Origin of the sequence: Neisseria sp. P0017.S009 (assembly GCF_051957375.1) — a bacterium.
Taxonomy (GTDB): domain Bacteria; phylum Pseudomonadota; class Gammaproteobacteria; order Burkholderiales; family Neisseriaceae; genus Neisseria; species Neisseria perflava.
In genome coordinates this window covers 110,216-151,540 of record NZ_JBQCWL010000006.1, presented here as the reverse complement: position 1 = coordinate 151,540, position 41,325 = coordinate 110,216, and the positions used below count along the sequence as shown (strand labels likewise).

General features: G+C 48.7%; 36 protein-coding genes and 1 tRNA gene (1 of these 37 running past the window's edge). 25 read left to right on the top strand and 12 right to left on the bottom strand.

Translation table 11 applies throughout. From position 1 onward, the window contains the following. Window positions 1-11 precede the first annotated feature (11 nt). The 7 genes from ACTHTG_RS08770 to apaG all read left to right on the top strand — a co-directional run bounded on the left by ACTHTG_RS08770 (window position 12) and on the right by apaG (window position 5,280). A complete protein-coding gene (locus ACTHTG_RS08770) occupies window positions 12-80 on the top strand; it encodes a prepilin-type N-terminal cleavage/methylation domain-containing protein (RefSeq protein WP_107723650.1) in 69 nt (22 codons plus the stop codon). A gap of 140 nt (window positions 81-220) precedes the next feature. After that, entirely contained in the window at window positions 221-1,069 is an 849-nt protein-coding gene (gene hpnD / locus ACTHTG_RS08765; RefSeq protein ID WP_004520626.1) for a presqualene diphosphate synthase HpnD, read from the top strand. Next, entirely contained in the window at window positions 1,066-2,373 is a 1,308-nt protein-coding gene (gene hpnE / locus ACTHTG_RS08760; protein WP_004520627.1) for a hydroxysqualene dehydroxylase HpnE, read from the top strand. The genes hpnD and hpnE overlap by 4 nt, the downstream gene beginning before the upstream one ends. A gap of 95 nt (window positions 2,374-2,468) precedes the next feature. Then, window positions 2,469-3,188, top strand: a complete 720-nt coding sequence (locus tag ACTHTG_RS08755; protein ID WP_003682583.1) for an SDR family oxidoreductase — start codon at window positions 2,469-2,471, stop codon at window positions 3,186-3,188. Window positions 3,189-3,375: 187 nt separating this feature from the next. Then, complete coding sequence (gene thiL, locus ACTHTG_RS08750; protein WP_004520628.1) at window positions 3,376-4,332, top strand: thiamine-phosphate kinase; 957 nt, start codon at window positions 3,376-3,378, stop codon at window positions 4,330-4,332. Continuing rightward, entirely contained in the window at window positions 4,325-4,813 is a 489-nt protein-coding gene (locus ACTHTG_RS08745; RefSeq protein WP_039862448.1) for a phosphatidylglycerophosphatase A family protein, read from the top strand. Before thiL ends, ACTHTG_RS08745 begins: the two co-directional genes overlap by 8 nt. A 98-nt stretch (window positions 4,814-4,911) precedes the next feature. Then, window positions 4,912-5,280 carry a Co2+/Mg2+ efflux protein ApaG gene (gene apaG, locus ACTHTG_RS08740; RefSeq protein ID WP_004520630.1) on the top strand — a complete coding sequence of 123 codons (369 nt, stop codon included), beginning with the start codon at window positions 4,912-4,914 and terminating at the stop codon, window positions 5,278-5,280. A gap of 63 nt (window positions 5,281-5,343) precedes the next feature. On the opposite strand, the gene ACTHTG_RS08735 is transcribed toward apaG, so the two are convergent. Next, window positions 5,344-5,640: a DUF2288 domain-containing protein gene (locus ACTHTG_RS08735; RefSeq protein WP_004520632.1), complete on the bottom strand. Its 297-nt coding sequence runs from the start codon at window positions 5,638-5,640 to the stop codon at window positions 5,344-5,346. A gap of 270 nt (window positions 5,641-5,910) precedes the next feature. Between ACTHTG_RS08735 and ACTHTG_RS08730 the strand changes: the two genes are divergently transcribed. The 4 genes from ACTHTG_RS08730 (at window position 5,911) to ACTHTG_RS08715 (ending at window position 10,176) form a co-directional block, all read left to right on the top strand. Then, complete coding sequence (locus tag ACTHTG_RS08730) at window positions 5,911-6,636, top strand: metal ABC transporter ATP-binding protein (RefSeq protein ID WP_004520633.1); 726 nt, start codon at window positions 5,911-5,913, stop codon at window positions 6,634-6,636. 76 nt (window positions 6,637-6,712) lie between these two features. Further along, a complete protein-coding gene (locus ACTHTG_RS08725; protein ID WP_003685375.1) occupies window positions 6,713-7,588 on the top strand; it encodes a metal ABC transporter permease in 876 nt (291 codons plus the stop codon). 79 nt (window positions 7,589-7,667) lie between these two features. Then, window positions 7,668-8,573 (top strand): metal ABC transporter solute-binding protein, Zn/Mn family, encoded by a 906-nt coding sequence (locus ACTHTG_RS08720; RefSeq protein WP_049331107.1) that lies wholly within the window; start codon window positions 7,668-7,670, stop codon window positions 8,571-8,573. Between the two features lie 265 nt (window positions 8,574-8,838). Beyond that, window positions 8,839-10,176 carry a sodium-dependent transporter gene (locus tag ACTHTG_RS08715; RefSeq protein ID WP_004520635.1) on the top strand — a complete coding sequence of 446 codons (1,338 nt, stop codon included), beginning with the start codon at window positions 8,839-8,841 and terminating at the stop codon, window positions 10,174-10,176. A gap of 127 nt (window positions 10,177-10,303) precedes the next feature. On the opposite strand, the gene ACTHTG_RS08710 is transcribed toward ACTHTG_RS08715, so the two are convergent. Continuing rightward, entirely contained in the window at window positions 10,304-12,280 is a 1,977-nt protein-coding gene (locus tag ACTHTG_RS08710; protein ID WP_440360644.1) for a TonB-dependent copper receptor, read from the bottom strand. Between the two features lie 428 nt (window positions 12,281-12,708). Between ACTHTG_RS08710 and ACTHTG_RS08705 the strand changes: the two genes are divergently transcribed. Beyond that, a complete protein-coding gene (locus tag ACTHTG_RS08705; RefSeq protein ID WP_295863693.1) occupies window positions 12,709-13,482 on the top strand; it encodes a FadR/GntR family transcriptional regulator in 774 nt (257 codons plus the stop codon). Window positions 13,483-13,592: 110 nt separating this feature from the next. Then, window positions 13,593-14,783, top strand: coding sequence for an amino acid aminotransferase (locus ACTHTG_RS08700; protein ID WP_440360643.1), 1,191 nt, complete (start codon window positions 13,593-13,595; stop codon window positions 14,781-14,783). Between the two features lie 94 nt (window positions 14,784-14,877). Here ACTHTG_RS08700 and ACTHTG_RS08695 read toward each other — a convergent pair. Next, a tRNA-Arg gene (locus ACTHTG_RS08695) sits at window positions 14,878-14,953 on the bottom strand. Window positions 14,954-15,238: 285 nt separating this feature from the next. On the opposite strand from ACTHTG_RS08695, the gene ACTHTG_RS08690 reads away from it, so the two are divergent. Together ACTHTG_RS08690 and glmM are read left to right on the top strand one after the other, a co-directional pair. Continuing rightward, window positions 15,239-16,105, top strand: coding sequence for a c-type cytochrome (locus ACTHTG_RS08690; protein WP_070503767.1), 867 nt, complete (start codon window positions 15,239-15,241; stop codon window positions 16,103-16,105). A gap of 216 nt (window positions 16,106-16,321) precedes the next feature. Beyond that, on the top strand, window positions 16,322-17,659 hold the full coding sequence (gene glmM, locus ACTHTG_RS08685; protein WP_004520640.1) for a phosphoglucosamine mutase: 1,338 nt from the start codon (window positions 16,322-16,324) through the stop codon (window positions 17,657-17,659). A 93-nt stretch (window positions 17,660-17,752) separates the two neighbouring features. On the opposite strand, the gene lolA is transcribed toward glmM, so the two are convergent. Further along, window positions 17,753-18,373, bottom strand: coding sequence for an outer membrane lipoprotein chaperone LolA (gene lolA, locus ACTHTG_RS08680; RefSeq protein WP_004520641.1), 621 nt, complete (start codon window positions 18,371-18,373; stop codon window positions 17,753-17,755). Between the two features lie 289 nt (window positions 18,374-18,662). On the opposite strand from lolA, the gene ACTHTG_RS08675 reads away from it, so the two are divergent. The 4 genes from ACTHTG_RS08675 to ACTHTG_RS08660 all read left to right on the top strand — a co-directional run bounded on the left by ACTHTG_RS08675 (window position 18,663) and on the right by ACTHTG_RS08660 (window position 22,464). Then, complete coding sequence (locus ACTHTG_RS08675; RefSeq protein WP_004520643.1) at window positions 18,663-19,493, top strand: ferritin-like domain-containing protein; 831 nt, start codon at window positions 18,663-18,665, stop codon at window positions 19,491-19,493. Between the two features lie 15 nt (window positions 19,494-19,508). Then, window positions 19,509-20,453: a cation diffusion facilitator family transporter gene (locus tag ACTHTG_RS08670; RefSeq protein WP_004520644.1), complete on the top strand. Its 945-nt coding sequence runs from the start codon at window positions 19,509-19,511 to the stop codon at window positions 20,451-20,453. A gap of 69 nt (window positions 20,454-20,522) precedes the next feature. Next, window positions 20,523-21,173, top strand: a complete 651-nt coding sequence (locus ACTHTG_RS08665; RefSeq protein WP_004520645.1) for an HAD family hydrolase — start codon at window positions 20,523-20,525, stop codon at window positions 21,171-21,173. Window positions 21,174-21,270: 97 nt separating this feature from the next. After that, complete coding sequence (locus tag ACTHTG_RS08660) at window positions 21,271-22,464, top strand: amino acid aminotransferase (protein ID WP_070588069.1); 1,194 nt, start codon at window positions 21,271-21,273, stop codon at window positions 22,462-22,464. 65 nt (window positions 22,465-22,529) lie between these two features. Here the strand turns inward: ACTHTG_RS08660 and ACTHTG_RS08655 are convergent, their stop codons facing one another. Next, entirely contained in the window at window positions 22,530-22,943 is a 414-nt protein-coding gene (locus ACTHTG_RS08655) for a YqaA family protein (protein ID WP_004520647.1), read from the bottom strand. 274 nt (window positions 22,944-23,217) lie between these two features. Here ACTHTG_RS08655 and ACTHTG_RS08650 point away from each other — a divergent pair, with 274 nt between their 5' ends. The 4 genes from ACTHTG_RS08650 (at window position 23,218) to nth (ending at window position 27,483) form a co-directional block, all read left to right on the top strand. After that, a complete protein-coding gene (locus ACTHTG_RS08650; protein ID WP_004520648.1) occupies window positions 23,218-24,441 on the top strand; it encodes a sugar MFS transporter in 1,224 nt (407 codons plus the stop codon). Between the two features lie 92 nt (window positions 24,442-24,533). Next, the gene (locus tag ACTHTG_RS08645; RefSeq protein WP_004520649.1) at window positions 24,534-25,157 is read left to right on the top strand and encodes an alpha/beta fold hydrolase; all 624 of its coding nucleotides are present in this window, start codon (window positions 24,534-24,536) and stop codon (window positions 25,155-25,157) included. A 180-nt stretch (window positions 25,158-25,337) separates the two neighbouring features. Next, window positions 25,338-26,717, top strand: coding sequence for a Na+/H+ antiporter NhaC (nhaC, locus tag ACTHTG_RS08640; protein ID WP_440360642.1), 1,380 nt, complete (start codon window positions 25,338-25,340; stop codon window positions 26,715-26,717). Window positions 26,718-26,853: 136 nt separating this feature from the next. Further along, the gene (nth, locus tag ACTHTG_RS08635; protein WP_049323145.1) at window positions 26,854-27,483 is read left to right on the top strand and encodes an endonuclease III; all 630 of its coding nucleotides are present in this window, start codon (window positions 26,854-26,856) and stop codon (window positions 27,481-27,483) included. A 57-nt stretch (window positions 27,484-27,540) separates the two neighbouring features. Here nth and putA read toward each other — a convergent pair whose 3' ends face one another. The 4 genes from putA to ACTHTG_RS08615 all read right to left on the bottom strand — a co-directional run bounded on the left by putA (window position 27,541) and on the right by ACTHTG_RS08615 (window position 36,555). Continuing rightward, entirely contained in the window at window positions 27,541-31,146 is a 3,606-nt protein-coding gene (putA, locus tag ACTHTG_RS08630; RefSeq protein WP_308538407.1) for a bifunctional proline dehydrogenase/L-glutamate gamma-semialdehyde dehydrogenase PutA, read from the bottom strand. 223 nt (window positions 31,147-31,369) lie between these two features. Further along, complete coding sequence (gene putP / locus ACTHTG_RS08625) at window positions 31,370-32,896, bottom strand: sodium/proline symporter PutP (protein WP_049336262.1); 1,527 nt, start codon at window positions 32,894-32,896, stop codon at window positions 31,370-31,372. Between the two features lie 452 nt (window positions 32,897-33,348). Next, window positions 33,349-34,143: a formate/nitrite transporter family protein gene (locus ACTHTG_RS08620; protein ID WP_004520655.1), complete on the bottom strand. Its 795-nt coding sequence runs from the start codon at window positions 34,141-34,143 to the stop codon at window positions 33,349-33,351. Between the two features lie 198 nt (window positions 34,144-34,341). Then, window positions 34,342-36,555, bottom strand: coding sequence for a RelA/SpoT family protein (locus ACTHTG_RS08615; protein WP_004520657.1), 2,214 nt, complete (start codon window positions 36,553-36,555; stop codon window positions 34,342-34,344). An 87-nt stretch (window positions 36,556-36,642) separates the two neighbouring features. Between ACTHTG_RS08615 and ACTHTG_RS08610 the strand changes: the two genes are divergently transcribed. Beyond that, window positions 36,643-37,353, top strand: coding sequence for a GrxB family glutaredoxin (locus tag ACTHTG_RS08610; protein ID WP_004520658.1), 711 nt, complete (start codon window positions 36,643-36,645; stop codon window positions 37,351-37,353). Between the two features lie 57 nt (window positions 37,354-37,410). Here the strand turns inward: ACTHTG_RS08610 and ACTHTG_RS08605 are convergent, their stop codons facing one another. Genes ACTHTG_RS08605 through ACTHTG_RS08595 form a run of 3 tightly spaced genes read right to left on the bottom strand, consistent with a single transcriptional unit; the run spans window position 37,411 to window position 40,897 of the window. Next, window positions 37,411-37,929, bottom strand: coding sequence for a PqiC family protein (locus ACTHTG_RS08605; protein WP_004520659.1), 519 nt, complete (start codon window positions 37,927-37,929; stop codon window positions 37,411-37,413). Then, window positions 37,929-39,590: an intermembrane transport protein PqiB gene (gene pqiB, locus ACTHTG_RS08600; RefSeq protein ID WP_049344638.1), complete on the bottom strand. Its 1,662-nt coding sequence runs from the start codon at window positions 39,588-39,590 to the stop codon at window positions 37,929-37,931. The genes ACTHTG_RS08605 and pqiB overlap by 1 nt, the downstream gene beginning before the upstream one ends. Next, complete coding sequence (locus ACTHTG_RS08595; RefSeq protein ID WP_079453990.1) at window positions 39,587-40,897, bottom strand: paraquat-inducible protein A; 1,311 nt, start codon at window positions 40,895-40,897, stop codon at window positions 39,587-39,589. Before ACTHTG_RS08595 ends, pqiB begins: the two co-directional genes overlap by 4 nt. A gap of 404 nt (window positions 40,898-41,301) precedes the next feature. On the opposite strand from ACTHTG_RS08595, the gene ACTHTG_RS08590 reads away from it, so the two are divergent. Beyond that, on the top strand, window positions 41,302-41,325 hold the 5' end (the start) of the coding sequence (locus ACTHTG_RS08590) for a biliverdin-producing heme oxygenase (protein WP_440360641.1). The gene runs 600 nt beyond the window's last position; the window shows 24 of its 624 coding nt (coding positions 1-24); its start codon is at window positions 41,302-41,304; its stop codon lies off the right edge, out of view.

The window sequence follows — 41,325 nt, the reverse complement described above, 5'->3', positions numbered from 1 at the left end:
ATAGGGCAACTGTGCAGAGGGGCTACTCCTTGATACAGCTGCTGGTGGTGATGCTGCTGGTTTCGATCTTGGCAACGTAAGATATTAGGCCGTCTGAAAGATACTTAAGATTAGCTTTCAGACGGCCTTGTTGTAAGATGAATTTTTGATATTGGCGTACTTTTTTAAATACAGATAAAATCCCTGCTAATTATTTATAACGATATTTTTAGGATACACAGTGCTTGCTTTGGATTATTGTCATCAAAAGGTTGCCGAAAGCCATTCCAGTTTTTTATCCGGCTTTCGTTTTTTATCGGTAGAAAAACGGAATGCGATCACTGTTTTATACGCTTTTTGTCGCGAACTAGACGATGTAGTTGATAGCTGTACCGATCCAAATGTAGCTCAGATAACGTTGAACTGGTGGCGCAGTGATTTGGAGAAAGTGTTTAATAATGAGATGCCTGAGCATCCCGTTCATCAGGCTTTAAAAGATATTCGGGAAAATTTTGACTTGCCGAAGAATGAATTTGAGGCCTTGATTGATGGCATGCAGATGGATTTGGAGCAGGCTCGTTATGGTAGTTTTGATGAATTAAAGCTGTATTGTCACCGTGTTGCCGGAGTTGTGGGGCGTCTTATTGCGCGGATTTTAGGTTTTTCCAATCTGAAAACTTTGGAATATGCGGACAAAATGGGCTTGGCTTTGCAGTTGACGAACATTATTCGTGATGTGGGCGAAGATGCGCGACAAGGAAGAATTTATCTGCCGATAGAGGAAATGCAGAAGTTTGACGTACCTGCCAACGTAATTATGCAGTGCAAACCGACAGAAAATTTTGCACAATTGATGCAGTTTCAAGTGAATAGGGCGCGTGAAACTTATCGTGAAGCGATGTTGCTTTTGCCGGCTGAGGATAAGAAATCACAAAAAGTCGGCCTGATTATGGCGGCTATTTATTATGCGTTGTTGAATGAAATTGACCGTGATGGTGCGCAAAATGTGTTGACTTATAAAATTGCGATTCCTTCTCCCCGTAAAAAACGTATTGCTTTGAAAACTTGGCTGTTTGGATTTAAACCATGAAGACTAAGCGTCCAAAAATTGCTGTAATTGGTGCCGGTTGGGCAGGTTTGTCTGCGGCGGTTTCCCTGATTCATCGAGCCGATATTTCTTTGTTTGAGGCTGGGAGACAGGCTGGCGGTAGGGCGCGTAGCATAGCTGGGAAAGATGGTGGATTCAGCTTTTTGGATAATGGGCAGCATATCTTGTTGGGTGCGTATCATGGTGTTCAAACTTTGATGCAACATATCGGCGTTCAACCTGAATCAGCCTTTTTACGCCAGCCTTTGCGATGGTACATTCATGAGGGATTGCAGTTTCAGACGGCCTCTCTGCCTGCGCCTTGGCATTTGCTTGTCGGTATCCTGCGTGCTAAAAATCTTTCTTTTTCATTGAAAATCAAATTGCTGTCGGATATGTCGGCATTGCAACGTTGGGCTGATCATCATAAAACCGATTTGACGGTTGCAAAGTGGTTGAGAACACGAAATGTTCCGCGCAGCCTGCTTGGGCAATTTTGGCAACCTTTGGTTTGGGGTGCTTTAAATACGCCGTTAGAACAGGCATCGTTGCGCATTTTATGTAATGTATTGAATGATGGCGTGTGGTCTGAAAAGGCGAACAGCGATTATCTTTTGCCTAAGCAGGATTTAGGGCGGATCGTAGCCGAACCGGCTTTGGATTTTCTGCACAAGCATGGTGCAGAAATACATCTTGAAACTCGTATTTCCCATTTAAACCATCATATCGATGGCCGAGTTGAAATCAATGGCGAAGTATTTGATGCGGTTGTTTTGGCTATTGCACCATATCATGTTGACGCACTTCTGCCTGAAGATACGCCTGACTATATTCAGACGGCCTATCAATCGTTGCATTACCATGCGATTACTACGGTTTATTTGCGTTATGCACAAGCAGTCAAACTACCTGCGCCTTTAACGGGATTTTTTGATGGTGCGGCGCAATGGGTGTTACATCGGGGGGCGTTGGGTTTGCCGGATAATGAAGTCGCGGTCGTCATCAGCGTTTCCGATTACACCGAGGCACGGAAGGATAAAGATTTAGCCGAGAAAATTCATGCGGACATTAAGCGGATTTGTCCGGATTTGGGTACGCCTGAAGCCGTACGCATTATTACTGAAAAACGCGCGACTACGGCGGCAACGGTTGATTTTGTACAACCTGATTTCTCATGGTTGCATCATCGCCGTATTTATCCAGCCGGCGACTATCTCCATCCGCGTTATCCGGCAACATTGGAAGCTGCGGTTCAGTCGGGCTTTGCTGCGGCTGAAAAACTTATGCTGGATTTGCGGGTTGAATAAACTGAGGCCGTCTGAATGTTCAGACGGCCTTTTTGACTTTACAAAACTTACCAAGCCGATACAATATCCAAAACCATAAAGTTCAAGGAAAAGTCATGACGACATTAGCGAACAAAACCATCTTGATTACCGGCGCATCCCAAGGCTTGGGCGAGCAGGTTGCCAAAGCCTATGCGGCTGCCGGAGCGACTGTCATTTTGGTGGCGCGTCATCAAAAGCGTTTGGAAAAAGTATATGATGCCATTGTGGCTGCGGGCAGCCCTGAGCCGTTTGCCATCTGCTTTGATTTGATGAGCGCGGAGGAGAAAGAGTTTAAGCAATTTGCGGAGACTATTGATGAAGCGACCGGCGGAAAATTGGATGGCGTGGTACATTGTGCCAGCTATTTCTATGCCTTGTCGCCATTGGATTTTCAAACCGTATCGGAATGGGTCAACCAATACCGTATCAACACCGTTGCGCCTATGGGTTTGACCCGTGCGCTGTTCCCATTGTTGAAGCAATCCGAAGATGCTTCTGTGATTTTTGTCGGCGAAAGCCACGGCGAAAAACCGCAAGCCTATTGGGGCGGTTTCGGTGCCTCCAAAGCTGCGCTCAATTATTTGTGTAAAGTGGCCGCGGACGAGTGGGAACGTTTTGACAACCTGCGTGCCAATGTTTTGGTGCCGGGCGCCATCAATTCGCCGCAACGTATTAAATCGCATCCGGGCGAATCGAAAAGCGAACGTAAAAACTACGAAGATGTCCTGCCGCAATTTATTTGGTGGGCAAGTCAAGAGAGCAGGGGGCGGACAGGCGAAATCGTCTATCTGTAAATCTACCTGCTCAGAGTGGTTTGAGAACATGAGGCCGTCTGAAATCTATATTTTCAGACGGCCTTTAACTTATTGAGTTTTATATCTAAATAATGTTGAAGTGTAATGTTTGACGTTTTAGCAGGCAAACATCAGGCTGGCACAAAATTAGATATAGTAATCTAAGTTATAGTTGTATTGGATAAATATGACGGAATTTGACTTTATCAGACAATATTTGCAGCGACAAAAATCGGAAGGTTTGATTTTGGGCATAGGGGACGATGCCGCTATTATTCGCCCAAGTAACGGATTTGATTTATGTTTTAGCGCTGATATGTTGGTTAAGGGCAGACATTTTTTTGAAGATGTTTCACCTGAAGATTTGGCATGGAAAATGCTTGCAGTAAACTTATCCGATATGGCCGCTATGGGTGCCAAACCACGTTGGGTGTTGCTCAGTGCTGCGCTGCCTGAATTGAATCAAGACTGGCTCAAACGTTTTTGCGATAGCTTTTTTGCTTTGGCCGCGCGTTTTGATACGGTGTTGATTGGTGGCGATACCACCAAAGGCGATTTGGTCTTTAATGTAACAATAGTAGGTGAAGTTCCGACAGGGAATGCCCTGCGGCGTGATGCGGCCGAAGTCGGCGACGATATTTGGGTATCGGGTCGGTTGGGTTTGGCTGCCGCTGCTTTGAACAAACATCTGGGGCATTATCAATTACCGTCTGAAATCATGGCAGTTTGCGATGATAAATTGCTCCGTCCGGAACCGCGCGTTTCATTGGGGCAGGCATTGTTGCCGTTTGCCCATGCCGCGCAAGATGTTTCAGACGGCCTGGCTCAAGATGTGGGGCATATTTTAAAAGCCTCTGCTGTCGGGGCGGAAATATTTGCCGATTGTGTGCCGTCGTTGCCTGAATTGAAAAACGTTTTGTCGCGCGAACAATGGTTGTCGGCGGTATTAGCCGGCGGCGATGATTACGAACTGATTTTTACTGCTGCTCCAGAAGATAGGGAACGCGTTTATCAGGTAGCGGAACAAAGTGGCGTACCGGTCGCCCGAATTGGTAAAATGACTGACTCAGGCCGTCTGAATATTTTGGATGCCGAAGGCGGCGTATTGGAACTGACTTCTTTAGGATTTGATCATTTTGGCTGAACGTAAACCTACTTTTTCTTGGCTGTTGCACAAACCATTGTGTTTTTTAGGATTCGGTTTTGGCAGCGGCTTGTCGCCGGTTGCTCCGGGTACGGCCGGAACGCTGGCAGCATTACCTCTGGCTTTTGTATTGTGCCTGTTGGGCATAGACGGCTGGATATTGCTTTTATTGTGTATCGCCTTGTTCTTCTGGGGTATCCGCATTTGCGGTTATACCGAGAGGGAGCTGGGTATTCAGGATTACGGCGGTATCGTCTGGGATGAAATTGTCGCGATGCTGTTGGTGCTGTCGCTGATTCCGTTTAAATGGAGCTGGTGGCTGGCGGCTTTTGTTATTTTCCGCTTGTTTGATGCGTTGAAACCATGGCCGATAAAATGGTTTGACCAATGGATTCATGGAGGTTTAGGCATTATGCTTGATGATTTGATTGCGGCTGTGATGACCTTGATGGTCTTGGGCCTGTTTTATTGGATCGCGTGATGCGTTTTAAGTGTTTCGACCCTTTGCAAAAATAGGGCGGGCACGCCGGAATTATCCGGATATTGAAATAAAATAAATACCATACGGGGTAAACAATTATGAATGAAATCGAGATTAACGTGGAGCCGCGTTATATGGCCGGTCAGAGCGACGTCTATCGCGACCGTTACGCCTTCAATTATCTGATCACCATCTGCAACCGCAGTGATAAAATCATTACTTTGCGTCAGCGTTTTTGGGAAATCACCGACGGACACGGTGAGACAGAGCAGGTCGGTCATGTTGGCCTGATTGAAGAGCAACCTGTTTTGTACCCGGGCGAAGCCTATGAGTACAACAGCGGTTCGCAAATCAGCACGCCTTGGGGCAGTATCGAAGGCGCGTATGAGTTTGAAGACAGCATCGGCAAACGTTTCGTTATCGGGGTGCCGAAGCTTGAATTCAAAGCAGGCTTTACTTTGCAATAGGTCGTCTGAAAAATAAAACCGGAACATGGGAAATGTTCCGGTTTTATTTTTCAGACGACCTTATCAGTCTTTGCAAGGCTGTACCAATACCCACGGCGCTACGACAACCGCCCACATTTCCTGCTTATCCGCTAAAAATGTGCGTGCCATATCATCGCTGATGGCACCGAATTTGCCTTGTTCCATCCATTGTTTCAATGGCGCGGCTTCATCTTCGGCAACATGACGGGCGACGGCAATCAAATCCAAATCGGGCGCAACATAGACGGCGGCACCGCGTGCGAAGTGGGGTTGCAGCTCTTCCCATGAAATGCGGGCGGTTTCGGTATTGAGTTTTTCGTTTAAGAGTGGAATAGACATAGGACAATCATCAAATAAAAAACGGATTGTAACCGATATTCGGCCTTTTGCCCGATGCCGTCTGAAAACGAAAGAAATTTACAGGGTTAACGTTATACAGTATCATTTTAATGTTTTAATTTTCTTTCAGACGGCCTGTTGTCCGTATTTGGACAAGGGCGGTTTTAGGCTTATGAATTCTGTATTGTTGACCGGATTGCTGCAAAGGCTGCTGATTGCGCTTGTCGCATTGGCGGCGTTGTGGGCTGTATATTTTTGGGCGGTATCGCCATGAGTATCGTAGTGGAAAATTTGACGGTCAGCTATCAGCGCATGCCGGTGGTGCATCATGTCGATATGGTGTTTGAAGATGGGAAGATGTGGACGATTTTCGGACCGAACGGCGCGGGTAAATCGACCCTGCTCAAAGCCATTATGGGCTTGCAGAAGACGGACACGGGCAGCGTGCGCTATGAAAATATGGCGCGCAAGGATATTGCCTATCTGCCGCAGCAGTCGGATATTGACCGCAGCCAGCCGATGACGGTGTTTGAACTGGCGGCGATGGGGCTGTGGTATGAAATCGGCTTTTTCGGACGCGTGAACGCGGCGCAGAAAAAGCGCGTGATGGCGGCTTTGGAACGCGTGGAAATGCAGGATTTTGCTACACGCCAAATCGCGCACTTGTCCAATGGTCAGTTCCAACGCGTATTGTTTGCACGGATGCTGGTGCAGGATGCCAAATTTTTGTTGCTGGATGAGCCGTTTAATGCGGTGGACGCGCGGACGACTTATGCGCTGTTGGAAGTTTTGCGCCAGTGCCATCAGGACGGTCAGGCAGTGATTGCCGTGTTGCATGATTACGAGCAGGTGAGGGCATATTTTGCCAACACGCTGCTTTTGGCGCGTGAAAAAGTGACTGCTGGCGCGACGGAAAATGTGTTGACCGATGAGTTTTTGGCACAGGCAAACCGAATGATGCAGAAACAGGAAGCGGCCGATTGGTGCGCGGTTTAATGGACAAGGCCGTCTGAAAGTAAGTATTTTTCAGACGGCCTCAGGCTTTCAGAGATTAATAAAAAAGCGATAAAACATGGATTTATATGATTTGGTCGTCGCGCCGTTCGCCGAATTTGACTTTATGCGCTATGCTTTGGCATCAATTTTCTGCTTGGCATTGAGCGCGGCGCCTGTCGGTGTGTTTTTGGTGATGCGCCGCATGAGTTTGGTGGGCGATGCCTTGAGTCATGCGGTTTTGCCCGGTGCGGCCATTGGCTATATGTTTGCCGGCTTGAGTTTGCCTGCAATGAGCGTCGGCGGTTTTGCAGCCGGTTTGCTGATGGCTTTACTGGCAGGTTTGGTCAGCCGGTTTACTTCATTGAAAGAAGACGCGAACTTTGCCGCATTTTATTTGAGCAGCCTCGCCATCGGCGTGGTTTTGGTCAGCAAAAACGGCAGCAGCGTCGATTTGCTGCATTTGTTGTTTGGCTCGGTGTTGGCGGTCGATATTCCGGCTTTGCAGCTGATTGCTGTTTCTGCGAGCGTCACTATTTTGCTGATGGCGGTCATGTTCCGTCCGCTGGTGTTGGAAAGCATAGACCCTTTGTTCCTCAAAGCTGTCGGTGGTAAGGGCGGCTTTTGGCATGTGTTGTTTTTAGTGTTGGTCGTGATGAATCTGGTTGCCGGTTTTCAGGCATTGGGTACGCTGATGTCGGTCGGTTTGATGATGTTGCCGGCGATTACCGCCAGACTGTGGGCGAAAAGCATGGGTTGGCTGATGATTTTGTCTGTCGCATTGGCTTTGCTTTGCGGCTTGGCAGGACTGTTGTTTTCCTACCATATCGAAATTCCGTCCGGCCCGGCGATTATTTTATGCTGCGGCACGCTTTACCTGATTTCCGTCGTGTTCGGTTGGGAGGGCGGCATTTTGGCAAAATGGCTGCGCCGCAAGAAACACCGCACGGCATGATTTTTCAGACGGCCGCTTGAATAATCAGGCGGTCTGTTTTATGATGATGTTAATGTTACGTTATATCACTGGAGAGAATATGAAACATTGGAAACTCGGCATCGTTGCCGCATTATTGACCGGTGCAGCTTATGCCGCTCCGCTGCCTGTTGTCACCAGCTTCAGCATTTTGGGCGACGTGGCCAAACAGATTGGTGGCGACCGTGTGGCCGTTCAAAGCTTGGTGGGCCCCAACCAAGACAGCCATGCCTACCACATGACCAGTGGCGACATCAAAAAAATCCGCAGTGCCAAATTGGTATTGCTTAACGGTTTGGGCTTGGAAGCCGCCGATGTACAGCGTGCAGTCAAACAGAGTAAAGTTCCTTTCGCCGAAGCAACCAAAGGCATTCAGGCTTTGAAAGCAGAAGAGGGTGGACATCATCATGACCACGATCACGAAGGCCATCATCACGATCACGGCGAGTTTGATCCGCACGTTTGGACCGACCCCGTCCTGATGGGTACTTATGCGCAAAACGTTGCCAATGCTTTGATTCAAGCCGACCCTGAAGGCAAAACCTACTATCAGCAACGTTTGGGCAACTATCAAATGCAGCTAAAAAAACTGCACAGCGATGCGCAGGCTGCCTTTAATGCCGTACCTGCCGCCAAGCGAAAAGTCTTGACCGGACACGACGCGTTCTCTTACATGGGCAAACGCTACAATATTGAATTTATCGCCCCTCAAGGCGTGAGCAGCGAAGCCGAGCCGTCTGCCAAACAAGTGGCTTCTATTATCCGCCAAATCAAACGCGAGGGCATTAAAGCCGTCTTTACTGAAAACATCAAAGACACGCGCATGATTGACCGTATTGCCAAAGAAACCGGCGTTAATGTCAGCGGACGTTTGTATTCCGATGCATTGGGTGGTGCACCGGCCAATAGCTACATCGGCATGTACCGCTACAATGTCAAAGTTATGACCGATGCCATGAAAAAATAAAGCGGCTTAAAGATAAAGGCCGTCTGAAACTTGGAAACAAGGTTTCAGACGGCCTTTTATATGCTTATTTTAAAATAAACCGTCAAATTTAGAATATAAAAATAAAATTTATGCTATTAGAAGTTTAATTATCAAAAATTCATGCTAATTTGCTTGGCAAGTACGCACCATCCGTGCGAATTGCTTATCGGCTGTCTGCCGGCCACTCACGGCTTGACTTCGCCCTGTTACAATTCGGCATCTTCACGTTTCTTAATATTACATCATGAGCAACCATTCATCTTGGTCATCCAAAATCGGCTTTGTGCTTGCTGCGGCAGGCTCGGCCATCGGTTTGGGTGCAATTTGGAAATTCCCTTATACAGCCGGTACAAACGGCGGCGCCGTATTCTTCCTTTTGTTTTTGATTTTTACTATTTTGGTGGCTTTGCCGGTTCAATTGGCCGAGTTTTACATCGGTCGTACAGGCGGTAAAAACGCCATCGATTCTTTCAAAGCATTGCGTCCGGGTTCGCAGTGGCCGTGGGTTGGCCGCATGGGCGTGGCAGCGTGTTTTATTTTGCTGTCGTTTTACAGCGTGGTCGGCGGCTGGGTATTGAACTACGTCGTGCACAGCTTTACCGGCGAAATTCATGCCGGCGCAGACTTTGAAGCCTTGTTCGGCAAAACGATTTCTTCGCCGTTTGGTTCGCTGTTTTACCAAGGCTTGTTCATGCTGATTACCATTTGGGTGGTTAAAGGCGGCGTTTCAGACGGCATTGAAAAGGCAAACCGCGTGTTGATGCCGGGTTTGTTTATCCTTTTTATCGCGCTGGCTATCCGTTCGCTGACCTTGCCCGGCGCAATGGAGGGCGTGGCATTCTTGTTGAAACCGGATTGGTCGTATTTGAAACCGGGTACGATGCTGACTGCTTTGGGTCAGGCATTTTTTGCGTTGAGTATTGGCGTGTCCGCGATGATTACCTATGCCTCGTATTTGGGTAAGGATCAGGATATGTTCCGCTCCGGCCATATGATTATGTGGATGAACCTGTTTGTGTCGCTGCTGGCCGGTTTGGTGATTTTCCCTGCGGTATTTGCCTTCGGTTTTGAACCCGGCCAAGGCCCTGGTTTGATTTTTGTCGTGTTGCCTGCGGTCTTCATGAAAATGCCGATGGGTACGTATTTGTTTGCCGTGTTTATGCTGTTGGTTGTCTTTGCGACGCTGACTTCCGCGTTTTCCATGCTGGAAACCGTTATCGCGGCAACCATCCGCCAAGACGAGAAAAAGCGCAGCAGCCACGCTTGGGTAACCGGTATTGCGATTTTCATAGTTGGTATTCCTTCGGCGCTGTCATTTGGCGTTTGGGGCGATTTTAAGATTTTCGGAAAAACTATTTTTGATTTGTGGGACTTCATTATTTCTGCCGTCATCATGCCGATTGGCGCATTGAGCGTTGCCGTGTTTACATCATGGGTTCAGGACAAACAGTCTGTCCTGCGTGATGCGGGCATGGGCAGCACCATTCCGAAACAGCTGCTTTACCTGTGGTTGGGTGCGCTTCGCTATCTTGCGCCGATTGCGATTATTGTCGTGTTCATCAACTCTTTGGGTTTGATTTAATCCGATAGAGAGCAAACAGTCCGGCGTTGCATTGTTTCGCCGGACTGTTTGTTTAAAAACATCATTAAAAATATTAAGGCCGTCTGAAAATTTTTCAGACGGCCTTTTTATATACGCATGAGGCTGATTAGAACTTCGCTTGCAGTCTCAGCCATGCAGTACGGCCGGGTTCGTTCACGCGCATGGTTTGTGTACCGGCAGACGGGTCGCCGCCGCGGCTGACGAATTCAGCATAGTTTTTGTTGAACACGTTGTCCACGCCACCTTGTAATGTGGCGTATTTGCTGAATTTCCAACCAGCGTTGAGCGAGAGTACGCCAAAGCCCGAAGAAGCGCCGATGTCTTGGCCGACGATATTGCCTTGGCCTTTGCTGTAACGGTTTTGTTTGGCCACGACGCGCCATAATGCGCCCGCACTGAATTTGCCGTTGTCAAAGGCGAGGGTGTTGTTCCACTCGAGCGGTGGCGTTTGTGCCAAAGGTTTGCCGTCGGTACGGTTTTTGCCGTGGGTGTAGGCGAGGCTGGTGCCGACTTCCCAGTTAGGCGCAAATGTCCATTTGACTTCGGCTTCGCCGCCAAAGCGTGAAGCGTTGATGTTGCGCACGTTGAAAATCTTGTCTTTGCTCTCCATCATGATGAAGTCTTTGATGTCGCTGCCGAATACGGATACGGATGCGTGGAGAATAGGACGTTTCCAGATTACGCCTGCATCGATTTGGCGGTTTTGCTCTGCGCGGATGGCTTTGTTTTCAGAGTGCAGGCGTTCCCAGTAGTCAGGCGCGCGTTCGGCAATGCCGAATCCGGCATAGTATTTCAGACCGTTGTCCGTATTTCTTTCCCAACGCAGGAAGCCTGAGTTCAAATTGAATTTCTGATGTTTCAAAACGGGGTCGGTAACACGCGCGGTATCGTAATGCGCTTTGACTTGGTCATGGCGAAAACCTGCTACCCAGCGTTGATTGTCGGTTTGTTGCCAAGAGGCTTCGGTGAAAATACCCCATTGTTTGAAACTTTGGTTGGGCATGTAAGGCTTGTGGCTGTAGCCGTCGCCGCCACGCTCATGACGCGCGACGTGGACGTCGTCCAAATAATCCAAACCGGTTTGCAGGTTGAGTTTGTCCCAATCGAAAGTGGCTTTCAGACGGCCTGTATCGGTATTGCGTTTAGGGTTGTTGGCATTTTTAATCTGCTTGCCGGCAGGATTGTAGATGGTACGCAGGCTGTATGTGTCCATCACGTGGTCGATTTCGCTTTTACCGTAGCGCAGTTCCAACTCGCTGAACCATGGTGTGAGGTTGCGTTGGGTAAAACGGATATTCCACGCATCACGGTCGAATTTGCTGCCGTCCATCATGCGGTCGGCGTAGGCAACCTTGGCTCTGCTGCGCTCGTATGTGCCGGCAATGGTGGTGTTTTCTGTCGGAGTAACACCCAGTTGCAACATTTGGCTGTCGCGTTTGAAGTGGGAGTGAATGCGGTTGCCGTCGCCGTCTTTGTAATCGTCGGCTTCGTTATGGGAGATATTGGTACGGACATAGCCGTATTTGCCGCCGAACTCGGCTTCCAGCGAGCCGTCAAGGCGGTCGTTGCTGCCTGCTGTCAGGGTGGCGTTAATATTGTAAGGTTTTTCAGTGAAATCAGGATCTTTACGGATAAATTGCACCGAGCCGCTGACCAAGCCCATGCCTTGGGTAACGGTTTGCGGGCCTTTGGTAACCACGACTTGATCAAATGAGTTTGGGTGGATATAGGCAGTCGGCGGGTCCATGCGCATACCGCAACCGCCATAAATAAACTGATCGTCGGCATTGACGGAGAGGCGCGAGCCGCCCAAGCCACGGAACAGCGGATCGCCCGAGCTGCCGCCTTTGCGGATGATGCTCATATTAGGTACGGATTGCAAAAGGTCTGCCCCGTCACCGGCAGGGAGGGGTTGCAAAGCAGCTTTGGGGTTGAAAGTAACGCGGTTGGCTTTTTCTTGTTGTGTGCCGATGACGGTGACAGGGGAAAGGGTAACTGTTTCTTCGGGTACAGGATTAGTATCTGCCCATGCTTGGGATACGGCTAGGACGATAGGTAAGATAAGTAATGGTGGGTATTTCATGTGGTTTCTCTCTATTATTAAGTATCATATTAATTAATGCTTAAGTAGTATATATAAAGTTTAGTAAAATTAAAACATACTGTTTTTAACTTATATCAATATTTATCATTTTATTTGCATGTTTTGCTGGTTCGTGATTTGGTTATACCAGTAATGGTAAAATTTGATTCTTCTTAAGCAGTTCATAAAAAATACCAATATGGTTTTAAACTTGATTATTGGGAATTTCATTAATTTAATTATTTAACTAAAAGCAAGAAGATATTTGGTATAAAAAGCGTCATTTGCTTATGATTTTCTATTGGTGTTGCGATTTGATAACATTTCTTGACGGAAAAATAGGGGATTGATTAGAATGGGCGGCCAATTGGTCAAGCCAATTTATGGCCGTCTGAATAAAACTGTCCTTCAATCATCAGGAATACAACATGACGAAATTGGTTCGTCCGCAAAAAATCAGTGATCAGGTCTTAGCCATTTTGGAAGAACGTATCGCGACCGGCATTTATGAAGAAGGCAGTAAATTGCCTCCCGAACGTACGCTTGCGGAAGAATTCGGCGTATCGCGTCCGTCGGTCAGGGTGGCATTGAATATCTTGATTGCCAAGCAGGTTTTGGAAGCGCGGCAGGGCGATGGCTATTATGTTTCTGTCAAGCCGCAGCAGGATTTTTTGCAAAGCTGGCAGGAGTTACTCGGCAAACATACCAATTGGGAAACAGACGTATTCGATTTCAGTTGCCACGTTGAAGGCTGTATGGCGGCTCTGGCCGCCGAAAGACGGACTGACGCCGATTTGAAACGCATTGACTTCTGGCGGCAGAAGTTTGAAACGGCTTGTGAAAGCGGAAACTTGGAGCATCAAGCCGAGGCAGACGTCAGCTTCCATCAAACCATTGCCGATGCCGCACACAATATCCTATTCAGTCATCTTTCCAGCAGCCTGCTCAAAATGCTTTATCAGCAAACACGCAGCGGCATTATCTATATTCATCAAACCGAAGACCCACGCCCGACGCTGATTGCCCAGCACAGCACTATTTTTGAAGCCGTTGCTCAGGCCAAACCGGCGGAGGCTGCTGAAGCGGCCAAGCTGCATTTGAATTATGTTGCCCGCCGCATTTTACAGGACAGGGAATATCAAAGCCGTAGCGAGCATGCGGATGTATTGGCGCAAAATGATTTGAAACGGGTAGATTGGTAGCGTTTAAAAATAATCAGGCCGTCTGAATTTTTCAGACGGCCTTGATTTTGCAAATAAGACCTTTTAGTGCCACAATCTTCATCATTCTGTCTGAAAACAAAGGAAGCACTATGTACCGTCATGTCGAGTATTATCCGGGCGACCCGATTTTGAGTTTGGTTGAAACCTTCAAACGCGACGAGCGTCCTGAAAAAGTCAATTTGAGCATAGGCATTTATTTTGATGACGAAGGCAAAATGCCGGTTTTGGAATCTGTTCGCCGTGCAGAAGCAGAGCGTGCAGCCGTACCGCGACCATCGCCTTATCTGCCGATGGAAGGTTTGGACACTTATCGAAGCGCGGTTCAGCGTTTGTTGTTTGGCAAGGATAATCCGGCATTGGCAGAAGGGCGCGTTGCGACTGTACAGACTTTAGGCGGCTCGGGGGCGTTGAAAGTCGGTGCCGACTTTTTGCACCGTTGGTTCCCCGATGCAAAAGCCTATGTCAGCGATCCGACTTGGGACAATCATAAAGGTATTTTTGAAGGCGCCGGTTTTGAAGTGGGGACGTATCCTTATTACCACCCTGAAACCGTCGGCGTGAAATTTGAAGAAATGACTGCGTTTTTCAAAACATTGCCGGAAAACAGCGTCTTGATTTTGCACCCATGTTGCCAAAACCCGACCGGCGTAGATATGTCTCAAACGCAATGGGATGAGGTGTTGGACATCATCAAAACGCACAAGCTGATTCCGTTTATGGATATTGCCTATCAAGGTTTCGGCGAGGATTTGGACAGCGATGCCTATGCAATCCGTAAAGCCGTCGAAATGGGTCTGCCTTTGTTTGTCAGCAACTCTTTCTCGAAAAATCTGTCGCTGTACGGCGAGCGCGTTGGCGGTTTGAGCGTAGTGTGTCCCAATAAGGAAGAAGCAGAGCTGGTGTTCGGACAGTTGAAATTTACCGTCCGCCGCATTTATTCCAGTCCTGCCGCGCATGGCGCATACATCGCTTCTGATGTGATGAACAGCGATGATTTGCGCGCTTTGTGGGAAAACGAGGTTTACGCCATGCGCGACCGCATCCGTGCCATGCGTCAGAAACTTTATGATGTTTTGACGGCCAAAATCCCCAATCGTGATTTCAGCTATTTCATCAAACAGCGCGGTATGTTCAGCTATACAGGCCTAACCGTAGAGCAGGTACACCGCCTGCGTGACGAGTTTGCCGTTTACCTGCTGGATTCGGGTAGGATGTGTGTGGCAGGATTGAATGCATCGAATATCGATTATGTGGCCGAAGCATTTGCCAAAGTGTTGTAATAGCCGTTCAATCTGAAATTGAATGTAGTTTTATTTGAAGTAAATCAAAAGGCCGTCTGAAAAATTTTCATCTTTCAGACGGCCTATTTATAATTGGCGCACCCAACAGGGATCGAACCTGTGACCTCCAGCTTCGGAAACTGACACTCTTCCAACTGAGCTATGGGTGCGAAAGCCGTAAGGTTAACGCATATTGGCTTTATTGGCAAAGTTTATCTTGAAAGTGTCTGAAAGTGGCATTGGCGGTCACTTTTTTGCATAGCTGGAATAATCAATTAACTACAAAGGCTTAGCAGAATTTAGATGGCCTTTTGAGGATTTTTGCGTATCTTTTTCTCAAGATGGATTGGAAAGCCTTTGCGAATTCAGTATAATCCAGCAAAATATTGTTAACTGCGTTTAACACATAAACTATAACTTACAGCACAACCTAACCTAACGGCGAGGCCTACCAAATGAAACAACTCCGCGACCACAAAGCCCAAGGCTCTGCATTGTTCACCCTTGTGAGCGGTATCGTTATTGTCATTGCAGTGATTTACTTCCTGATCAAACTGGCGGGAAGCGGTTCATTCGGCGATGTTGCCGAAACAACCGAAGCTGCGACTCAAACCCGTATCCAGCCAGTCGGCCAACTGAAATTGGGCGATGGTATTCCAGTCGGCGAGCGTCAAGGCGATCAGATTTTCAACAAAATCTGTATTCAATGTCACGCGGCAGACAGCATCGTTCCTAACGCGCCTAAATTTGAAAACAAAGGCGATTGGGCGCCTCGCATTGCACAAGGTTTCGATACCTTGTTCCAACACGCTCTGAATGGTTTCAACGCAATGCCTGCCAAAGGCGGTGCGGCTGATTTGACCGATCAAGAATTGAAACGCGCCATTACTTATATGGCCAACAAAGCCGGCGGTACTTTCCCTGATCCTGATGCCGCAGCTCCTGCCGATGCAGCCGCTTCCGGTGAAGCCGCTTCAGCTCCGGCGGCTGAAGGTGCAGCTCCTGCAGAAGCCCCTAAAGCAGATGTGGCCAAAGCAGATGACAAAGGTGCGGCAGCTCCAGCAGCCGGTGGCGCAGACGGCAAAAAAGTTTACGAAGCCAACTGCCAAGCATGTCACGGCGGTGCAGTTCCAGGTGTTCCTCATGTAGGTAAAAAAGAAGACTGGGCTCCTCGTATCAAACAAGGTAAAGACACCCTGCACAAACACGCACTCGAAGGCTTTAACGCAATGCCTGCCAAAGGCGGTAACGGCAGCCTGAGCGATGATGAAGTGAAAGCTGCAGTTGATTACATGGCTAATCAGTCTGGTGCTAAATTCTAAGATTTGATTTTGAATCTCGAATAGGAAGCGCATTCTGCAAAAGGATGCGCTTTTTTCGTGCAGGAAATCTGGATCTTGCTATAATACTGAAGTAGTAAATTATTCTCATGATCAAGGGTCGTCTGAAAGATTCAGACGGCCTTCGAATACAATCAAGATTCTTTTAAAGAAGTTCAACCATATTCACATACGACAAAACAATCACGGAGTTATCTCATGGCAAAAAAATATTTCGGTACTGACGGTGTGCGCGGCGAAGTCGGTCAGTTTCCTATCAATCCTGATTTTGTCCTGAAATTAGGCTATGCGGCAGGTCAGGTTTTGGTGCAGCACGAAGGCGAAATCAAACCAACCGTCTTGATCGGTAAAGACACGCGTATTTCAGGCTATATGCTGGAAGCCGCGCTGATTGCCGGCTTTACTGCTGCCGGTGTCAACGTTATTCAAACCGGCCCTCTGCCAACCCCGGGCGTAGCGTATCTGACCCGTGCTTTGCGTTTATCTGCCGGTGTGATGATTTCTGCGTCCCATAACGTTTATTCTGACAACGGCATTAAATTCTTTGCCGAAGGCGGTGTGAAGTTGAGCGATGAAATCGAATTGGAAATCGAAGCCAAAATCGATGAGGAAATGAAAACACAGCCATCCAGCCGTTTAGGCCGTGCGCGCCGGATTAATGGTGCGGATGACCGCTATATCGAGTTCTGTAAATCCACTTTCCCAAGCCATTTGGACTTGCGCGGTCTGAAATTGGTGGTCGATACCGCCAATGGTGCGGGCTATGCAGTTGCGCCTAAAGTATTCCACGAATTGGGTGCGCAAGTAGTAAGCATCGGTGATGAGCCAAACGGCTACAACATCAATGAGAAATGTGGTGCGACCCATCCGAAAGCTTTGCAAGCGGCTGTGTTGCAAAATGAAGCCGATTACGGCATTGCCTTGGATGGCGATGGCGACCGTTTGATGATGGTTGACCGCAATGGCAAAGTGTATGACGGCGACAGCTTGATTTATGTGATTGCCAAAGCACGCGCGCACGAAGGCGTGGAGATCGGCGGCGTGGTGGGTACGGTAATGACCAATATGGCGATGGAAGTTGCTTTGAAAGAGCAGGGCGTTGATTTCTGCCGCGCCAAAGTGGGCGACCGCTATGTGTTGGAACAGCTCCACCAACGCGGTTGGCTGATTGGCGGCGAAGCCAGCGGTCATATTTTGTGTATGGACAAACACAATACCGGTGACGGCATCATTTCCGCGCTGCAAGTTTTGGCCGCATTGCAAACCTTGAATCAAGACCTTGCCACCGTTTGCGCCGATTGGCAGCCGTATCCGCAAACCATGATCAACGTCCGCATCAAAAAAGGCCAAAACTGGCAGGACGCTTCCAAAGAGGCTTTGGCTGAAGTGGAAAAAGAACTCGAAGGCAAAGGCCGCGTGGTCTTGCGCGCATCCGGTACCGAGCCTGTCGTGCGCGTGATGGTGGAAGCCAAGCAGGCAGACTGGGCGAAAAAAGGCGCAGAAAAAATTGCCGCGGCCATTCAAGGTCAAAAGTAACAGTGTGTTTGATTTTGAATTGAACTAAATAAAAGGCCGTCTGTTATAAAAGGCCGTCTGTTGTTCAGACGGCCTTTGTGTTTCATTAGAAGCTTAGTTGCTCAAGACATCAACGCCTTTAGGAGGGGTAAATTTGAACATACCGCTGGAAAGGTTAGGCTTGGTGTTCAAACCGCTGAAGCTGATGCTGGTTTGGTTGCCGAAGCTGTCTTTCAGCTGCATGGCGGCGAGGTTGTCGCCTTTGAAGCCGATGCGGATGTATTGATAGCCGGCGTTGTTTTTCTTAGGTGTAGCCAAAACGTAGTCGATACCGTTGGCAGAACCGTCTTCTTTCAGCGTGTAGCTGCTGTCCAATGCCGTTTTGTTGGAGAGGATGGCGGCAGGGCTGTCGCCGATGGTTTGGTCTTGTGAGGACTTGGTTACTTGTGCCAAATCTACGTCATAGAGCCAAATGGTTTTGCCGTCGCCGACGATGGTTTGTTTGTAGGGTTTGGTGTACTCCCATTTGAACAAGCCAGGGCGCAGGATTTTGAATGTACCGTGTGTGGTTTGGGTTTTCTTTTTGCTGTGAACGGTTTGGCTGAAGTTGCCGCTGATACCGTCGGCGTCATTATTGAATTTTTTCAGGGCGTCCACTGCGTCGGCTTGTGCAAAGCCGATAGCTGAAGAAAGCAGCGCGGCAGCGGTCAGGGTGAACAGTCGGGTAGTTTTCATGTTTTGGTTCCTTGTTCGGAGAGATGGGTTCAGTATAGACGTTATGGTGTAACAGGCAAGGGGCTGAATGGAGGGTTTAATTTGTGTAAATATGAAAAATCCAATCAAGTGACTGAAATAATTTCATTTCTTCAGACGGCCTGCATTTGGTTTTGACGTTTTTTTAATGAAGCACACGATGGTTTGGTGTGGTATTTAATGTCATTTTACGGAAAGCGTGAAATTATAGTCTTTCTGTTTGCTTTTTAAAACGGTTATAATATTTATCTTTTTAAAACAATGGTTTTGTATGTATCTGAATCCTTATCCTTTATTGGAACAGGCTTTGCTGTCGGACAATCCGGATGAAAAGGGAAGGTTGACGCAGGCCTTGTTTGCGCATTTGGGCGAGGCGGAAGGTTTGACGGTTGATGAGTCGAAACCCGTGGATTGCCGTTTTGCCGGTCATCCGTTACGTCCGTGTTTGGTTGCGCCTTCGGAAGTTACGCCGCGCAAGATGAATACGGTCGAAGGCTATGCGGCCATGTTGCATGCGATTGCGCACATTGAATTTAATGCGATTAATCTGGCTTTGGATGCGGCGTATCGTTTTCGCAATATGCCGTTTCAGTTTGTACGCGATTGGGTAAGGGTGGCGAAAGAAGAAGTGTTTCACTTCGGCTTGATGCGTGGCCGTCTGAACAGCTTGGGCTACGATTACGGCGATTTTGAAGCGCACGGGCATTTGTGGGATATGGCGTATAAAACTGCTTACGATCCCTTATTGCGCATGGCTTTGGTGCCGCGGGTGTTGGAAGCGCGCGGTTTGGATGTCACGCCGGGTATTCGTGCAAAAGTGGCACAGCGCGGCGATGTGGAAACCTGCGATGTGTTGGATATTATTTATCGCGATGAAGTGGGGCATGTCGCCATCGGCAATCATTGGTATCAGCATCTTTGCCGTGAGCGCGGTCTGGAACCGGTTGCACTGTTCCGCAGCCTGATTGCGCGTTACGATATGTTTATCTTCCGCGGCTACGTCAATATCGAAGCACGGGAACGCGCAGGATTCAGCCGTTTTGAGCTGGATATGTTGGAAGATTTTGAGAAAAGTTTGAAACAGGATAAAAAGGCCGTCTGAAACGGTAAAATCATTATGGCACATCATCACGATCATTCGCACGCGCACACGCATACCGCTAATAAGCAGGTATTGCGTATTTCCTTTTTCGTCATTGCCGGATTTATGCTGGTTGAGGCGGTCGGCGGCTGGCTGACCAACTCTTTGGCCCTGCTTTCCGATGCGGGGCATATGTTCAGCGATGCGTTTTCGCTGGGCGTGGCATTGTGGGCATTCAAACTTGGCGAGAAACAGACCACGCTGCAAAAGACATTCGGTTACAAGCGTTTTGAAATTTTGACGGCGATGTTTAACGGATTATCGCTGGTGTTGATTGCGGCGATGATTTTTTATGAAGCAGTCAAACGATTGTTTTATCCGCCGGAAATTTTGACGGGTGGCATGTTGGTGGTTAGTATCATCGGATTGCTGGTCAACATCGGTGTCGCCGTTTATATGTTGAAGAATAGCGATACCGAAGAAAACGTCAATATGCGCGGCGCGTATCTGCACGTAATCAGCGATTTGTTCGGCTCGATAGGGGCGATTGTCGCAGCGGTACTGATGATGGCGTATGGCTGGCAATGGGCGGATACGGTTGCCAGCGTATTGGTGGCGGCTTTGGTAGGGTGCAGCGGCTGGAAGCTGTTTAAACAGACTTTGCACATTTTGATGGAAGGCGCGCCGGAAAACATCCATACCGATGAGTTGCTCAGCGTTATCCGCAATATGGAGGGCGTAAAATCCGTTCACGACTTGCATGTTTGGACGATTACCAGCAATATCCACGTTTTATCCTGCCATATTGTCGTAGATGGCAACATGACGGTTGCAGAGTCCGAACAAATCGCCTACCGCATCGAACATGAATTGGCGCATCATAACATCGGGCATTGTACGATTCAGATTGAAAGCGAACAGCATCCGCATAAAGATGAAGTTTTGTGTTCGCAGGAAATGCACGAACACCATCACCATTAACCATATTCAGGCCGTCTGAAACTTGTTGGATTGTTCAGACGGCCTTCTAAAATCATCAAAGGAATACTTATGACCCAAGCCGTATTATTCGACCTTGACGGCACGCTTGCCGATACCGCACTTGATTTGGGTGGTGCGCTCAACACGGTATTGCGCCGACACGGTTTGCCAGAAAAAAGCATGGATGAAATCCGTCCGCAGGCCAGCCACGGTGCGAGCGGTTTGCTCAAACTTGGTGCAGGCATTACGCCCGACCATCCGGACTATATGCAATGGCGTAAAGAGTTTTTGGATGAATACAGCCGCTGTTATGCCGATCAAACCATTTTGTTCGACGGCGTAAACGAAATGTTGGAAGCCTTAGTTCAACGCGGTATCCAATGGGGCATTATTACCAACAAGCCCATGCGTTTTACCGATGTCCTCGTGCCTAAGCTCGGGTTTGCCGCGCCTCCCGCCGTCATTGTCAGCGGCGATACCTGCGATGAACCCAAGCCCAGCGTGAAGCCTATGTTTTATGCGTGCGAACAGATTGGCGTTGAGGCGCAGCGATGTTTTTATGTCGGCGATGCCGAGCGCGATATGCAGGCAGGCAAAAATGCAGGAATGATAACCGTGCTTGCCGATTGGGGTTATATTTCTGCCGAAGACCAAACCGAAAACTGGTTCGCCGATTTCCGTATTGCCACACCTTTGGATTTGTTGGCAATCTTGCGTTAAAACCCTGTAATAATCCGTTTTCAGACGGCCTGAAACGGCGTAAAATTACACAAATTTGTATTTTTTCAACCGTTTTACACTTGTAAAGAGAAAAATCATGTTCTTCAAGCATATCGAAGCAGCTCCTGCTGATCCGATTTTAGGTTTGGGCGAAGCGTTTAAAGCCGAAACCCGTCCCGAAAAAGTCAATCTCGGTATCGGCGTGTACAAAGACGCATCCGGCGCAACGCCTATTGTCAAAGCCGTCAAAGAGGCTGAAAAACGCCTGTTGGAAAGCGAGACAACTAAAAATTACCTGACCATCGACGGCGTTGCCGATTACAACGAGCAAACCCAAATCCTGTTATTTGGTAAAGACCACGAAATCATTGCCAGCCGTCGCGCCAAAACAGCGCAAAGCCTTGGCGGTACAGGTGCATTGCGCATTGCGGCCGAATTTGCCAAACGTCAGTTGAACGCGCAAACCATCTGGATTTCCAATCCGACTTGGCCTAACCACAACGCCATCGCCAAAGCGGTCGGTATCCAAGACAAACCGTATCGTTACTATGATGCCGCCAAACACGGTTTGGATTGGGATGGCATGATTGAAGACTTGAGCCAAGCGCAAAAAGGCGACATCGTCCTGCTGCACGGCTGCTGCCACAACCCTACCGGCATCGACCCTACGCCCGAACAATGGGAAACTTTGGCAAAACTTTCTGCCGAAAAAGGCTGGTTGCCACTGTTTGACTTTGCCTACCAAGGCTTCGGCAATGGCTTGGAAGAAGATGCCTACGGCTTGCGCGTGTTCTTGAAACACAATACAGAATTGCTGATTGCCAGTTCTTATTCCAAAAACTTCGGTATGTACAACGAGCGCGTCGGCGCGTTCACTTTGGTGGCCGAAGATGAAGAAACTGCAGCCCGCGCCCACAGCCAAGTCAAAACCATCATCCGTACCTTGTATTCCAACCCAGCTTCACACGGTGCGAACACCATTGCGCTGGTGTTGAAAAATGATGATTTGAAAGCACAATGGATTGCCGAACTTGATGAAATGCGCGGCCGCATCAAAGCCATGCGCCAAAAATTTGTTGAGTTGCTCAAGGCCAAAGGTGCAACCCAAGACTTTGATTTCATTATCGAACAAAACGGTATGTTCTCTTTCAGCGGCTTGACTCCCGAACAAGTTGACCGTTTGAAAAACGAGTTTGCCATTTATGCCGTCCGTTCCGGCCGCATTAATGTTGCAGGCATTACCGATGACAATATCGACTACCTGTGCGAAAGTATTGTGAAAGTCTTGTAATTGTCGAATTAAAGGCAAAGGCCGTCTGAATCATTCAGACGGCCTTTATTTTTGACTGTGGAAACTTATCCGGCAACTATGTTCATTCCCCAATAAATCATGGCATAGCGCAGCAGTTTGCCTGCAATCAGAATGATGGCGCAATGCAAAGCATTAAGCCTGAGCCAGCCTGTGGCAAGGGGGAGGGCATCGCCGATAATCGGCAACCATGCAAATAATAGCGGCCAAATTCCCCATCTTTGTATACGCGCCAATACTTTTTCAGACGGCCTTTTCTTGGCCGGAAACATTCTGCCCATGTAATACGAAACCATACTGCCCAAGCCATTCGCCAAACCGGCACACAAACATGCGCCGAGGGCATGTTGCGGATATTGGTACACAAATGCGGCGTATGCCGCCTCGGATGTACCCGGAAGTAGTGTGGCTGAAGTGAAGGCAGAAGCAATCAGGGCAAGGTAAGCGTAAAGAGGTGGCATGTTTTGAGTTACATCAAGTGATATTGTAAAAAAGAAATAATAGGCTTAGTAAGAGGATTATGCCTTTATTTTTTAATCTAATAAAAGATAAATCCAATATTATTGAAATTTTTAAAATTAAACGTCTGAAGGATAATGTAGTCGGCTGTTAGAAAATAGTTTTCAAAGTGACGGATTATCAGTATGATACGGGCGGCTGTTAATGGGTGTTAAGTTTAATGAACTGATTTAAGCTCATTTTTCCAGCAAATCTTAACAAAACGAAAGGCAAATCATGTCTGCGCATTCACAACAAAATCATACTCCTGCGCTGGTTGTCCTAACCACACTCTTTTTCATGATGGGTTTCATTACCTGCATGAATGATATTTTGATTCCGCATTTGAAAGATATTTTCGACCTAACTTATGTTCAGGCGATGCTGATTCAATTCTGTTTCTTTACCGCTTATGCGATTATGTCGATCCCGATGGGCTATTTGGTCGGCAAAATCGGCTATAAAAACGGCGTGATTAGCGGCTTCGTATTGACTGCCATCGGCTGTCTACTCTTTTATCCTGCTGCTGGCAGTCATTCTTATGCAACTTTTTTGGGTGCATTGTTTATTTTGGCTTCAGGTGTAACACTGTTGCAAGTGGCGGGTAACCCTTATGTGACTTTGCTGTCCAAACCGGGTAAAGAATCTGCAACACTGACTTTGGTTCAGGCATTTAACTCTTTGGGTACGACCATTGCTCCGCAAATCGGCGCATTCCTGATTTTGGCTGATGCGACACAAACTGTCAGCAAAGCCGAGCAAATTTCTTCTGTTCAAATTCCATATTTAGGTTTGGCCGGTCTGCTGATTATTTTGGCTGTATTCGTCAAAATGATTCGTCTGCCTGACGCAAACAAAATTGCTGAAGAAGAGAGCGAACACAACCATGATGGCAAACACAGCGTATGGCAATACCGTCATTTGGTTTTTGGTGCGGCCGGTATTTTCTGTTATGTCGGTGCGGAAGTATCCATCGGTTCTTTATTGGTCAGCGTGTTGGGCTATCTGAAAGGTTTGGACCACGCATCTGCCGCGAAATATTTGTCGTTCTACTGGGGCGGCGCGATGGTCGGCCGTTTCTTAGGCTCTGCCATCATGGCGAAAATTGCGCCTAACCGCTATTTGGCATTTAACGCTACTGCTGCTGTTGCCTTGTTGGGCGTTGCTATGTTGGCAGGTAAAGCCAGTGCGGATATTGCGATGTGGGCATTGTTGGCTATCGGCTTCTTCAACTCCATCATGTTCCCAACCATTTTCTCTTTGGCAACCAAAGGTCTGGGTCGATTTACCAGCAGCGCTTCCGGCGTATTGTGTACTGCGATTGTCGGCGGTGCGGTTGTGCCTGTGGTACAAGGTTGGGCTGCAGATACTTACGGCCTGATGATTTCTTTCGTTGTATCGGCGATTTGTTATGTATACATCGTCTTCTTTGCTATAAAAGGCTATAAAGCTGACGAATAATCCATCATGATAAAAGGCCGTCTGAAACCTTATGGGATTTCAGACGGCCTTTTTACTTTGTGGCATAATGATTTAAATGACAGGAGGAAAAAATGGCCAAAATCATTTTGCTGCATGGCTTGCACATGCATTCATGGGTAATGAAACCGCTGGCGTATTTGCTGGAACAAGAAGGTTTTGAAGTTGCGCTGTTCGATTATTACAGTGTTTTGCATTCGATGAACCGACATGTTGAAGATTTGGCGCGATGGATTGATGAGAACCATGCTGATGAAACACTGCACTTTGTCGGCCATAGTTTGGGCGGGTTGGTCTTACGCAATTTTGCGGCTGCATATCCGAATAAAGTCAGCGGCCGTATCGTTACTATGGGTACGCCGCACCAAGGCAGCCGGGCTGCGCAACGTGTGCTCAATTTGGGTTTGCAAAAGCCGGTATTGGGCGGCTCGTATAAAGGCGCTTTGGACGGCAGTATGCCTGAATTGCCAGAATGCGTTGAGTTGGGCAGTATCGCCGGCAATAAACCGTATGGGCTGGGCCGTGTTTTAGGTTTGCATGGTGAACATGATGGTACGGTTTTGGTCAGCGAAACGCATTGTCCGAATATGCGTGATCATGTCGTTTTGCCTGTCAGCCATAGCGGTATGTTGTTTAACCGTAAAACGGTCGAGCAAGTGGTGGCATTTTTGCATGATGGACGTTTTAAAAAGCAATAAAATTTCATTTATTCTAATTTAAAAGTATTTAATGTTAATAATTTAATATATTTTAAAGAAAGTGTCGCAGTTTTACTGGAGCTGTTTTTATAAAATAACAGGCAGGCCGTCTGAGAATCGGGTTTCAGACGGCCTGTTATGCTAAAATCTGTTAAGTACTTATTTAAAAGGCAAAGAACAATGTTTGCTTTCAAATCCTTACTTAATATGCCGCGCTTTGAGGCCATTGCGGTGGCCTTAGCTTTGGTGGCAGCAATGGGTTATACGATTATTTCGCTTGAATGGCTGCCGCATATGTCGATTGTGACGGCGATCGTGGTCTTGCTTTTGTACGGTTTGATGCGTGGCTTGAAATATCAAGACATGCAAAACGGTATGATCGGCGCGGTCGGGCAGGGCATGGGCGCGATTTATCTGTTTTTCTTTATCGGCCTGATGGTCAGCGCGCTGATGATGAGTGGTGCGATTCCGACGCTGATGTATTACGGTTTCGGATTGATTTCGCCGACTTATTTTTATTTCTCGGCGTTTGCGCTTTGCTCGGTCATCGGTATTTCCATCGGCAGTAGTTTGACGACTTGTGCAACTGTCGGCGTGGCATTTATGGGTATGGCGGCTGCGTTTCATGCCGATATGGCGATGACGGCAGGTGCGATTGTGTCGGGTGCGTTCTTTGGCGATAAAATGTCGCCGCTTTCCGATACGACCGGTATTTCCGCTTCGATTGTCGGCATTGATTTGTTCGAACACATCAAAAACATGATGTACACCACTGTGCCTGCGTGGTTGATCAGTGCAGCATTGATGTTGTGGCTCTTGCCTAATGTTGCCGCGCATGATATGAACAGCGTCGAAGCTTTCCGCGCGCAATTGGAAGCAACCGGTTTGGTGCATGCCTATTCGCTGATTCCGTTTGCCTTGCTGGTTGTCCTCGCCCTGATGCGCGTCAATGCCATTGTGGCCATGTTGTTTACCGTTGTGGTGGCGCTGATTGTGACTTACTTCCATAGTACGCCTGATTTGAAACAGCTGGGCGCGTGGTTTTACGGCGGATACAAACTCGAAGGCGAAGCATTTAAAGACATTGCCCGTTTGATTTCTCGCGGCGGCTTGGAAAGCATGTTCTTTACGCAAACTATTGTGATAATCGGCATGAGCTTGGGCGGCCTGTTGTTTAGCATCGGTGTGATTCCGTCTTTGTTGGAGGCCATTCGTGCGTTCCTGACCAATGCCGGACGCGCTACTTTCAGCGTGGCCATGACATCGGTTGGTGTTAACTTCCTGATTGGCGAGCAATATTTGAGTATTCTGCTTTCCGGCGAAACCTTTAAGCCGGTTTATGACAAGCTTGGTCTGCATTCGCGCAACCTTGCCCGTACGCTTGAAGATGCGGGTACTGTCATCAACCCGTTGGTGCCTTGGAGCGTCTGCGGCGTATTTATCAGCCATGCCTTGGGTGTGCCCGTTTGGGAATATCTGCCTTACGCCTTCTTCTGCTACTTGAGCTTGGCTCTGACGCTGGTGTTTGGCTGGACAGGACTGACTTTGAGTAAGAAGTAAACAGCATTTAAAATAGCAATGCTTTTATAAAACAAGGCCGTCTGAAAACAACTTCAGACGGCCTTGTTTACTTAAAGTAGCCGTATCAACATGATTTCACTATAATTGCTGCGCCAATAAAAAAATAATCCAAACAATGAACAAACAAATCCGCCAAGAAATTTTCGAGCGTTTCCGCGCTGCCAATCCTCATCCGACTACCGAGTTGAATTTCAGCTCGCCATTTGAGCTGCTTATCGCCGTTTTATTGTCTGCACAAGCAACTGATGTCGGCGTGAACAAAGCGACTGCCAAACTCTTTCCCGTTGCCAATACGCCGCAAGCTATGTTGGATTTGGGGCTGGACGGCGTGATGGAATACACCAAAACCATAGGCCTCTACAAAACCAAGTCCAAACACATCATGCAGACTTGCCGTATTTTGCTGGAGAAATATAACGGTGAAGTACCTGCCGACCGAGAGGCTTTGGAATCTTTGCCCGGTGTTGGCCGTAAAACAGCCAATGTGGTGTTGAATACTGCATTCGGGCAACCTGTTATGGCGGTCGATACCCATATTTTCCGTGTGGCCAACCGCACCAAAATCGCGCCGGGCAAGGATGTGCGTGAAGTTGAAGACAAGCTGATGCGCTTTATTCCCAAAGAATTTTTGATGGATGCCCATCACTGGTTGATTTTGCATGGCCGCTATACGTGTAAGGCTTTGAAACCGCAATGCAGCAAATGTTTGATTAACGATTTGTGCGAATATCCGGCAAAAATGTAAATAAAAAAACATAAAAAAGGCCGTCTGAATTTCAGACGGCCTTTGATTTGGCTACGATTAGTCGGCAACTGCCATCAGGCTGGCGTTACCACCGGCAGCGGTAGTATTGATACTGCAAGAGATTTCTTCAAATACTTGCAGGATATCCAGACCTTGTTCAGAAGGCAGGATGCGGATGAGCGCACCGTCGCGGCCGGCCAACTCTTGTTTGCGCTCGCTGCTCAAAGGCTCGATAGCGGCAACATGGCTGATGCCTGCGTTTTCGGGTTTGCTGTTGACTTGCAACAAACCGTCCAAATCGGCTGAGTAGGAAGCCAGTGGGCTGTTTGGCTCAACAACGGTTTGGATGCCTGCGGCTGCCAGCTCGGTCAGGGCAGAGAAGGCTTGCAGCAGATTGCCGCCATGTACCCAAACACGTTCTGGAGAGCGCCAGCTCAATGAGTTGCGTTCGCCGGTCGGGCCGACCAATACGGTTTCGGCTTTGCGCAGGGTACGGACGCGTGCGTGACCCAAAGCTGCGGCTGCGGCTTTTTTCTCTTCTGCGTTAAACGGCAGTTTGTGAACCAGGGTTTCCAAACGTTTGAGCGCGTCTTCGTCTGCTTGGCCGATTCGGCTGAGGGTTGGGGCAACCCATTCAGGAGTACGAACCAGGCGTTGCAGATAGAATGAACCGCCTGCTTTTGGACCGGTACCGGACAAGCCGTGACCGCCGAAAGGTTGTACGCCGACAACAGCACCAACGATGTTGCGGTTAACGTAGATGTTACCAGCTTCGATGCGGTCGCGGATATGGTCAACAGTGCCTTCGATACGGCTGTGTACACCGCTGGTCAGAGCATAGCCTTTGGCGTTGATTTGGTCAATGAGTTGATCCAATTCGCTGGCGCGGTAGCGGACAACGTGCAGTACAGGACCGAACACTTCGCGTTGCAACTCGTTCAGGTTATTCAATTCAAACAGGATTGGACGAACGAAGGTAGAGTTGTTGTCATCAACGTCGGCGGCAGTTTTGATTTCGTGGTAAGCCTTTGCTACGCCTTTCATTTTGTTGATGTGGGCCAACAGGTTTTGTTGGGCTTCAGCATCGATGACAGGGCCAATGTCTGTGGTCAGTTGGGTCGGTTTGCCGACAACCAATTCGTCCATTGCACCTTTGATGATGTTGACCATTTTATCGGCAACATCTTCTTGAACACACAAGATACGCAGGGCGGAACAACGTTGGCCCGCGCTGTCGAAGGCAGAATTCAATACGTCGAGGCAGACTTGTTCCGGCAGGGCGGTAGAGTCCACGATCATCGCGTTTTGACCGCCGGTCTCGGCAATCAGGACAGGGCTGTCGTCGCGTTTGGACAGGGCTTTGTTGATCAGGCGCGCTACTTCGGTAGAACCGGTAAAGATCACGCCGCCGATGCGGGCATCGCCGGTCAGGGCAGAGCCGACATCGCCTGCGCCGAGTACGAGTTGCAGTGCAGAAGTCGGAATACCGGCTTGATGCATCAGGGAAACGGCGTAAGTAGCAATCAGGCTGGTTTGTTCGGCAGGTTTGGCAATAACGGTGTTACCGGCTGCCAATGCAGAAACCACTTCGCCGGTAAAGATGGCCAATGGGAAGTTCCATGGACTGATGGCAACGATTGCGCCGACGGCTTTGGCATCTTTAGGCAGGGTGTTCTCAGCTTCGTTGGCATAGTAGCGGCAGAAGTCAACGGCTTCGCGTACTTCGGCAACGGCGTTGTTCAGGGTTTTACCGGCTTCGCGGACGGCCAGCATCATCAATGCAGGCGTGTGTTGTTCCAACAAATCGGCAAAACGGCGCAGGCAGTTGGCGCGTTCTGAAGCAGGTTTGGCGCTCCACTCAGGCAGGGCGGCAACGGCTGCACCAATAGCTTCTTGAGCCAATGCCGCATCGGCAAAGCTGACAGTGCCGACAACATCGTTGTGGTCTGCAGGGTTGCGGACGGGTTGCGCTTCGCCCACGTTACGCGCTTCGCCATTAACGATAGACGCGGCGTGGAAGTCTTCGGAAGAAGCTTGGTTGAGTTTTTCTTGCAGGTTTTGCAATACGTTTTCGTTGCTGAAATCGACGCCTTGGGAGTTCAGACGGCCTTTGCCATACAAATCGCGCGGCAGAGGCAATGCCGGATGCAGGTGGATGCCTTGTTCGGCGATGGTGTCGAACGGGCTCTTAATCAGGCGGTCGATGCTGATGTTTTCGTCAACGATTTGGTTCACGAAAGAAGAGTTCGCCCCGTTTTCCAACAGACGGCGTACCAAGTAGGCAAGCAGGGTTTCGTGTGTGCCGACCGGGGCATACACGCGTACGCGACGGCCTAAGTTTTGCGGGCCGACCACTTGGTCGTACAGGGTTTCGCCCATGCCGTGCAGACATTGGTGTTCAAAGTCTTTGCCTTTACCCATTTGGTAGATTGCGCCCAAAGTGTAGGCGTTGTGGGTGGCAAATTGTGGGAACACGGCATCTTGCGCATCCAAGAGTTTGCGTGCGCAGGCGAGATAGGAGATGTCGGTATGGACTTTACGGGTGTAAGTCGGATAGCCTTCCATGCCGTCTACTTGAGCCCATTTCACTTCGCTGTCCCAGTATGCACCTTTAACCAAACGGATCATCAGTTTTTGGTTGTTGCGGCGTGCCAGGTCGATCAGATAGTCGATAACGAACGGGCAACGTTTTTGGTAGGCTTGAACAACGAAACCGATACCTTTGTAGCCGGCCAAGTCAGGATCGGAAACCAAAGCTTCCATCAAGTCCAAAGACAATTCGAGACGGTTGGCTTCTTCGGCATCGATGTTGATACCGATATCGTATTTTTTACCCAAAAGGAACAATTCTTTCAGGTGTGGCAACAATTCGCTCATAACGCGTTCGTGTTGGGCGCGTGAATAGCGTGGGTGGATGGCGGAAAGTTTAACGGAGATACCGTTGCCTTCGTAAACGCCTTGGCCTGCGGCATCTTTACCGATGGCGTGAATGGCTTGAACGTAGTCGTTGTAGTAGCGGTTGGCATCTTCTTCGGTGTATGCGGCTTCACCCAACATATCAAAAGAGAAGCGGTAACCCATTTTCTCGCGCTCTTTACCGTTTTGCAGCGCTTCTTCAATGGTTTGGCCGGTTACGAACTGTTTGCCCAACAGGCGCATGGCGTAGTTCACACCTTGACGGATCAGAGGTGCGCCACCTTTGCTGATCAGACGGCTTAATGCGGAACTCATCTGTTTGTCGTTTGTCGCGGTCAGTTTGCCGGTAATCAGCAGACCCCATGCAGCCGCGTTAACGAAGAGGGAAGGGCTATTGTTCAAGTGGCTTTTCCAGTTGCCTTCAGAGATTTTGTCGGCAATCAGGCGGTCACGGGTTGCATTATCCGGAATACGCAGCAGGGCTTCGGCCAGACACATCAGTGCAACACCTTCTTCACTGGAGAGAGAGAACTCGTGCATCAAGGCATCTACGCCGCTTGCTTTGGTGCGGCTGGAGCGGACTTGAGTAACCAAACGACGGGCAAGCTCGGAGGCGGCATTGCGTTCTTCGTCGGTCATCTGTGCACGTTGCAACATATCCTGAACGGCCTCGATTTCATCGCGGCGGTAGGCATCAGTTACAGCTTGACGCAGAGGAGTTTGTGTTGGAAAAGCGAAGTTAAACATTATTTATGTTCTCCAAAGGTTTTTTCATGGTTTCAGACGGCCTGAATTAAGACTGCTAAAACAAGCATTCTGAAGGATAGTAATATCGTAATAAAATTATGATGCGGATACAAGATGCATCCGCATAAATTGCTGTTTTTTCTGATAAGGCTCAGATTATTTTGAAACAGTTTATGTCGTAAAGACGGCCTGCACGGAATCATGCAGGCCGTCTGAAAACGTCTTATTTAGAGGCGCGGTATTCTGCGTCTGCTTTTTCGAAACGTTCTTGCAATTCGCGTGAAGGTTTTTTGTCGATCAGGGACACCAAAACAATCACGAGTGTGCAAATGATAAAGCCGGGGACGATTTCATAGACAGTAGCGAAACCTGTTTCTTGTGCGGCCAAAGCAGGTTTTTTGATCCACTCAGCCCAAACTACTACAGTCAGTGCACCTGCAATCATGCCGGAGAGTGCGCCGTAGGCAGTAATGCGTTTCCACAGTACAGACAGGATAACGACCGGGCCGAATGCGGCACCAAAGCCAGCCCATGCGTAAGCTACCAAGCCTAATACTTTGCTTTCAGGATCAGAAGCAATCAGGATGGAAATCACGGCAATCGCCAATACCATCAGACGGCCAATCCATACCAATTCAGCTTGTTGTGCTTTTTTACGCAGGAAGCCTTTATAGAAGTCTTCGGTAATCGCGCTGGAGCAAACCAACAATTGGCAAGACAGGGTAGACATTACGGCGGCGAGAATCGCGCTCAAGATGATACCGGCAATCCAAGGGTTGAAGAGCAGGGTAGCCAAAGCGATGAAGATACGTTCGTGGTTGCCGTTCATTTCATCAACGTGGGCAGGGTTGGCGCCGAAGTAAGCGATACCGAAGTAGCCGACAGCCACGGCACCGGCCATACACAGAACCATCCAGGTCATACCGATACGGCGTGCAGAAACCAGAGATTTAGCGCTTTCAGCAGCCATGAAACGGGCCAAAATGTGTGGTTGGCCGAAATAGCCCAAGCCCCAAGCGGCGGTAGAGATAATGCCGATGAAAGTAGTACCGGCAAACAGGCTGCCGTATTCTTTACCGGTAGAAGCGGCAACTTGTTGGATGGCAGCGTTCATTTGATCAGCACCGCCCAAACCCAAGTACACCATGACAGGAGTCAGTACCAATGCAAAAATCATCAAAGAAGCTTGCAGGGTATCGGTCCAGCTTACTGCCAAGAAACCGCCCAAGAAAGTGTAGGCGATGGTCGCGCCGGCACCCAGCCACATGGCTTGAGTGTAAGACATACCGTGGAACAGGCTTTGGAACAGGGTAGCACCGGCTACGATGCCTGAAGCACAGTAAATAGTGAAGAAGAACAAGATAATCAGTGCGGAAACCACTTTCATCAAGTGACCGCCGGCACCGAAGCGGTGGAAGAAGTAATCAGGAAGCGTCAGTGCGTTGTTGGCGTATTCGGTATGCACGCGCAAACGGCCTGCAACCAAGAGCCAGTTGAGGTATGCACCCACAATCAGACCAATGGCAATCCAAGCTTCATTCAAACCGCTCAGGTAAATGGCACCTGGCAAACCCATCAAAAGCCAACCTGACATATCGGAAGCACCGGCAGACATCGCGGTCACGAACGGACCTAAGCTGCGGCCGCCGAGAATGTAGTCGTCGAAGTTTCGTGTTGAAAAATAGGCGGCGAGGCCGATCAGTAATACGGCGACCAAATAGATCGCGAAAGTGATATACATGGGATTCATGTACTTATTCCTCATCTAACTTTTAAAACGGGTTTGAAATTGCAAGCAATTCATACCCAAACTTTTTTCTAATAAAAATACAGCTTAAAAATCCTGTTTTTTGCGAGAGAGACAGGATAAATTATTTTCAAATACAATAAAATACGAAATTTTAATGCATTAAATTGTAAATAATTTAAACCAGCATACCGTAAAAAGTCGCTTTTGCAAAGCGAAGAACTCAGCCTTTATTCGAAATTGATGCCGCCTTTTGGCTAAGTCATTTAAAAACATAAAAATATATAAATTTTTACTGATGATGACGAAGGAAAGTGTGTGAAACTATCTTTCCTGATGTTTTTTGGGGATTAAAGAGAAAAAGTAATTAAACGACTTGGACTTTCAGACGGCCTTGTGCAGAAACCCCGTATCTGTGTCGGGCAAATACGGGATTTTTAGAAAAAAAGACTACATTAAATAGAAAAATCGTCTTTTAGTAAGTGTTTGTAAGCAAAGAGATAAGAGGCTGCGACAAAGGATGACCCGCCCAGGACGTTGCCTAAGAAAACGGGAATCATATTGTAGAAAAATTGACCCCAGCTGACGTTTGCGCCCGCCCAAATGCCGGCCGGAATGATGAACATATTGGCAACAAAGTGTTGAAAGCCGATTAATACGAAGATCATAACAGGGAACCACATGGCTAAGATTCGTCCTGAAGTATGGCGTGCGCCGAAGTAAAACCAGATGCCCATACACACCATCCAGTTACATGCGATGGCAGAAACGAATGCGCGGCCGAAGTCCATATTGACTTTAGCTTCGGCAATGGCAATGGTTTTCGCTGCGGCCGGTCCTTCGGCAAGGCCAACGTAGTGGCCGAGGAAATAGGCCATGGCAACGGCGCCTGCCAGATTGCCCAAGCTGACAATGAGCCAGTTGCGTACCAGTTTGTAGGTGCTGACACGGCCGGTTAATCTGCCCAAAGCCATAATCATCATATTGCCTGTTGCCAACTCGCCGCCGCCGATTAAGATACAAATCAGTGCGATAGGGAACACGGATGCGCCCAACAGGGCGGCCAGACCGTTCCATTCGGCAGGAATGCCGCTGATGACGCGCAGGCAGGCAAGATAACCGAAGCCGACATAACCGCCGCCCAAGAAACTCAAAATCACCAACATCTTGATGCTGAATTCAGATTTGGCGCAACTTTTGCCGATGGCGTCCTGCAAAATTTCATGAGGGAACAGGTCTCGTGTGTCCATGAAGTTTCCTTAAGGTTAATATAAGAATAAAAATATCTTTCTTTATCATGCGGATGGCGAGTTTGCCTGAGAATATGGCAAACAGGAAATAACGGCTGATTGTAAGGATAGAAGCGTAGGTTATATATTGGCAGCCGATGTGTGAAAGGCCGTCTGAAAGCAATACTTTCAGACGGCCTTTAGATGGGGGAATGGGAATTATAAGCGCGTTACGCTTAAAACGCCTTTGATGTCGCCCAAGCTGGCTAATACGCGCGGCAGGTCGTTGACTTGGCGGACTTCAAGGGTAAAGCGCATACTGGCTTCCAAATCGCGCGATTGGGTTTGCACCGCGGTAACGTTGAGTTTATGACGCGCCAGCGCATCCGAAACGTCGCGCAGCAAACCGGAGCGGTCTTGAGCGCGGATTTCGACATCGACGGCAAATACTTGTCCTTCTTGCAAGGCTGCCCAGCTTGCATTCAACACTTTTTCCGGAGCCTGCTCGGCGAGGTGGCGGAAAGAAGGGCAGGTGCAGCGATGGACGGAAATACCGCGGTCGCGTGTAACGAAACCGATAATGTCGTCAGGAGGTGCTGGTTTGCAGCATTTGGCAAGCGTGGTCATCAGGCCGTCTTCGCCGTCAATCAAAATGCCATTTTTGCCGCCTTTTTTGATTTTGGACTGCTTGACGATATTGGTTTCATCAATCGGCACGGGAGGCGGTTCATTCAGCGCGCCGCAGGCTTTGTGGATGGCGCGGTTGGAAACTTCGCCCTGACCGATGGCCGTATAGAGTTCGTCGGTTTTTTTGAAGCCGAGTTTTTCCGCCAATGCTTGCAGATTGGGTTTTGGGAAGATTTTTGACAACTGTTTGTCCAATTGGGCGCGGCCTTCTTCGCGCACGGTATCTGCATTTTGCTGGCGGATATAGGCACGGATTTTGCTGATGGCGCGGTTGGATTTGACCCAGCCTTCGTAGAGCCAGTTGACGGAAGGATTTCCCTCTTTGGCGGTAATGATTTCAACGCGTTGTCCGTTTTCCAACGGCGTTGACAGCGGCACGATTTGTCCTTCGACTTTTGCGCCGCGGCAACGGTCGCCTACGCTGCTGTGCAGGGCATAGGCAAAGTCGATGGGGGTGGCGCCCGTAGGCAGGGAGAGGACTTTGCCGTGCGGAGTCAAAACATAAATCGTGTCGTTGAACAGCTCGGTTTTGAAAGCGGCGGCAAGGTCTTCTTTGCCGCTTTCGGCCATGTTTTCGCGCCAGTCCAAGAGTTGGCGCAACCAAGCGATTTTCTGTTCATAGGCGGAATCACCCTTGCCACCTTCTTTATAACGCCAGTGGGCGGCAACACCGAATTCGTTGAATTGGTGCATGTCGAAGGTGCGGATTTGGACTTCCACACCTTTGTCTTCCGGGCCGACGATGACAGTGTGCAAACTTTTATAGCCGTTGCCTTTTGGGTTGGCGATATAGTCGTCGAACTCGCCCGGAATCGGCTGCCAGAGGCTGTGGACAATGCCCAAGGTGGTGTAACACTCGGGAATGGTGTCCACCAAAATCCGTACGGCACGGATGTCGAACAGGCCGTCGAAAGTGAGCTTTTTCTTCACCATTTTTTTGTAAATGGAGTAGATGTGCTTCGGTCTTCCGGCAACTTCAAAATGAATATTGTATTTTTTCAGTTCCGTACGCAGGATATTGAGGAAGTTTTCGATGTATTCGAGGCGCTCGGTGCGTTTTTCGTCCAAAAGTAGGGCGATTTCGCGGTATTTTTCCGGCTCTTGATGACGGAAGCCCAAGTCTTCGAGCTGCCATTTGAGTTGCCACACGCCCAGGCGGTTGGCGAGCGGGGCAAAAATGTCGAGGGTTTCTTTGGCAACGGCGCGCTTTTCAGGATTGTCAGGAACGTTGCTTAAAAATTGCAGGGTGCGCGTACGCATCGCCAGTTTGATCAGGACGACGCGGATGTCGGTAACCATCGCCAACAGCATTTTACGCATGGTTTCGGCCTGTTGGCTGCGTTCTTCCGGCGTGGCAAGGCTATCCACGCGGGCGAATTGGGTCAGTTTCTGCACTTCGTCCACACCTTTGACCAGCTCGCAAACGGTGCTGTTGCAGCGTTCGGTAACCAATTCTTGCCAAGTGGGAACGTATTTGCCGATGTCGGACAAAATCGTAGCCGCCACGGCATCAGGCAAGAGGTCGAGTTCGCTGACGATTTGCATCGAGCCGAGAAAATGTTCCATTAATGGCTCGCCGTAAGTCGTTAGGGCATCGGCGGGGTAATGTTCTTTAGCTAAGTCAAAGGCCGTCTGAATCAGGTTTTTATCGGAATCGGGCAGCGCGGCAACATAGCCGTCGAACCAAGCGAGGAGGCCTTCCAGCGTTGCACTCGATGTTTGGGGCGTTTGGCGAATAGTGGTCATGGCGTGCGTTTTTTCTTTTTGATAAAAACGTTGCCATTGTAACAGTTTATTGCCGACAGCCCTAGATTTGTATGCGAATGTGGCACTATGTTTCAGGAAGCCTTGTTTCAGACGGCCTTGGGTGTTATGGTTAACCGTTTTGAAATTTTAAGGAGTATTTCGATGAAACTGTATATTTACGACCATTGCCCGTTTTGCGTTCGTGCAAGGATGATTTTCGGCTTGCGCGATGTGGCGGTGGAGGAAGTTGTCTTGGCTAACGATGACGAAACTACACCGATTGGCATGATTGGCTCAAAACAAGTGCCGATTCTGCAAAAAGAAGACGGTTCGTTTATGGGCGAGAGTTTGGATATTGTCCGTTACATCGATCAAGGCCGTCTGAAAGAAGAAGTTCGTCCAGAAGTACAGGCTTGGTTGGACAAAGTGGGTGAATACAATAACAAACTGGTACAGCCGCGCATGGTCAAAATTGGTTTGCCCGAATTTGAGACCGATGAAGCGAAAAAATACTTTATCGACAAAAAAGAGAAAAGTATCGGCAATTTCGAGACTAATCTGAATAAAACGGCACAATATCTGGAGCGTCTGCATCAAGACTTGGCAGAGCTGGAAGCGCTGGTGTGCGAAGGCGAAGGCTTGGGCGGTGAAATCAGTTTGGAAGATATCCTGACGTTCCCTATTTTGCGCAACCTGACCGTTGTGCGTGGTATCCAATGGCCGCAGAAATTGATGGATTATTTGTTGGCGATGAGCGAACGTTCCGGCGTGGCTTTGTATTTTGACCGCGCGTTGTGATGAATGTTTGAAACATAAAAAAGGCCGTCTGAAAGTTTTTTCAGACGGCCTTTGGGTTTAATAGGCAATCGTATCGGCAACCTGTGACAAACCGTTTTCCAACGATTCGAGCATGGCGGTATAGCCGTCGCCTTGTTGCGGCGTGATGGCGTTAAACGGTTTGCTGCGTCCGTCCGGCCATTGTGCATAACCGCTGATGGTGGTCTGCCCCTGATAGCTGCCTTGGAAGGCTTCGATATAGACTTTCAGGGTTTGGCTGCTTTGGCTACGTGAAGCAGGCACAAAGGTGCGATGCGGATTGAGGCGGTTGAGCTTGTTGCTGAGGTTTGCCGCCAATGCACCATCGAGCGGAGCCGCCCAAAGGTGGTTTTTCGCCAGATTCACATGATAGGCATCGGTTTGGTAAACGAGGCCGCCGTTGGCAAGCGGTTCGGCAAGGTTGACTTTGACCGCGATTTCGTTGCCTTGTGCAGCCGGACGGATGTACTGGCTGTCGGGTAGGACGAAATATTGTGTGCTTTGCGCAGTGCCGCAGGCGGCAAGCGTCAGGGCGGCGGCAATCGGGAAGAGGCGCATTATCGGCTTCCTTTCGGGATAGGGTCTTTGCTGCTGCTGTTAAAAATCAGCGCGTTGGGTTTTTCTTTCAAAGTATTAATCACGGGTTGAACGTCTTTTAAGGTTTTGTCCAAACTTTGCAGCGTATTTTGTACGTCGCCGTAGATAGGCGATTGAGGCGATACGCCTTGCAGGGTTTGACGCAACTCTTTCAGGGTTTGGTTCAACTCGTTCGGAATGTTTTGTGTCTGCGGTTTGCTGACCAGTTTGTCGATAGAGCTTAGGGCGGCATTGGCAGATTTGAGTGTGGACTTGAGTTCGGCAAGCGAACCGTTCAAGCCGGCAACGGTTTTATCCAATGGCAGATTGTTGAACTTATCTAACAAGTCGGCCACTTTTGCCTGCAAATCGTCCAAACCGCCGCCTTGGGTTGCGATAACGGTATCGCCTGCATAAACGGTATGCGGTCGCAGCTTAGGCGAGGCGGAAGGCTGATCGTTCAACTCAATCATTTTGCTGCCGGTCAGCAGGTTGTTACTGGAGATGGTGGCGGTCAGGCCTTTGTTTAGGGCCGTCTGAAATTGTTGTTTCCAATGTTCTTTACTTTGCTCGTCGGCATTGATTTCCAAACGGGAAGGCTCGATGCGGATACGCACGGGAATCCAACCGTTTTCAAATAAGTGCAGGCTGTCATTGCGGTCGAAATAAGGGACATCGGAAACCACGCCGACATTCAGGCCTTTGTATTCGACAGGCGAACCGGCAGTCAGGCCGCGTACGGATTGTTTGAAGAATGCAGTGTAATACAGCGAGCGGTCGTCAGGCAGATTGGCCACTTCGCTGCGGCTGTCATAAAGCGTGAAGCTGTCTTCGCTTTTGACGTTTTTGCTGTCGCTTGTTTTAGGCGAGTCAAAGGAAATCGCACCGGACAGCAGGGCAGGCAGAGGGGCGGAGTTAAGTTTGACACCGCTGCCTGTGGTTTCGATATTGATGCCACTTTCCAGCCAAAAACGGCTGGCGGAATTAATCAGTTTGTCGTTGGGGCTTTGGATGAAAATGGTGTAATGCACGCTTTGGTCGGACGGGTCGAAATGCGCGCTTTCTACTTGGCCGACCATAAAATTTTCATACAAAACCGGGCTGCTGACGTTGAGGATGCGGTCGTTTTTGCCGATCAAATTCAGGCGCAGGCCGCTTTGACCGATGGCGGCAATCGGTGGAATGTCTTGGACGACAAATACATCTTTGGTTTCTTGGCTTTTGCCTGGTGTGAATGCGATATATGAGCCGGAAAGTAAGGTTCCCAAGCCGGTAACGCCGCTTTGGTCGATACGTGGTTTGACCACCCAAAATTGGGTATCGCTGCGGATAAGGTCTTTGGCATCGGCGCTGAGCTGTGCAGTGACTTCCACGCCTTTTTGGTCGTCGCGCAATTTGATGCGGGTAACGTGTCCGACATCGACGTTCAACACTTTAATAATGGTGTTGTTGACTTCGATGCCTTCGGCACTGTCCATCAACAGCGTAACGACAGGGCCGCGGTTGCGGATGTCTTTAACCAAAAGCCAGCCGCCGGCAATCAGCGCAATCAGCGGAATCAGCCACACGATAGACGTGAAGACATTGGTTTTCTTGACACGCGCCGGGGCGTGATAATTGGGTGAAGAATCGTGTTTTTTCATTGTTTTAAGGTCTGCTCAGAATCAAGGCCGTCTGAAAGCTGCTGTTGCTTGTCCCAAATCAGACGGGGATCGAAATAATAGGCCGAAAGCATGGTCAAAATAACAACCAGGCAGAAGTAAATCGCCGCACCACCCGGCACGACGCGCGCCATATTGGTGTGGAACGAACTCATCAAAATAATAATCACAAAAATATCAATCATCGACCAGCGGCCGATGGATTCGGTGATCCGATACAAAACCGACATCTTTTCCGCGCTCATCACGGGTTTGAAGTATGCGGAATAAATCAAAACCGCCATCGCAATAATCTTCAAAACCGGCACCATAATACTGGCACTAAAGATAATCACGGCAATCAACCGATCGCCATCGTCCCACATATAAACAATGCCGTTGAAAATCGTGTTGATCTCCAAAGCCGTCGGATTGGACGAAATCATAATCGGCAGGATGTTGGCAGGGAAATACAGGATAAACGCCGCCATTAAAAACGCCAGCGAAATGCTCAGACTTTTCGGGCGGCGGCGGTATAAGTCTGCACCGCATACGCCGCAAGGTTGCTCGTTTTTATTGCGGAAATACAGGCAGCGGCTGCAACAGATTTTGTCTTCAGTGGCCGTCTGAACCGCATGGCCGCCGGTTAAACGGTGAATCTTATAATAAACCCAATGCTGCGGAATCGATACCGAAGTCCGAATCAGCATGACCGACAACGGAAACATCAGGTAAAACGCCGAGCCGAACTCTACTGTAGCAACGGACGAGAGCTTGATATACGCCACCAAAGTGGAAATGAAAAACACATCCACCATGATCCAATGACGTAACCGCACCAATACACGCGTCGCAAAGCGCAGCGCAGGGTAGGCCTTTTCGCGTATCAAAGCCGTATAAACATACAGGCAGAGCAGTAAAAACAGTAAAGGCGCGCCGAAGGTGAGGATAAACATCACTTCCGCCAGAAAACCATAATCCAGCGAAATCAAAAGCCGCATCATTTGCGGCAACGACAAAATCGATGTCACGCCGAACAAATCCACACGGATATACACCATATTGTAGGCGAAAGCCATCAGAATCAAGGTTGTCAGCGCATAGGCAATCGGCGCGATATACGGATTGTTTTCTACTTCCACAATTTCATGGTTGCATACCGGACAATGCGCTTCCTGTCCCTGACGCAGGCGCGGAATATCCATACGGCAGCCGCAATCCGGGCATTCCACCGTATGTGCAGGCAGCGTCGCATCAGGAAGATAAGACTTGTAGCGCCACCAACGATGGTAGGCAGGAATCCGTTTCATGGTTCGGCAGGGGATAAAGAAGGTGCAAAGAGTGTCGCATTATAAAGGAAAACAGAAGGATAGCTCAAATTTAGGTCGATATTTGATTGAATGGCAGCTGCTTAATAAGGTTTGGGCCGTCTGAAAAGTTTGAAAAGGGTTTAGAAGGTTATTGCTATGGGCTGTTAAATTTTATTAATAGGTCTTAGTTTGGTTTATTGTTATTATATTAAAAATAAGATATATTCTCATTAATTAAAAACACGATGAGTCTTGTAGATCTGTGGAAGGTACGCGGTCAACGAATCTGAAGCAGGTTAAAAATTATCTTCTTTGTTTTTAAAACGATTCTTTTTAAATTAGACGGTATTTTTAACTATAAAGGCCGTCTGAAACCATTAGTCTCTTAATTCAAAGGAAACATCATGAGTGAAACACAAGAGCTGACT

Bases quoted from the DNA above. Each gene is read 5' to 3' on its own strand.
- ACTHTG_RS08735 (WP_004520632.1), bottom strand. From the start codon at position 5,640: ATGTCTATTCCACTCTTAAACGAAAAACTCAATACCGAAACCGCCCGC.
- ACTHTG_RS08595 (WP_079453990.1), bottom strand. From the start codon at position 40,897: ATGAAACGGATTCCTGCCTACCATCGTTGGTGGCGCTACAAGTCTTAT.
- ACTHTG_RS08645 (WP_004520649.1), top strand. From the start codon at position 24,534: ATGGCCAAAATCATTTTGCTGCATGGCTTGCACATGCATTCATGGGTA.
- lolA (WP_004520641.1), bottom strand. From the start codon at position 18,373: ATGAAAACTACCCGACTGTTCACCCTGACCGCTGCCGCGCTGCTTTCT.
- ACTHTG_RS08660 (WP_070588069.1), top strand. From the start codon at position 21,271: ATGTTCTTCAAGCATATCGAAGCAGCTCCTGCTGATCCGATTTTAGGT.
- ACTHTG_RS08715 (WP_004520635.1), top strand. From the start codon at position 8,839: ATGAGCAACCATTCATCTTGGTCATCCAAAATCGGCTTTGTGCTTGCT.
- putA (WP_308538407.1), bottom strand. From the start codon at position 31,146: ATGTTTAACTTCGCTTTTCCAACACAAACTCCTCTGCGTCAAGCTGTA.
- ACTHTG_RS08610 (WP_004520658.1), top strand. From the start codon at position 36,643: ATGTTTCAGGAAGCCTTGTTTCAGACGGCCTTGGGTGTTATGGTTAAC.
- putP (WP_049336262.1), bottom strand. From the start codon at position 32,896: ATGAATCCCATGTATATCACTTTCGCGATCTATTTGGTCGCCGTATTA.
- glmM (WP_004520640.1), top strand. From the start codon at position 16,322: ATGGCAAAAAAATATTTCGGTACTGACGGTGTGCGCGGCGAAGTCGGT.
- ACTHTG_RS08670 (WP_004520644.1), top strand. From the start codon at position 19,509: ATGGCACATCATCACGATCATTCGCACGCGCACACGCATACCGCTAAT.
- ACTHTG_RS08705 (WP_295863693.1), top strand. From the start codon at position 12,709: ATGACGAAATTGGTTCGTCCGCAAAAAATCAGTGATCAGGTCTTAGCC.
- ACTHTG_RS08620 (WP_004520655.1), bottom strand. From the start codon at position 34,143: ATGGACACACGAGACCTGTTCCCTCATGAAATTTTGCAGGACGCCATC.
- ACTHTG_RS08650 (WP_004520648.1), top strand. From the start codon at position 23,218: ATGTCTGCGCATTCACAACAAAATCATACTCCTGCGCTGGTTGTCCTA.
- nth (WP_049323145.1), top strand. From the start codon at position 26,854: ATGAACAAACAAATCCGCCAAGAAATTTTCGAGCGTTTCCGCGCTGCC.
- thiL (WP_004520628.1), top strand. From the start codon at position 3,376: ATGACGGAATTTGACTTTATCAGACAATATTTGCAGCGACAAAAATCG.
- ACTHTG_RS08710 (WP_440360644.1), bottom strand. From the start codon at position 12,280: ATGAAATACCCACCATTACTTATCTTACCTATCGTCCTAGCCGTATCC.
- ACTHTG_RS08665 (WP_004520645.1), top strand. From the start codon at position 20,523: ATGACCCAAGCCGTATTATTCGACCTTGACGGCACGCTTGCCGATACC.
- ACTHTG_RS08720 (WP_049331107.1), top strand. From the start codon at position 7,668: ATGAAACATTGGAAACTCGGCATCGTTGCCGCATTATTGACCGGTGCA.
- pqiB (WP_049344638.1), bottom strand. From the start codon at position 39,590: ATGAAAAAACACGATTCTTCACCCAATTATCACGCCCCGGCGCGTGTC.
- ACTHTG_RS08690 (WP_070503767.1), top strand. From the start codon at position 15,239: ATGAAACAACTCCGCGACCACAAAGCCCAAGGCTCTGCATTGTTCACC.
- hpnE (WP_004520627.1), top strand. From the start codon at position 1,066: ATGAAGACTAAGCGTCCAAAAATTGCTGTAATTGGTGCCGGTTGGGCA.
- ACTHTG_RS08755 (WP_003682583.1), top strand. From the start codon at position 2,469: ATGACGACATTAGCGAACAAAACCATCTTGATTACCGGCGCATCCCAA.
- ACTHTG_RS08725 (WP_003685375.1), top strand. From the start codon at position 6,713: ATGGATTTATATGATTTGGTCGTCGCGCCGTTCGCCGAATTTGACTTT.
- ACTHTG_RS08605 (WP_004520659.1), bottom strand. From the start codon at position 37,929: ATGCGCCTCTTCCCGATTGCCGCCGCCCTGACGCTTGCCGCCTGCGGC.
- ACTHTG_RS08655 (WP_004520647.1), bottom strand. From the start codon at position 22,943: ATGCCACCTCTTTACGCTTACCTTGCCCTGATTGCTTCTGCCTTCACT.
- ACTHTG_RS08675 (WP_004520643.1), top strand. From the start codon at position 18,663: ATGTATCTGAATCCTTATCCTTTATTGGAACAGGCTTTGCTGTCGGAC.
- ACTHTG_RS08700 (WP_440360643.1), top strand. From the start codon at position 13,593: ATGTACCGTCATGTCGAGTATTATCCGGGCGACCCGATTTTGAGTTTG.
- apaG (WP_004520630.1), top strand. From the start codon at position 4,912: ATGAATGAAATCGAGATTAACGTGGAGCCGCGTTATATGGCCGGTCAG.
- ACTHTG_RS08730 (WP_004520633.1), top strand. From the start codon at position 5,911: ATGAGTATCGTAGTGGAAAATTTGACGGTCAGCTATCAGCGCATGCCG.
- ACTHTG_RS08615 (WP_004520657.1), bottom strand. From the start codon at position 36,555: ATGACCACTATTCGCCAAACGCCCCAAACATCGAGTGCAACGCTGGAA.
- nhaC (WP_440360642.1), top strand. From the start codon at position 25,338: ATGTTTGCTTTCAAATCCTTACTTAATATGCCGCGCTTTGAGGCCATT.